This is a genomic window from Campylobacter sp. JH23 (assembly GCF_017846595.1).
In the GTDB taxonomy this organism is placed as follows: Bacteria; Campylobacterota; Campylobacteria; order Campylobacterales; family Campylobacteraceae; genus Campylobacter_D; species Campylobacter_D coli.
Genome location: NZ_JAEQBP010000005.1, coordinates 114,726 through 165,525, shown reverse-complemented (window position 1 = coordinate 165,525; position 50,800 = coordinate 114,726). Strand labels below are relative to the sequence as shown.

General features: G+C 30.7%; 57 protein-coding genes (1 of these 57 running past the window's edge). 20 read left to right on the top strand and 37 right to left on the bottom strand.

Features of this window, described 5'->3' with window-relative positions:
* Positions 1–174: 174 nt before the first annotated feature.
* The 3 genes from KAR88_RS06645 to KAR88_RS06635 form a co-directional block, all read right to left on the bottom strand.
* On the bottom strand, positions 175–1,812 hold the full coding sequence (locus tag KAR88_RS06645; protein ID WP_002803230.1) for a methyl-accepting chemotaxis protein: 1,638 nt from the start codon (positions 1,810–1,812) through the stop codon (positions 175–177).
* A 66-nt stretch (positions 1,813–1,878) separates the two neighbouring features.
* Complete coding sequence (locus KAR88_RS06640) at positions 1,879–2,646, bottom strand: hypothetical protein (protein ID WP_002778424.1); 768 nt, start codon at positions 2,644–2,646, stop codon at positions 1,879–1,881.
* Positions 2,615–3,838, bottom strand: a complete 1,224-nt coding sequence (locus tag KAR88_RS06635) for a glycosyltransferase family 39 protein (protein ID WP_002783096.1) — start codon at positions 3,836–3,838, stop codon at positions 2,615–2,617. The genes KAR88_RS06640 and KAR88_RS06635 overlap by 32 nt, the downstream gene beginning before the upstream one ends.
* 280 nt (positions 3,839–4,118) lie before the next feature.
* Between KAR88_RS06635 and KAR88_RS06630 the strand changes: the two genes are divergently transcribed.
* Entirely contained in the window at positions 4,119–4,703 is a 585-nt protein-coding gene (locus KAR88_RS06630; protein WP_002778421.1) for a YigZ family protein, read from the top strand.
* 31 nt (positions 4,704–4,734) lie between these two features.
* Here the strand turns inward: KAR88_RS06630 and KAR88_RS06625 are convergent, their stop codons facing one another.
* The 7 genes from KAR88_RS06625 to KAR88_RS06595 form a co-directional block, all read right to left on the bottom strand.
* Entirely contained in the window at positions 4,735–5,112 is a 378-nt protein-coding gene (locus KAR88_RS06625; RefSeq protein WP_002778419.1) for a hypothetical protein, read from the bottom strand.
* Positions 5,113–5,162: 50 nt separating this feature from the next.
* Complete coding sequence (locus KAR88_RS06620; protein WP_004284883.1) at positions 5,163–5,498, bottom strand: hypothetical protein; 336 nt, start codon at positions 5,496–5,498, stop codon at positions 5,163–5,165.
* Positions 5,488–7,065, bottom strand: a complete 1,578-nt coding sequence (locus KAR88_RS06615; protein ID WP_002778415.1) for an ABC-F family ATP-binding cassette domain-containing protein — start codon at positions 7,063–7,065, stop codon at positions 5,488–5,490. Before KAR88_RS06615 ends, KAR88_RS06620 begins: the two co-directional genes overlap by 11 nt.
* 77 nt (positions 7,066–7,142) lie before the next feature.
* Positions 7,143–7,400 (bottom strand): hypothetical protein, encoded by a 258-nt coding sequence (locus KAR88_RS06610; protein ID WP_002783102.1) that lies wholly within the window; start codon positions 7,398–7,400, stop codon positions 7,143–7,145.
* A gap of 4 nt (positions 7,401–7,404) precedes the next feature.
* Positions 7,405–7,611 (bottom strand): hypothetical protein, encoded by a 207-nt coding sequence (locus tag KAR88_RS06605; RefSeq protein ID WP_002778410.1) that lies wholly within the window; start codon positions 7,609–7,611, stop codon positions 7,405–7,407.
* A 49-nt stretch (positions 7,612–7,660) separates the two neighbouring features.
* Complete coding sequence (locus KAR88_RS06600) at positions 7,661–8,014, bottom strand: hypothetical protein (RefSeq protein WP_002778409.1); 354 nt, start codon at positions 8,012–8,014, stop codon at positions 7,661–7,663.
* A 251-nt stretch (positions 8,015–8,265) separates the two neighbouring features.
* On the bottom strand, positions 8,266–8,688 hold the full coding sequence (locus KAR88_RS06595) for a hypothetical protein (protein WP_002778403.1): 423 nt from the start codon (positions 8,686–8,688) through the stop codon (positions 8,266–8,268).
* A 166-nt stretch (positions 8,689–8,854) separates the two neighbouring features.
* Between KAR88_RS06595 and KAR88_RS06590 the strand changes: the two genes are divergently transcribed.
* Both KAR88_RS06590 and KAR88_RS06585 read left to right on the top strand, forming a co-directional pair.
* Complete coding sequence (locus tag KAR88_RS06590) at positions 8,855–9,064, top strand: transcriptional regulator (protein ID WP_002778401.1); 210 nt, start codon at positions 8,855–8,857, stop codon at positions 9,062–9,064.
* A 60-nt stretch (positions 9,065–9,124) separates the two neighbouring features.
* A complete protein-coding gene (locus tag KAR88_RS06585) occupies positions 9,125–10,081 on the top strand; it encodes a membrane protein (protein WP_002778400.1) in 957 nt (318 codons plus the stop codon).
* 4 nt (positions 10,082–10,085) lie between these two features.
* Here the strand turns inward: KAR88_RS06585 and KAR88_RS06580 are convergent, their stop codons facing one another.
* A complete protein-coding gene (locus tag KAR88_RS06580) occupies positions 10,086–10,658 on the bottom strand; it encodes a YceI family protein (protein WP_002789646.1) in 573 nt (190 codons plus the stop codon).
* A 74-nt stretch (positions 10,659–10,732) separates the two neighbouring features.
* Positions 10,733–11,095, bottom strand: coding sequence for an HIT family protein (locus tag KAR88_RS06575; RefSeq protein ID WP_002778398.1), 363 nt, complete (start codon positions 11,093–11,095; stop codon positions 10,733–10,735).
* Between the two features lie 109 nt (positions 11,096–11,204).
* On the opposite strand from KAR88_RS06575, the gene KAR88_RS06570 reads away from it, so the two are divergent.
* Complete coding sequence (locus KAR88_RS06570; protein ID WP_173938331.1) at positions 11,205–11,885, top strand: putative metalloprotease CJM1_0395 family protein; 681 nt, start codon at positions 11,205–11,207, stop codon at positions 11,883–11,885.
* Between the two features lie 18 nt (positions 11,886–11,903).
* On the opposite strand, the gene KAR88_RS06565 is transcribed toward KAR88_RS06570, so the two are convergent.
* From KAR88_RS06565 to lgt, 7 genes are all read right to left on the bottom strand, one after another.
* Complete coding sequence (locus tag KAR88_RS06565) at positions 11,904–12,608, bottom strand: tetratricopeptide repeat protein (protein ID WP_072232407.1); 705 nt, start codon at positions 12,606–12,608, stop codon at positions 11,904–11,906.
* The gene (locus tag KAR88_RS06560) at positions 12,605–14,437 is read right to left on the bottom strand and encodes a dynamin family protein (protein ID WP_002783117.1); all 1,833 of its coding nucleotides are present in this window, start codon (positions 14,435–14,437) and stop codon (positions 12,605–12,607) included. Before KAR88_RS06560 ends, KAR88_RS06565 begins: the two co-directional genes overlap by 4 nt.
* A complete protein-coding gene (locus KAR88_RS06555) occupies positions 14,427–16,613 on the bottom strand; it encodes a dynamin family protein (RefSeq protein ID WP_002778389.1) in 2,187 nt (728 codons plus the stop codon). The genes KAR88_RS06560 and KAR88_RS06555 overlap by 11 nt, the downstream gene beginning before the upstream one ends.
* A 27-nt stretch (positions 16,614–16,640) precedes the next feature.
* Positions 16,641–17,366 (bottom strand): fumarate reductase iron-sulfur subunit, encoded by a 726-nt coding sequence (locus tag KAR88_RS06550; protein ID WP_002778387.1) that lies wholly within the window; start codon positions 17,364–17,366, stop codon positions 16,641–16,643.
* Entirely contained in the window at positions 17,359–19,350 is a 1,992-nt protein-coding gene (locus KAR88_RS06545; RefSeq protein WP_002783123.1) for a fumarate reductase flavoprotein subunit, read from the bottom strand. Before KAR88_RS06545 ends, KAR88_RS06550 begins: the two co-directional genes overlap by 8 nt.
* A complete protein-coding gene (locus KAR88_RS06540) occupies positions 19,334–20,119 on the bottom strand; it encodes a fumarate reductase cytochrome b subunit (RefSeq protein ID WP_002778384.1) in 786 nt (261 codons plus the stop codon). Before KAR88_RS06540 ends, KAR88_RS06545 begins: the two co-directional genes overlap by 17 nt.
* Before the next feature lie 67 nt (positions 20,120–20,186).
* Entirely contained in the window at positions 20,187–21,002 is an 816-nt protein-coding gene (lgt, locus tag KAR88_RS06535; RefSeq protein ID WP_002778382.1) for a prolipoprotein diacylglyceryl transferase, read from the bottom strand.
* A 90-nt stretch (positions 21,003–21,092) separates the two neighbouring features.
* Here lgt and KAR88_RS06530 point away from each other — a divergent pair, with 90 nt between their 5' ends.
* Positions 21,093–21,998: a hypothetical protein gene (locus KAR88_RS06530; RefSeq protein WP_002829401.1), complete on the top strand. Its 906-nt coding sequence runs from the start codon at positions 21,093–21,095 to the stop codon at positions 21,996–21,998.
* Positions 21,999–22,070: 72 nt separating this feature from the next.
* Here the strand turns inward: KAR88_RS06530 and KAR88_RS06525 are convergent, their stop codons facing one another.
* The 8 genes from KAR88_RS06525 to gatC form a co-directional block, all read right to left on the bottom strand.
* Positions 22,071–22,862 (bottom strand): shikimate dehydrogenase, encoded by a 792-nt coding sequence (locus KAR88_RS06525; protein WP_192801261.1) that lies wholly within the window; start codon positions 22,860–22,862, stop codon positions 22,071–22,073.
* On the bottom strand, positions 22,859–23,689 hold the full coding sequence (locus KAR88_RS06520) for an SPOR domain-containing protein (RefSeq protein ID WP_002829399.1): 831 nt from the start codon (positions 23,687–23,689) through the stop codon (positions 22,859–22,861). Before KAR88_RS06520 ends, KAR88_RS06525 begins: the two co-directional genes overlap by 4 nt.
* 12 nt (positions 23,690–23,701) lie before the next feature.
* The gene (locus KAR88_RS06515) at positions 23,702–24,247 is read right to left on the bottom strand and encodes a DUF1882 domain-containing protein (protein WP_002778362.1); all 546 of its coding nucleotides are present in this window, start codon (positions 24,245–24,247) and stop codon (positions 23,702–23,704) included.
* Positions 24,244–25,488 (bottom strand): serine hydroxymethyltransferase, encoded by a 1,245-nt coding sequence (locus tag KAR88_RS06510; RefSeq protein ID WP_002778360.1) that lies wholly within the window; start codon positions 25,486–25,488, stop codon positions 24,244–24,246. The genes KAR88_RS06515 and KAR88_RS06510 overlap by 4 nt, the downstream gene beginning before the upstream one ends.
* Positions 25,485–26,993 carry a lysine--tRNA ligase gene (gene lysS / locus KAR88_RS06505; protein ID WP_002778358.1) on the bottom strand — a complete coding sequence of 503 codons (1,509 nt, stop codon included), beginning with the start codon at positions 26,991–26,993 and terminating at the stop codon, positions 25,485–25,487. The genes KAR88_RS06510 and lysS overlap by 4 nt, the downstream gene beginning before the upstream one ends.
* Positions 26,993–27,463, bottom strand: coding sequence for a Fur family transcriptional regulator (locus KAR88_RS06500; protein ID WP_002778353.1), 471 nt, complete (start codon positions 27,461–27,463; stop codon positions 26,993–26,995). The genes lysS and KAR88_RS06500 overlap by 1 nt, the downstream gene beginning before the upstream one ends.
* 3 nt (positions 27,464–27,466) lie before the next feature.
* Entirely contained in the window at positions 27,467–28,027 is a 561-nt protein-coding gene (locus KAR88_RS06495) for a CvpA family protein (protein WP_002778351.1), read from the bottom strand.
* 80 nt (positions 28,028–28,107) lie between these two features.
* Entirely contained in the window at positions 28,108–28,395 is a 288-nt protein-coding gene (gene gatC / locus KAR88_RS06490) for an Asp-tRNA(Asn)/Glu-tRNA(Gln) amidotransferase subunit GatC (protein ID WP_002778349.1), read from the bottom strand.
* Positions 28,396–28,526: 131 nt separating this feature from the next.
* Here gatC and KAR88_RS06485 point away from each other — a divergent pair, with 131 nt between their 5' ends.
* The 7 genes from KAR88_RS06485 to KAR88_RS06455 all read left to right on the top strand — a co-directional run bounded on the left by KAR88_RS06485 (position 28,527) and on the right by KAR88_RS06455 (position 34,685).
* Complete coding sequence (locus KAR88_RS06485) at positions 28,527–29,105, top strand: hypothetical protein (protein WP_002778347.1); 579 nt, start codon at positions 28,527–28,529, stop codon at positions 29,103–29,105.
* Positions 29,102–30,100, top strand: a complete 999-nt coding sequence (locus KAR88_RS06480) for a hypothetical protein (RefSeq protein ID WP_002778342.1) — start codon at positions 29,102–29,104, stop codon at positions 30,098–30,100. Before KAR88_RS06485 ends, KAR88_RS06480 begins: the two co-directional genes overlap by 4 nt.
* Entirely contained in the window at positions 30,097–30,384 is a 288-nt protein-coding gene (locus KAR88_RS06475) for a hypothetical protein (protein ID WP_002778340.1), read from the top strand. Before KAR88_RS06480 ends, KAR88_RS06475 begins: the two co-directional genes overlap by 4 nt.
* On the top strand, positions 30,371–31,000 hold the full coding sequence (locus KAR88_RS06470) for a type III pantothenate kinase (RefSeq protein ID WP_002778333.1): 630 nt from the start codon (positions 30,371–30,373) through the stop codon (positions 30,998–31,000). Before KAR88_RS06475 ends, KAR88_RS06470 begins: the two co-directional genes overlap by 14 nt.
* 126 nt (positions 31,001–31,126) lie before the next feature.
* Positions 31,127–32,473 carry an FAD-dependent oxidoreductase gene (locus KAR88_RS06465; protein WP_002799628.1) on the top strand — a complete coding sequence of 449 codons (1,347 nt, stop codon included), beginning with the start codon at positions 31,127–31,129 and terminating at the stop codon, positions 32,471–32,473.
* A 51-nt stretch (positions 32,474–32,524) separates the two neighbouring features.
* Positions 32,525–33,967 carry a pyruvate kinase gene (gene pyk / locus KAR88_RS06460; protein ID WP_002780713.1) on the top strand — a complete coding sequence of 481 codons (1,443 nt, stop codon included), beginning with the start codon at positions 32,525–32,527 and terminating at the stop codon, positions 33,965–33,967.
* A 91-nt stretch (positions 33,968–34,058) separates the two neighbouring features.
* Positions 34,059–34,685, top strand: coding sequence for a hypothetical protein (locus tag KAR88_RS06455; protein WP_002780711.1), 627 nt, complete (start codon positions 34,059–34,061; stop codon positions 34,683–34,685).
* A 28-nt stretch (positions 34,686–34,713) separates the two neighbouring features.
* Here KAR88_RS06455 and KAR88_RS06450 read toward each other — a convergent pair whose 3' ends face one another.
* Genes KAR88_RS06450 through der form a run of 5 tightly spaced genes read right to left on the bottom strand, consistent with a single transcriptional unit; the run spans position 34,714 to position 41,253 of the window.
* The gene (locus tag KAR88_RS06450) at positions 34,714–37,176 is read right to left on the bottom strand and encodes a tetratricopeptide repeat protein (protein WP_002778326.1); all 2,463 of its coding nucleotides are present in this window, start codon (positions 37,174–37,176) and stop codon (positions 34,714–34,716) included.
* Between the two features lie 9 nt (positions 37,177–37,185).
* Positions 37,186–38,421, bottom strand: coding sequence for a serine--tRNA ligase (gene serS / locus KAR88_RS06445; protein WP_002778325.1), 1,236 nt, complete (start codon positions 38,419–38,421; stop codon positions 37,186–37,188).
* A gap of 9 nt (positions 38,422–38,430) precedes the next feature.
* Positions 38,431–39,390 carry a tryptophan--tRNA ligase gene (trpS, locus tag KAR88_RS06440; protein ID WP_002799627.1) on the bottom strand — a complete coding sequence of 320 codons (960 nt, stop codon included), beginning with the start codon at positions 39,388–39,390 and terminating at the stop codon, positions 38,431–38,433.
* Positions 39,387–39,881 (bottom strand): shikimate kinase, encoded by a 495-nt coding sequence (locus KAR88_RS06435; RefSeq protein WP_002778323.1) that lies wholly within the window; start codon positions 39,879–39,881, stop codon positions 39,387–39,389. The genes trpS and KAR88_RS06435 overlap by 4 nt, the downstream gene beginning before the upstream one ends.
* Positions 39,871–41,253, bottom strand: a complete 1,383-nt coding sequence (der, locus tag KAR88_RS06430; protein ID WP_002778322.1) for a ribosome biogenesis GTPase Der — start codon at positions 41,251–41,253, stop codon at positions 39,871–39,873. The genes KAR88_RS06435 and der overlap by 11 nt, the downstream gene beginning before the upstream one ends.
* 115 nt (positions 41,254–41,368) lie before the next feature.
* Here der and KAR88_RS06425 point away from each other — a divergent pair, with 115 nt between their 5' ends.
* From KAR88_RS06425 to KAR88_RS06390, 8 genes are all read left to right on the top strand, one after another.
* Positions 41,369–42,301, top strand: coding sequence for a DMT family transporter (locus KAR88_RS06425; protein WP_002778321.1), 933 nt, complete (start codon positions 41,369–41,371; stop codon positions 42,299–42,301).
* Complete coding sequence (gene kdsA / locus KAR88_RS06420) at positions 42,298–43,110, top strand: 3-deoxy-8-phosphooctulonate synthase (protein ID WP_002778320.1); 813 nt, start codon at positions 42,298–42,300, stop codon at positions 43,108–43,110. Before KAR88_RS06425 ends, kdsA begins: the two co-directional genes overlap by 4 nt.
* A 1-nt stretch (position 43,111) precedes the next feature.
* Entirely contained in the window at positions 43,112–43,576 is a 465-nt protein-coding gene (ribE, locus tag KAR88_RS06415; RefSeq protein WP_002778318.1) for a 6,7-dimethyl-8-ribityllumazine synthase, read from the top strand.
* Positions 43,576–43,974, top strand: coding sequence for a transcription antitermination factor NusB (gene nusB, locus KAR88_RS06410; protein ID WP_002778316.1), 399 nt, complete (start codon positions 43,576–43,578; stop codon positions 43,972–43,974). Before ribE ends, nusB begins: the two co-directional genes overlap by 1 nt.
* Entirely contained in the window at positions 43,971–44,810 is an 840-nt protein-coding gene (gene pyrF / locus KAR88_RS06405) for an orotidine-5'-phosphate decarboxylase (protein WP_002837717.1), read from the top strand. The genes nusB and pyrF overlap by 4 nt, the downstream gene beginning before the upstream one ends.
* Positions 44,807–45,586, top strand: a complete 780-nt coding sequence (locus KAR88_RS06400) for a hypothetical protein (RefSeq protein ID WP_002783147.1) — start codon at positions 44,807–44,809, stop codon at positions 45,584–45,586. Before pyrF ends, KAR88_RS06400 begins: the two co-directional genes overlap by 4 nt.
* 61 nt (positions 45,587–45,647) lie before the next feature.
* Positions 45,648–46,541 (top strand): protein-methionine-sulfoxide reductase catalytic subunit MsrP, encoded by an 894-nt coding sequence (gene msrP, locus KAR88_RS06395; protein WP_002780703.1) that lies wholly within the window; start codon positions 45,648–45,650, stop codon positions 46,539–46,541.
* Positions 46,541–47,089 carry a ferric reductase-like transmembrane domain-containing protein gene (locus tag KAR88_RS06390; protein WP_002778309.1) on the top strand — a complete coding sequence of 183 codons (549 nt, stop codon included), beginning with the start codon at positions 46,541–46,543 and terminating at the stop codon, positions 47,087–47,089. The genes msrP and KAR88_RS06390 overlap by 1 nt, the downstream gene beginning before the upstream one ends.
* On the opposite strand, the gene KAR88_RS06385 is transcribed toward KAR88_RS06390, so the two are convergent.
* The 5 genes in view from KAR88_RS06385 to KAR88_RS06365 are tightly spaced (at most 10 nt apart) and all read right to left on the bottom strand, a layout consistent with a single transcriptional unit that may run on beyond the window.
* Complete coding sequence (locus tag KAR88_RS06385) at positions 47,086–48,798, bottom strand: ATP-binding protein (protein ID WP_002780701.1); 1,713 nt, start codon at positions 48,796–48,798, stop codon at positions 47,086–47,088. The two genes, KAR88_RS06390 and KAR88_RS06385, sit on opposite strands and share 4 nt — an antisense overlap.
* A 1-nt stretch (position 48,799) precedes the next feature.
* On the bottom strand, positions 48,800–49,621 hold the full coding sequence (locus KAR88_RS06380; RefSeq protein WP_060785344.1) for a hypothetical protein: 822 nt from the start codon (positions 49,619–49,621) through the stop codon (positions 48,800–48,802).
* Positions 49,618–50,100, bottom strand: coding sequence for a hypothetical protein (locus KAR88_RS06375; protein ID WP_002780699.1), 483 nt, complete (start codon positions 50,098–50,100; stop codon positions 49,618–49,620). Before KAR88_RS06375 ends, KAR88_RS06380 begins: the two co-directional genes overlap by 4 nt.
* Before the next feature lie 10 nt (positions 50,101–50,110).
* Positions 50,111–50,602 carry a YajQ family cyclic di-GMP-binding protein gene (locus KAR88_RS06370; protein ID WP_002826820.1) on the bottom strand — a complete coding sequence of 164 codons (492 nt, stop codon included), beginning with the start codon at positions 50,600–50,602 and terminating at the stop codon, positions 50,111–50,113.
* Positions 50,592–50,800 carry the 3' end of a D-2-hydroxyacid dehydrogenase gene (locus KAR88_RS06365; protein ID WP_060785345.1) on the bottom strand. 727 nt of this gene lie beyond the right edge of the window, so 209 of the gene's 936 nt are visible here — the last part of the coding sequence; the start codon falls outside the window, past its right edge; its stop codon occupies positions 50,592–50,594. Before KAR88_RS06365 ends, KAR88_RS06370 begins: the two co-directional genes overlap by 11 nt.

The window sequence follows — 50,800 nt, the reverse complement described above, 5'->3', positions numbered from 1 at the left end:
AACATAGGGTTTATAAAATCTTAATTTAACTTTAGTTAACTTTAGACTATAATTTAAAGATCTTAAGTCCTTTTCTGAAAAAGGAAATGAAAGTATAACCAATTAAGCTTAAAGGAGGATTAAATAAGGCTAGAAATTTAGCCTTATTTTTGGGTGGTTGGGGGTTATAGGTGCTTAGAGCTTGAAAATAGCTATTTCAGCTTGAAGATTATCCGAAATATTTTTTAGTTCTGTCATTGCATTTTTATTTTCACTAACCGCTTGTTGAGTTTTAGAAGAAATATCTGCCACTGTTATAATTTTTTCTTCAATTTCTTCCATTAATTTTACTTGGGCGGCTACCTCTTGATTTACCTCTTGTGCTTTAAAAAGACTGTCATTAGCTTGTTTGTAGATTAAATCCACACTATCTCTTACCTCTTCGCTTAAACTTTTACCTTGAGAAATCAATGGTATAGACTCTTCTATAACGCCTACTGTTGCTATCGTTTCTTCTTGAATTTGTTTGTTAATTATAGCAATTTGATCTGTTGCCCCGCCTGTTTTTTCAGCCAATTTACGAATTTCATCAGCAACGACGGCAAAACCTCTACCTACATCTCCCGCTCTAGCAGCTTCTATGGCTGCGTTTAGAGCAAGTAAATTAGTTTGATCTGTAATCTCACTAATAAGTTCTGTACTTGTTCCTATATTCTTAGCATGTTCGCTAAGCAAGGCAATTTGCTGAGAAACTCTAGAAGAATTGCTTGCGATATATTCCATTTGAGAAGCTGTATCCTCGGCATATTTTTTATTATTCTGACAAACTTGAGTGGTATTTTTTGAATTTTCTTCTGTTTCTAGAGCCATTTTGGAAACATTTTGTGTTTTTTGACTGATTTCTCGAATTTTAAGAGCAGATTCTCTAGAAGTTTCGCCTTGAAAAATCACTGCCTTTTCAGTTTCACTTATACGACCTACCACCAAATCAGCTTTGTGGTTTAACTCATTAGAAATAGTAATCATTTTTTGGACTATATTTCGTAATTGATTTTGCATTCTAGAAATAGAATAAAGTATACTTTGTTTATATTCTGTATGAATTGGCTGTGTTAAATTTCCATTAGCAACTTCGGTGATAATTCTATTTACATCTCTTGGTTCACCACCTACGGATTTTTTAATATATCTCACTATCAAATAAGCAATAACCATAGAAATAATTAAAGCAATTATAATGATACTCATCATGATAAATTGAAAAGATTTACTTTCTAAAAGTGCTATTTGAGTTAATTCTTGATTGGCTAACTCTTTATAATCAATCAATTTATTTGTTTGAGCTAACCATAAAATAAATTCTGGTCTAGCAGAATCTAAAACCATTTTAGTTGCTGATTGAATATCATTTTCTTTCACCACTGCGTCAATAATCTTTTGATAAATTTGCACGGTATTTTTCTTAGTTTTTGCAATATCCTCTATCATAGAGCGTACATTTGAATCACCACCACCCTTAGCTACAATATCATTTAAAATAAGCTCAGCTTCTTCATAATCTTTTTCCAATTTTTGTATTTGAGCTAAAGTTTTTCTTAAGTCCTCCTGATCTTGTACTAAAACGACATCACGAATTAAAATTGATCTATCATGGATACTTCCCCTAAAATTAATCGCTTGACGAGAAATCAAAGCGTTTTCCCCTGTTGCTGTTGTAAGAGTTTTATCTAAAAAATTCACTTTAGCTATTGAAAAAACAGCTATAAACAGCATAATAAAAATAATCAAAGCAAAACTGAAATACAATCTTGCTGAAATTCCTAATCGATTCATTATTTTCTCCTTTGTTTAATATTTGCATTCAAATTATAGCAAATTTATATTAAAAATTAAAGCATTCTAAATTTTAGAACATTGAGAAAGTACACCATTTATCATTATCATTTGCTTGTTAAAATCTTGAAATTTAGGTATGTAAGCAAAACCACTAAGCGGATTGACTATAATGCAAATTTGATTTGCCTGTATTGAGCTTAAGCGTATGACACAGTCTTGATTAGTTTTAGCTAAATTTTTATCATAAACACCTTGAGAAGTTCGCAAAGGAGAATATAATCTTCCTCTTTCATCAAAAACTATCCTTGTAGAACCCCTACACGAACCTTTAAATTCTACTTTTTTTATACCAAATTTTTTAAAAATATTAAATCTTTGAGTAGTCTTACTATCGCTCTTATCAATAACTCCACTTTGTCCTGAATTCATTAATTTTTTGGGGTTTATAATATCTACAGCAATTTCACGATCAATATTGATTTCAGTTTTTCCTAAATTAGCGTTTCCATCACCATTTTTATCTAAAAATATCGTATAAGTTTGCTCATAATTTGTTGCTGCTGAATTGATAAAATATAATTGCCATCTACTTTTATACCACTCTCTTTTTGCCACTGCTAATTCCAAATCCCTAAAACTCTCTTGAGTCATTGCTAAAGTTCTTACATAGCGTATGTCATTAAGAATTTGCTTTGCACCTTGCATGAGTCTATCTTGTTTTAGATTGATTTGTGCTATGGAAATCACAAGGCCTAAGATTAAAACAACTAAAACTAGCTCAAAAAGCGTAAAAGCATCACTAGTATCTTTGGATTTGATAAATTTTTTCAAATTTTCCTAGCTTTATTGTAATATTTTTTTTATTTTTATCAAGCTGGTCTTTATTTTTAATACTTTTTAGATAAAAAGTATTACTATCTTCAATACCATAGAATTTCAATCTTGGCTGCAAAGATGTGCCAACTCTTAATTTAAAAATTTCTTGTTTTTTAAGCTCTTTGCTTAATTCTTTAGCAAGGTGATAGTTATTAGCAAAATTATATTTTGGATCAGAAACAAAATAATATAAAATTTGATTTCCTATGATAACAAAATAACAAAATAGTAAAAAAATGATAGAGCATTCTATAAAAATTTTATATCTTAATCTAAATTGCGGTAAACGCACCCTATAACTTGCCATCAAGGTTTTAATAAGTAGCGGAGTGCAAATCACACAAAATGGCAAAAAATCCTCCAAATAAAGCTTTTGCCTCAAAGAAAGCAAGGAACAAAAAATAAAGGTTACGCTCATTAAAAACCATAGTAAACTTTTTTGCTCTTTAAAAGTTAAACGATAAACTACATAAAAAAAATAAATAAAAACAAGCGGCGAAAAACAAGCGGCGAAAATTCCCAAAGTATCCAAAAAATATCCTCTTGGACGCCCACCTGTATCAAAACCATAAAAGCTTATGCTCAAACCAAAAAGTACAAGGGCCAAAGTCAATAAAAAAGAATTTCTTTTATAAATTCCAAAAAAGAAAAAGGTTAAAAATAAAATATTAAAAGACTTATCTACAAATAAAGCTAAAATCAAAAGCGGATAAAAAATCCATTTTTTTTCATATTCATACGCACAAATTATAGCTAGCGTTAAAAAAATCACTATAGAGGCTTCATTTACCAACAAAGCACTTGCAACCGTTCCTGGCAACAATACAAAAAGCAAAAGAGATAAGAAGCTATCAAAATGAGTTTTTGTATATTTTAAAGCCAAAATATAAAGTAAAATACAACTTAAAAAATGAAAAAATAAAATAGGAATTCTTAAACCAAAGTCATTTTGTCCAAAAACAAAAGTTCCAAAATGTGTGAGATAATAAAGCAAACTATGATTAAAAAAAAGAAAACTTCCTTTTTCTTCAAAATAAATTTTAGCCTCATCAACACTAATGCTAAGGGTTGAAATTCCATAAAGCAAAGCAAGTAAATCAAAAGCAAGTAAAAGAATAATAAGCTTATAATTTTTGATTTTTTCCATAAATTTGATTTTACAAAATTAAACTTAAAATATGAACTGATGTAAATTTCAAAAAATAATCCCATGCCTAATGTATAAAATAAAAATATTTTTATAAAAAGCCAACCTTGTAACACCCCATTTTATTTCTTTTATAACTTTTGAATGAATTCATAAATTTTTGACTTGTTTTTGACATTTCTTTCCTTAATTTTTGTAAAATTATAGTATATTTTTAAAAATTTTATTAATACATTATATTTTACCTTATTTAATCATAATACCAAATAAAAAGGCGAAAATGCAAACAATTGATCAAATTTTTCAAGCACAAATTGAAATTAAAAAATCTACTTTTTTATCCTATCTTTGCCCTTTTAAAGATTTTAAAAATTTGCTTGTAAATTTAAAAAAAGAACACCCCAAAGCCGTTCATTTTGTTTATGCTTATCGAACTTTAAATGAATACAATCAAATCATAGAAGATAAAAGTGATGATGGCGAGCCTAAGGGCACTTCAGGCATACCTTCTTTAAATGTTTTAAGAGGGTATGATCTTGTCAACACTGCAGTCATCACTGTAAGATATTTTGGTGGCACCAAACTTGGGACAGGAGGACTTGTAAGAGCTTATAGTGACGCGGCAAATGCAGCGATTAACAATGCCTCCTTGCTAACTTTTGAATTTAAAAAAAATATCAAAATTGCCATAGATTTTAAAAATCTCAATCGCTTCGAACATTTTTTAAGAACTCACTCTTTGGAATTTGAGCGAGACTTTAAAAATGAAAAAGTGATTTTAAGCTTAAATTTAAACGAAGAGGAAGAGCAAAAGTTTGAAATCTTTTGCGCCCAATTTACACCTTTTGAAATAGAGAAATTATAATCTATCTTAAAGCCTCGTTTGAGGCTTTAATTTAAATCGCGTTAAGTAAATCACCTAAAAGACTACTGTCTTTATTTTGTCCATTTGCATTTTGATTTAAAAGATCATTATGCACACTCGCACTTTGAGCTTTTAAAGAAAGTTCGCCCTCGTTTTGCCTAAAACGATAAGCATACATGCTTGACATTTGTGCGTATTGAGAGGAATTAGAATTTGAACTTTGGGTATTGTTTTGTAAATTTTCTTCCGTACTAGAAATACCCGAATTTTCCTCTAATTTACTTAATATATCCATAAAATCAGAATCAGAAGTCGAAGAATAATCTTCTACTTGCTTATCCACCTGCTTATACTGACCACTAATCGCATCATATTCATATGAGCTAATAGTTTTATAACTTACTTGCATAGCTTTCTCCTTTCAAAATATGCAAAAACTATACAAGCAAAAAGTGTTCCTTAATCACCATGAGTTGGTAAATGCTCCACATCAAGTTCATTATCTCTTATAAATTCTTCTTTTGCTCTCTTGCAATTTTCATCGCGTATTTTACGATATTCATTGCGTATGGTGATTTCTTTGTCGCTTAAAGGTCTATCTTCTAAAAAACTGATATGAAAATAAGTATCATCGCTTTTTGAATAAGTATTGTAAAAATCTATATAATCAAAATAATCCTTACCATTGTCAAATTCCACTACTTCTTCTATATAAATAGTAGGTCCAAAGCCTTTATGATTTTGGGTAAAATGTCCAAAGCCTGCGCTATACTGAATTCTAAATTTAGCCATCATTTTCTCCTAAAAATTCTTGGTAAGTTCCACGAAAATCAGTCAGTTCTCCATCTTTTAAGTGCCAAATACGATTAGCAAAAGCAGAAACCAGCTCCCTATCGTGACTTATACAAAGTGCAACACCCTTGAAATTATACAAAGCTTCACCAAGGGCTATGATACTCTCAAGATCCAAATGGTTATCAGGCTCATCCAAAAGTAAAAAATTTGGGCGCTCTAGCATCAAACGCGAAAGCATTAAACGATGTTTTTCCCCTCCGCTTAAGCTCGCTGCCATTTTCTCTTGATCACTACCACTAAAAAGCATTCTACCTAAACACTTTCGAATTTCATCCAAATCTTTGAATTTTTCACTCATAAGCCATTCGTAAAGTTTCAAATTTTCACAAATTAAATTACTTGTATCTTGAGGAAAATATCCAAGTTCTATAGTCGCTCCAAGGTGTATAGAACCGCTATCAGGAGCAATAGCATTGGCAATGATTTTAGCCAAAGTTGACTTACCTACACCATTTGCACCAATTAAAGCAATTTTGTCATTTTTTTCGATTTTTAATTCTAAATTTGAAAACAATTCTTTATCATAAGCCTTACTAATACCCTTAAGCTCTAAAACTTCATTTCCTATTTCACGATTTGTTCTAAAAACTATACTTGGATCCCTGCGACTTGAAATTTTAATCTCTTCAAGCTCCAATTTCTCCAAAGCCTTTGCACGACTTGTAGCTTGTTTTGCCTTAGAAGCATTCGCACTAAAACGGCGGATAAAATTTTCTAATTCTTCTCTTTCTTTTAAAGTTTTATCGCGCTTAAGTTCAGCTTGTTTAGCTAAAAGTGTTGAAGCCATATACCAATCATCATAATTTCCCGCAAAATCACGAATTTGTTTAAAATCTACATCTAAAATTCTTGTACAAATTTTATTTAAAAAATGCCTATCATGAGAAATCACCACCAAGGTTCCCTCATGTCTTAAAAGTTCATTTTCAAGCCAAGAAATTGCCTCTAAATCAAGGTTATTTGTAGGCTCATCTAAAAAAAGTACATCTGCTCCTAAAAACAATACTTGCGCAAGCAAGACTTTAAATTTGTCTGCGCTTTGCAAGGTGCTCATCAAAACATCAAAATCTTTGATTTTTAAAGAGCTTAAAATTTTCTCACAACGTGTTTCACAATCATAATTTGGATCCTCTTCAGCCGTTATTATCTCAAGCTCACCTAAACGCTCATTGATCTCATCAGTAAATTCCTCGCTCATATAAAGCTTTTCTTTTTCTTTTAAGGCCTCATATAAACGCTTATTTGCACACATCACTGCATCTTTGATGGTGTAGTTTTCAAAAGCAAATTGATCCTGTCCTAAAACTGCAATTTTCAAGCCTTCATCAAATACTATTTCACCACTACTTGACTCAATTTCTCCTGAAAGAATTTTTAAAAAAGTCGATTTTCCTGCACCATTAGCTCCTATTAGTCCGTATCTTTGTCCTCGAACAAGCTTTAAATTAACATTTTCAAATAAAAGCTGATTTGCAAAACGCATAGTAAGATTTTTTACTTCAACCATGATTTTCCTTAAATTTTTTACTTATAAAAATTTTTAAGAAATTGTAGCGAAAAAGGCTTGAATTTTTAATTTTAAAATTAAATTTTTTGATAGTTAAAAATAAATTCTATAATTTTATTATAATTTTGTTTTTTAATTTTTTTATAGACTAAAAATAAATCTACTCCCCACCAAATAATGCCCAATAATAGAAAAATTCCAAACAACCCGAAAAAAATTTCAGAAATATCCGAGTTAGAATCATTTTCATAGCTAATTCCTAGTATCAAAAATAACACACAAGGAAATAAAGATAATATTATACGCAATATTCCTAATGCATAGTCTTTTATCATAAATCTATCGATTGCCAACCAACCTAAACTTAAAAAAACCACATATCATACTCATAATTAGAGGTTTTATAGGATCTTGAAGTCTTAAAAATACCAAATTTGATAAAGCTTCTTTTTTATTTTGTAATTGTTCAAACTTAAGCTTTAAATTGAAAAAATCTTCTTGATTTATTTTATCTTGTATATTTAAAAGAAAAACATTATAATCCATATCCAGTCTCCTTAAAATTAACTTTTTAAGGCATTTTTGCCTTAAAAAGTTATCTAGTAATTTCTACATATACCATACCATCATCAGTATATCTAGCAAAATACTCGATCCAAGCATCCCATTTGTAAGGGCGAGAATCAATACTTCCATTTGCTTTTACTTGAGCTTTACAATACTGTGTTTTACTTTCCTTATCGGTTAAATCGCTCATAAAACCACTATAAGTAAATTTCAACTTTTTACGATCAACCTCAGAAAATCTACCAAAATTGTGTTCTAAAATAATCTCAGTTAAAACATTTTGTACATCTTGATCACTACATTTTGGAATACCGTTACTACAAGCACTCAAAAATACTGCCAAAATTCCAACAAACATAAATTTCGCATTAAAACATTTCATTAATTTCCTCCTTTTTTGTTCACCTAAATAATATTTTAGTTTCTATTCATCTGTACCAAGTTCACCATTTTACTTGTAATCTCTAAAAAAACCTGTGCAATATTTGGAGCAACAGACAAAATATTTAAAAGCAATTTTCTTTATTGCTTAAGAATTCTAAATCTCACTTGCCACAAAAACAAAATTTACTAAAAACTTAATAAAAATATTTTGCAAACTTATTTTTGATTGTTTTTCATAAAAACTCGAAATTATTGTATAATATTTGCAATCTTTTCAAAATTTTGTTTTCTTAATTTTTTACCCACTAAAAACATATCTACAATCCACCAAATCCAATTAACAAGCCACAACAAACCATATATTATCCCTAAAGCACTATATGTAATCATTAAAATACCACAAAACATAGCTACAATTGTAATTCCCAAGCGTATAAGCCCTAAAACCCAATCTCCTATCATAAAACGACCCACTCCAAAAGCACCAAATAAAAAAGTCCCTACCCAAAATACTAAAGCGGGACTTTTTAGTTTTATCATTGGAAGCTGTGCTACTACTTCTTTTTGTTTATCCTCATTTAAGCGATCAAATTTCTCTTTTAGCATCACGGTAGATGTTGCATCTTTTGGCAATTTATCGCCAATGCTGAAAAGAACCGAATTGAAATCCATAACTACTCCTTGAAAATTAAAAAATATCTCGAATTATTCCATACTATAACTTAATTAATATTGAAATATTAAATATATTTTATATAAAAGATTGAATATTTCAAGTGTTTTTAATAAAGAAATTTTAATGTAAAATTTTTTAAAGGCTAAATTTTTGAGGTAAAAAATGACAAAAAAGAGCAAGCGTGATATGGCATATGAACTAGACATTGATGTTAGCACTTTATATAATTGGAGAAAATACAAACCCAATTTATATCGTATTGTTATGCTTGGCTTTAAATTTGATGAACTTTTAGAAAATAGCAAAAAAACTCATGAAGAATTGCTTCATATAGAACAAACCATACAAGATGAAATTGCTAAATTTAAATAAAATCCGCTTTTAAGCTTTTTTCTATACAATTATCACTTTTATTAAAATCAAGGATTTGAAATGTTTTTATTAGATTTTTTAATATCATTGAGTTTTATTTTTGAAATTTCAGCTCTTGTGCTATCCTTTTACTTTAAAAATTCAAAAATTTTCTTTTTGACTTTAGTATTACTAGGAGCTAAGTTGCCTTATTTTTATACAAGTTTTTTTCAAGCTAATTTATTTGTGGCTTTGTTTTTACCTATGATTTTTACTCTATTTTGCCTTGGAAAACATCATGTTTTAATTTTAAATAAAAAAAATATCGCCTCAATTACAACCCTTATTTTTATAGGCATTTTAAGTATCATTTTACCTAGAAATACTACTTTCAATAGCGCTGGTTTAGAATTCCATTTTATTACATTAAATTTTTTTAAACCTGTGAGTGAATTAGGATTTTTATTTTTTTTAGTCGGCTTAATACTCATTTTTATCAAAACTTTTAAAACTAAAGAATATTATCTTCTTATCGCATTTTTTGCTGCATATTTTCAGTTTTTATTCCAAGAAGGAACAGGAATAAGATATTTTGAATTTGCAAGTTTGGTTTTTTGTTTTTATCTTTTAAATTACGCTTATAGGTTAGCTTTTTTTGACACCTTAACAAAGCTACCCAATGAAAAAAGCCTTACACGCTTTACAAAAGGAAAAAACAACTATATCATTGCCTTGCTTCATTTTAATGAACTAAAAGATACTAAAGAAAGCTATACCAAACTCATTTTAAAACAAATTGCAAAAATTTTAAAACGCTTTAGAGCAAAAATTTTTATCGTAGAAAATGATTTTATTTTAATTTTTAATGATAAAAATCAAGCTTTAAATCATCTTGCTTTTTTAGAATCCACCTTGAAAAACACGGAATTTAATTTAGAAAATGAAAATTTTAAACCGGATTTTAAATTGATTTGGCAAGAAAGTGAAGAAAATTTGGATAAAAATTTACAAAGTCTAAGAGCAAGACTCTTAGACTAAAAAATTATTTTTCGTTCGCTTCAACTTCGATATTTAAATTAATATCATCACTTAAAGTAATAGTTGAAGTACCTGGCGCAAAGTTAAAATCAGAGCGTTTGATTTTACCATTTAAAGAAAAACCTACTTTTTCTTTTCCATCTTTACCCTTAGCTGTACCGCCGATTTCAGTATCTAAAACCACATCTTTAGAAACGCCTGTTATGGTTAAAGTTCCTGTCATTTTACCCTTTTCGTTATCGATTTTTTCATATTTTTTCATTACAAAAGTCATATTAGGGAATTGTTTTGCTTTGAAAAAATCATTTTGTTGTAAGTGATTATCTCTTGTTTGATTGTCTGTATTTACAGATGCTACTTTAATTGTTGCTTCAAGTTTTTTAAATTCAAAACTTGCAGGATCAAAGTCAATTACCGCATCATAATCTTGAAAATTTCCTTTTACATTGCTAATTTGCAAATGTTTAATTTTAAAACCTACATCAGTGTGAGTTTTATCTAAAGTATATTCTTTAGCAAATAAACCTGCACTCAACAAAGAAGCTGCAACAAGAGAGCTTAATAAAATCTTTTTCATTTTTTTCCTTTTTTTGTATTTTTATGTAAAAAGAATTCTAATAAACAAAAAACAATCAACCATTAATGATAATTTTAGTCCATTTTATTTTTAAGAAAAATCACAAATTCATCAAAACTAGGCAAATTTAAGTCTTTTAATTCTCTTTGCTGCTTGCCCCACATACATTCTGGAAAAAAAGCATCCTCTTTAAATCTCGCCATTATATGAAAATGTACCCTTGGAACATAGTTTGCAAAAGAAGCAATATTGATTTTTTCAGGTTTGTAAAATTCTATCATAGCCTTTTCACATCGCAAAATTTTGTCAAAAATTTCTTTTTGAAGTTCATAGGGACAATCGCTAAATTCTTTATAAACTTGCTTGGTAAAAATTTTAATCCATGGCACTTGAGCTTCCTCTTTTTCGATATAAATCAAGTCATTCTCATAAATCATTAATCTTCCTTTAAAATTGTATTGATTGTTATTTTACAAAATTTATCAAAATTTTAAGTCAAAATGCGTTAATATTGTCTAAAATATACAAAAAAATAAAGGAGGAAAAATGCAAATTGGCTTAAATTACAACTATGCTAGCAATTCCTCTTATTATGATAAAACACAAAAAAATAATGCCGAACAAGAAAATACAGAAAATACAAACTCACAAAATAAAGACTCAAAACAAAACAATGAACAAACTCAAATGATAAATGGCGTTGAGCTTACCATGCAACAAGTACAACAAGTGCGTGAGCTTCAAAGTATAGACAGAAATGTAAAAGCTCACGAAGCAGCACATCAAGCCGCTGGAGGTGGTTTAGCTGGAGCTGCAAGCTTTAGCTACACAAGAGGACCTGATAATCAAATGTATGCCACAGCAGGTGAAGTTCCTATAAGAATGCAAAAAGGAAGGACACCTGAAGAAACTATCGCCAATGCGCGTCAAGTCGTTGCAGCAGCCATGGCGCCTGCTGATCCTAGTCCGCAAGATTATAAAGTCGCTGCAAATGCTCTAAAAATGGAATTTGAAGCAAGAGCTGAAGCAACAAAACTTAAAGCGCAAGAAGCACAAGAGAAAAAAGAAGAAAACGAAGAAAAGCAAGAAAATCTTGATATAAATAATCAAGATTCTAAAGATAATTTCGAAGAAACACAAGCAAACAAAGACTTTAAAAATTTCATTGGCAAAATTTATCAACAAAATTCACAAAATAATCCAATCAATTTTAGTTTAGTTTCTTAAAATATTTTTGATAACATTTTAATAAATTTCTATATCTTGAGAATTTAGCTTTCTATAAGCAGCACAAGCTTCTTGGTGTTTTTTATCGCAAGCCATACCTAAATATCTCTTAGCCTTTTTCAAATCTTTTTTCTCAAGCTCATAATAACGTCCGATCAAATAACAAGCCTCTGTAAAACCTAAAGTACAAGATTTAGAATAAAAAGCCAAAGCTGATTTAAGATTTTGCCTTACAAGCTCTCCTCTTTCATACAAAAAGCCTAATTTATAGCAAGCTCTAGCGTCTTTTAAATCGCAAGATCTTTTATAAAAATGCGTAGCCATTTGACCATCTTTTTCATCTTCATAAACCAAACCCATATGATTACAACTTGAAGATTCACCTAAATTACAAGCCTTGTTAAATGCCAAAAGGGATTCATTAACATAACCTAGATCTTGTAAGGTTAAGGCCATATTAGAACAAGCCTTAGTCAAACCGAGTTTGCAGGATTTATCATAAAATTTACACGCTTTATCAAAATCTCTTGCAACTCCTTGAGCATTTTCATTCATATAGGCTAAAGAAAAGCAAGCTCTAGCATTGTCTTTTTCGCAAAGTCTTTCAAAAATTTCATATGCTTTTACAAATTTATTTCCCTCATAAAGCCTTAAAGCATTATCTAAATCATTCACAGCAAAAAGAGTGTGAAAAAATAAAGATAAAATGAAAAATATCCTCATAAATTTTCCTTCAATACACTTCTGACTTCTAAAATTTGCTCTTTGCGTTTTTGTAATTCTACTTTTTTTAAGTCTAAAATTTTATTTTTTTCTTGAATTATATTTGTATTTTGTTCTAAAAAATGATTAGATATTTTTACTAAAATCGGTTTATTGATAAGCAAAGCTTCAAATTCATAAGCATTAAGCTCAGTTAAAACCCTTTCATAAATTTCACTCTTTTTAGGATAAAAAAGCGTAAATTCGGAACTATCTAGCTCATAAAGAACTCGACTTTCATTGATTTTTCTACTGAAAAATGCCAAGCTTAATTTTGTAGCGTTTGCATAATTTGCAAAAGCTTTGAGATTTAACTTTTCAAAAAATAAATCCAACTCTAGCAAACTTTTAAATAAAAGCTCTTTAAAGTCTTTTAAAAAGTACTCATCGCTTGCATTGCAAAAAGCCCTAAGTTCGCTAAAATTTTTATCGCTTTGCAAGATATTATCTTTTTGTATATTTGAAAATTCAGCTTTAAAAAGCAAAATGTCTTTTTCTAAATTGTCTATAAAATCTTTCAATTTTTGTTTTATTTTTTCAAATGATTCGTAAATTTCATTTTTGATTTTTTTAAATTCTTTATTCATTATATCGCTGTTGTAAAACATTGCCAAAAAAGCATCATCGCTCGAAATAAAAGGAGCTTTATAATCGTATTTTACATACAAATCTTTTTTCAAAAATCCCTTGGCTTCTTTATAAAAATGAGCCTCTTTTTCTTTAATGCAATTAAAAATTTCACTCGCAATTCTTTCGCCAATGCTTTTAAGCTTATTTAAAATTTGATGATTTAAAATTTGAACTTCTTTTATAAAATCATCAAAAGAAGAATTTAATTTCTCTTGATAAATTTGAAATTGATTTGCAAGCTTATCAAAAATATCCACAAAAAGCCTATTTTCATCCTCTAAAACTTGACATAAATGAAGCATTTTTCTCTTTGTAAATTTTTGTTTTAAGGCTTTCTCATCTAAGTTATCTAAAAAATCTAACAAAAGATTAAAATTAGATTCTTCATATTTTGTTTCATCTTTTGCTTCCTTGCAAGAAATGGCAATTAATTCTTTAAAATATTTAGAAAAAACTGTTTTGGCATAATTTAACACATTTTCTAATTCTTGAGCGCTAAGCTTATCTTTTTGATTTAACACACAAATGCTATTTTCACCCAAAAGCTCCAAATTTGCCTTTATAGCATCTTCTTCGCTCTTTTTTCCTGCATTATCGATCAAACTTAACCAAATTGCCGCGTGGATATTTTGGAGCTCCTTTAGGGTGGTTAAAGTATCATCTTCATTAGCATTAAGCCCTGGAGTGTCCACTAGGGTGATTTTTTTAAGCAAAGGTATGGGTGCAAAAATATGCAAACTTTTTGTTTCTTTTACATTATTTCTTTGATCTGTGTATTTTGCCAACTCCTCTATATGAGTGATTTCATCACTTCCATCTTGAAATTCAACTCTTAAAAAATACTCATCCGCATAACGCAAAAAAGTGGGTTTAAAAGTAACAGGCACTACTCCAGTAGGCAAGCATTCTTTTTTTAGGATTAAATTCAAAAGGGTTGATTTTCCACTTGAAAATTGTCCTATGATAGCAATATTAATATTTTTATCTAAAGAAAAACTCAATTCTTCAAGCTCTTGAATAAGATTATAGCTTGGGTGCATGAAAGGCTCATTTAGTTTTTTACACAACATTTTAATTTGCCCTTCAAAACTTTTATCAAAATCTATATTATAGGCATCTTCATAAGCCTTTATAAAATGATTTAAAATATTAATTTGCATTCATAAGCTCCACTTCAAGCTGTTGTAATTTTGCAATTTTTTCCAAATTTCCCTCATAAGAAAATAAAATGTCAGCATTTTGATTTTTAAGATTATTGATTAAATGTTCAATACTCGCTAACTTTTCTTTTTGCAATACTTCATAATTTTTCATTCTTTCATTCAAGAAAGCAAAAAAGGCGCCATTGATATCCAAATCCTTTAATATAGCACCTATATTAAAACTTTCAAAAGTGCTAAAAATCACTTCTGTTAATTTTGTTTCAAGCTCAAATAAATCGACTTTGGTAGAGATAATTTGCTCGATTTGCAGTCTTAACAATGCAAATTTTTCATCACTAAAAATATTTTCTATCTTTTTAGAAATTTCATCTTTAAAGCCTTCAAATCCATTGTCAAAATCATCTTTTAAGAAATCATATTTTAAAGCCAAACTTGTTTTTAATTCCTCTATTTTTTTAATATTTTCAAATTTAACTTCTCTTAAAATATCATTAATACCATCTTTAACCGTGATATCTATCATATTTAAAATACGATTAATGTTAATTTTTTGGGCTTTATCTTTTAGATATTTAATCTCATCAATCAAACGCTCTTTGAGCTTTTTAGCCAATAATAAAACAAGATTATCCACCCCATTTTCAAAATTTTCAAGATTTAAAATCGAATTTGAAATCTCTTCTTTTGCCTCCTTAAGCGCTTCTTCTTTAGCCTTAAATTCCAATAAAAGTTTATCATTTTCTTCGCTTAAGCCTTGCCCGTCTTCTTTTATAAGCTTGTTTTGCATTTCATATTCATTTAAAATATTTCTAAGCTCTAAAAGCAATTCTTTTTTATAGGCTTGTAAAATAATTTTACTTTTTTCTCCAGAATAAAGCTCATTAAAAAGATATTCCTCAAATTCTTTCATGCCACTTTTCTTAAAGCTTTCTTCAGAAGATAAACCCTTGTAAAAATCACTTGCCATTTTTGCGCTTACACATAAAAAATCTATCTTTTCTATCAAATGCGTGTCAAAATTTTCAAGTCTAGCCTTAAGACTTTCTTTGGTGTAATTTATCACTTCATCTAAATCTTTTTGGCTTAACAAATCCGCCTTGGTAAGGACAATTAAAAATTTGCTAAGCCGAGAATTCAATAAACAATGGATTAAAAATTCAGCATCTTTTTGTGTTAAAGCTTGAGAAGCATTCATAAGATGGATTAAAAAATCGCTTTCTTTAAGATACTCATTAGTTAGAATTTCTCTTTGCACGACTATATCATCAAGTCCTGGAGTATCCACTATAGAGATATTGTTTTTTAAAAATTCCAAATTGCTTTTGATTTCTATCTTCTTAATAAGAGCAGAAATTTGGTTTTTAGCAGAACTAAACTCTTTAAGCTCCTTTAGATTGATTTTTTGTGTTAAAGCCTTATCTTGAACATATTCTTTAATATCGATTTTTAAAGCAAGCTCATCGATGAATTCTTTAAGCTCCTTGCTAAATTTGGAACTTTTTAATATATTATCCCATTCTTGAGTATCCCAAAAATAAATCACGGCCTCTTGAGTATTGCCATAGCTTAATAAAGTCAAATTTGCGGTTTCAGGGATATTAGAAACCCCCAAAAAATCCTCTTTTAAAAGCGCATTAAGCAAGCTTGATTTTCCTGAATTCATAACACCTGTTATAGCTATATTAAATTCTAATTTTTGAAATTTCTCTAAAGTCTTTTGAAGTCTTATTTTGCTATTTTCATCAAAACTCAATTGACTAAGTTCCATATTGATATGATTAAGCTCATTAAAACCACTTTGAAACAAAGCTTTTTTATCGATACTTTGAACTTGAATATTTTGTATATATTCTAAAATTTCAGCATTGTTTGAAATTTTTTGCAAAATTCGCAAGGCTTTTAATAAATCTTGTTTAGGTATAAAACCCTCCCTAAACATATTTAAAACACAAATTTGAGCTTTTTGAATGCTAAAAATATCTACTCTTAAATCAATTTTTTTACAAATATTGCTAAATTCTTTTAAGAGAAAATATCTTTCATAATTATCCTTATTAACACTCAATATGATAGCAAGTTCGGAAACATCAAGAATATTTTTATCTTTAAAGCTTGCATTAAAATCTAAAAGCTGGAGTTCATTTTGCCAGAGTTTTTGGAGTAATTCTTTCATAATTTTCCCCTTTTTAAGGGGAAAATATTATTTATTTCTTTGAGCAACAAGTTGTCTTCTCATATAAGCAATTTTGCTTTGTAAAGGTAAATTTTTAGGACAATTATCTTCGCAAGCTAATAAAGACATACATCCAAAAACACCATCATCATCGCCCACTAATTCATAGAAATCTTCAACTGTTCTATGATCGTGCGGATCTTGTAAATATCTAGCTGTTCTTAAAAGCCCTGTTGCTGCGATAAAATTCGGGCGCATAAGCTTAGTTGCACACGAAGCCACACAAATTCCGCACTCAATACAACGATCAAGCTCAAAAGTTTCCTCTGCTACTTCAGGTTCTATGCGTTCTTCAATTTTTGAAATATCGGTTTCTTTTTCATTATGTACCCAACTTTCAACGCGCTTACACATATCCTCAAACCACTCGCCTGTATTGACACTCAAATCCTTAATATGTCTAAATGCAGGCATAGGCATAAGCTCGATAACTCCATCAGAATAATCTTTTGTTAAAGTCTTACAAGCAAGCTTTGGCACACCATTAATCATCATTGCACAAGATCCACAAATCCCTGCACGACAAACAAAGTCAAAACTCAAATCCGCATCCATTTTTTCGCGGATTAAAGTCAAGCACACAAAAACTGTCATAAAAGGAGTTTCTTCAAGCTCGTAAGTTACAAAATGAGGTTTTGAAATTTTGCTTAAAGGATTATATTTAAACGCCTTTATCGTTAATTTTCTACTCATAATCCACTCCTATTCTTTGATTTAGCGCTTTATATTTTGGTTGTAATTCATAAGGCATTAAAGCGTGCTGAATTTCGTGACGATTTTTACCTTCAGCTTCCATTTTTTCGCGGATTGCATCAACTTCAGCTTGACGCTTTTCACTTAAAGGATTTTCTATGATATTACCTTTAGCACCATACCCACGGAATGCAGGTGGCATTTCCATTTTCATAATATCAAGTTCATCGTATTCAACACGAGGCAAGCTTTCGCCCTCTACCCAGTAAGTTAAAGTTCTCTTCATCCAGTTCAAATCATCTCTTTTTGGATAATCCTCTCTATAGTGCGCCCCACGACTTTCAGTTCTTAATAACGCTCCATAAGCTACGCAAAGTGCAACTTTAAGCATTCTTGGAACTCTATAAGCTTCTTCTAGCTCAGGGTTTGCACAATCAAGCTCTTTACAATGTACTTTTACATTTTGAGATTCTTTATAAAGTTTTTCAAGCTCATCAACAGCTTCTTTTAAGCCTTCACCTGTTCTAAAGATTGCTACTTTATCCCACATGATTTCTTTCATTCTATTTTTGATTTCAAAAACAGAATATTTACCTTCTTTATCTACTAAAGATTTTAAATATTGGTATTCTTTTGTTAAAAAGTCTTTTACTATATTTGTATCGATAACTTCACCATTATTTTTACAATAATCTGCAAAATAATCCCCTATAATCATACCTGCAACAACGGTTTCAGCACAGCTATTTCCTCCCAAGCGGTTAAATCCGTGCATATCCCAACACGCTGCCTCGCCACAAGCAAAAAGACCATCTAACCATTGACTCTCGCCTGTAGGTTTTGTTCTAATGCCACCCATAGAATAATGCTGCATAGGTAAAACTGGAGCCCAACCTTTTGGACCTTCATCAGCAGGATCAATACCATTGAAAGTTTTGCAAATATCTTGCACATCACGAAGATTTTTTTCTACATGTGCACGGCCAAGTATGGAAATATCAAGCCACAAATGATCGCCATAAGGACTTTTTACACCCTTACCTTTTCTAATATGCTCCATCATTCTACGACTTACCACATCACGGCTTGCAAGTTCTTTTTTCTCTGGCTCATAATCAGGCATGAAACGATATCCATCCACATCACGTAAAATTCCACCATCTCCACGACACCCTTCAGTAAGTAAAATTCCACTTGGGACAATAGGCGTTGGGTGAAATTGCACAGCTTCCATATTTGAAAGTCTACAAAGTCCTGTTTCAAGAGCTATAGCTGCACCTGTTCCTTCGCAGATAACCGCATTTGTGGTTTGCTTATAAATTCTACCATAACCACCCGTTGCTATCATTGTTCCTCTTGCAATATAAGCAATCAGTTGCCCATTAGTTAAATCCCTTGCAATTACACCTAAGCATTTTTTGCCATCATGGATAACTCTAACCGCTTCCATTCTATCGATAATTTTTACCTGATGTTTGATAGCTTCATTAGCTACGCCATAAAGCATACAGTGGCCTGTAGCATCAGCTATATAACAAGTTCTCCATTTTTTAGTTCCACCAAAGTCACGAGCATTGATGAGTCCATGAGCCTCTTCTCTTTCTTCGATTACAGTTTTTTGTGCGTTAATAACAACTGTTCTTGGTCCTTTAGTTACCCTAGTCCAAGGAACCCCCCAAGAAGCAAGTTCGCGAACGGCTTTTGGAGCAGTTTGTGCAAACATTCTTGCTACTTCTTGATCACAACCCCAGTCGCTTCCTTTTACTGTATCTGCAAAGTGTAAATCTTCGTTATCACCTTCACCTTTAGCACCATTTCCTAAAGAAGCTTGCATACCTCCTTGCACCGCAGCAGAGTGCGAACGCTTTACCGGACAAATACTTAAAAGTGTTACACTTTGACCACTTTTTGCCACCTCTATTGCAGCTCTAAGGCCTGCCAAACCTCCGCCTATTACTAAAGCATCACTATATTGAATATTCATAATTTGCTCCATTATAAGTTTTTACCATTGCAGTTGTTTGACTTTGATAGTTTTCAAATCCAATTTTCGCAAATGCTGCAAGACTTAAAACTCCTAAAACCAAGAAGAAAATGCTGATTATCCATTTTGCCATCTTGAGTTTTTTACGACTTTTGCGAATATCTTTAACATCTTTTGCTTCAAACCAGCCCCATTTTACACAAAGTCTATAAAGCCCTATACTACCATGCAATTCCACACAGATTAAAAGTGCGATATAAAAAAGCCACATAAAATGATTGATCACCCTATCACCTGACATATCAGCAGAAATTTTATCTCCATTTGTGATAACAAAAATCAAGTGCGCAGAGCCTAAGAAAAACATTACAAAACCTGTAAATGCTTGAACAAGCCATAATGAAGTATCACCATGATTCATTTTTTTAGCATGAGTTCTAAGAATTTGGTATTGGCGAAAATTAATAGGAAATTTTCTCATAGCCAATAAAGCATGCACAAAAAACACCACCAAAACACAGGCAGCTAAAAACGAGGTAATATAACTCATCATTGGATCGTTATAAATGAATTTTAATTCCAAAAAATGGACAACGGAATTAAAAAAATCCTTACTCACCAAGATAGTAGATACAAAAACCATATGTACCCACATGAAAAGACCTAGAAAAAGCCCAGAAGCACTTTGGATAAAATCTAACTTTGCAGGCATTTTACTTTTTTTGCCATCAATGCTCTTACCCAAATACCCTTCGATAAGCTCACTCATCTTCACTCCTTTATAGAAAGAAATTTAAAAAATCTCTTCATTATAGTACAATAGCCTTTAATACACATTAAATATTTACTTTTTTAAACTTTATGCAAATATAAAATAACAAGGCTGCTACAAACATAAGCAAACTCAAAATTTGTCCCATGCTCATACCCCAAAAAATAAAGCCTAAACCAAAATCTGGTTCACGATAAAATTCACATACAAAACGCGCCAAAGAATAAACACAAGCATAAACAAGAATAAGTTCACCTTGAAATTTTTGTTTCATTTTTACCAGATAAATAACAATAAAAACCACAACTCCCTCTAAAAAGGCTTCATAAAGTTGTGATGGATGTCTTAAAACTCCCTCCACATAAATACCCCAAGATACATCGGTAATGCGTCCAAAAAGCTCTTGGTTTAAAAAATTTCCTATACGACCAAAAACATAAGCTAAAGGTACACTCAAAGCCACCAAATCAAGAAATTTCCAAGGATTTTCTTTGTATTTTTTACAAAATAAAAAAGTAGCTATCAAAAATCCTATAATCGCACCATGATAACTCATACCACGAATGCCTACAAATTCACCATTTGCATAAGGATTGAAAATTTGCCAAGGATGAGTAATATAATACATAGTGTGTGCATCATAAATTAAAATATATCCAAGTCTTGCTCCTAAAATCACGCCAATTTCCACCCAAATAAAATAACTATCTAAGCGTTTTTCATCGATATCTAGCTTAAATTTTCTTACAAAAAATTTCGCTAAAAGTAAGGCTAAAAGTAAGGCTAAAACATACATAATTCCATACCAATGTACTTTAAACCCTAAAACACTAAAAGCCACAACATCAAAATTTGAATAAATATTTTGCCAAAATTCCATACTTTTTCCATTATTTATTTTGTAAAAATATAGCAAAAAAACTTTAACTTGCTATAATTAAACATAATTTCTTATCTTAAAGGTTAAAAAATGAAAAAATATTTCTTATTTATTATTGCTTTATTTTTAGCTGCTTGCAGTGGTGCTAGCAATAATTTTGTGCATGTTTCAATGCCTAATTTCAAACCTCAAACTCCTACAAAAGTAGAGCCTATAGATTCTGGGGTTTCAATCATGCTAGAACCTATAAATATAGAACAAAATAATAATTATTCAGATTATTTTGAAAACTCTGTACTTAAAATTCGCATTGACAAGGAAGTGGCTCTTTTAAAAGAAAATTTAGAAGAACAATTTAAAACCATAGCACAGCTTAAGGGCTATAAAATAGTAACTTCAAATCCTGATTACACTCTTAAAAGTTTGATAAATGTTCTTATAGAAGAAAAAAATATACAAAAATCAAATAATTTTATGAGTGGAGAGTCTGTTAAATCTAATTTAGGAATTAAATTTCAAGGAAAAATTGATTTTATTGATCGGCACAACCCTCAAAATTCGACCAATCTAACAAGCCATACCAAACTTGACTCCTTGGTGGATTTAAATTACCCTATTAAAACCAAAGATGGAATAAATATGTTTAAAACTACTATTTCAACAGTACCCACACAACTCAATAAAGGTCTAGAAAAACCAGCTTTTGAAATAGATAAAAGTTTTTTACATTTTTATAAAAATACTTTAAATACACTCTATAATAATCTTCCAAAAGCCACAGATATAGGAAAAACTGTACCAAATAGTAATACTGATTCTAGCGGCTTTAATCATTTTGATACCAACACAATATTTGAAGAAAATTTACCTCAAGAACAAAATTTGGATAATAGCTCGCAAGATATTTCTTTTCAAGAGCAAACATCTTCAAATTCAAATATACAATATGAAAATAACACAAACAAAAATCAAGATGGGGTTATCATTTTTGAATGATTAGCCTAAATAGTAAATAATACTTTGATTTCTCTTGTTATATTTGATATTTTCTAAGAGAAATCAAAAAAATCAAAACTCTAACTTCAGAGCTTCTTGCATGGCATTTTTAATCTTTTCTCTTTTATCTTTGACATCAAAAAAAAGCTCAAAGGCAAAAACAGCTTGCCATAAAAGCATATCAAACCCATCTTTTACTTTTAAGTTATGCTCTTTGCATAATTTTAAAAAAGAGGTTTCTTTGCCATAAATGACATCAAAGGCAAATTTTGCTCTGCTTAAAATTTTATCTAAAAGTATTTTATCGCAAGGTAGATCATCATCTTTTAAGCCTGCCGAAGTTGAATTAACCACCAAATCAAAATCAAAATCATCCAAGGCATTATAAAGACTGGTTTTATATAAAGTAAAATCCTTAAATCTTTTTTCGCTACGATTTGCCACACAAACCTCTACTCCTTTTTGCTTTAAAGCAAATGCTAGAGCAAGCGCAGTCCCTCCAGCTCCTAAAATCAAAGCTTTATTAATACTTTCAAATTCTTTAATAGCTTCTAAAAAACCTAAGGCATCAGTATTGTAAGCATAAATTTTTCCATCTTTTAAACATAAGGTATTTGCAGAGCCAATATTACTAGCAAGCTCATCTTTAACATCAGCCATTTCCAAAGCTGCTTCTTTAAATGGCAAAGTGATATTTGCTCCTTGAAGTTTTAATTTAAAAAAATTCTGTCTTAATTGATGATAATCTTGTAGATGATAGCGTGTATAAATACCATCAAGCTTGAGAACTTGAATGGCATTGTTATGAATTCTAGGCGACTTAGAATGCAAAATGGGATCGCCGATCACAGCTAAAAATTTCATTTTAAAGTGAAAGAAAATGCGTCTTTAGCTACTTCTTTTCTAATTTTAGCTAATTCTGCTGCAACATTTGCTTTCTCAAAAGGTCCTATTAAAACCTTAGTGATTTCTTTTCCACCTACTGTAGTTTTATAAAGCTTATATTCATAGCCTTTTTGTTTTACAGCTGCTAGCTCTCTTGATTTTTGATCTAAATTGCTCACTGAAAATATCTGAACATAAATCCCAGAAGCTAGACCATTTGGATGAACAGGTTTAGCATCTATATTTTTAAACAAATCATTAGCATTGGCTTTTGACTCTTGTTTAGGTGTTTGTTTTGCAGGTTCTTTTTTTACGACAGTCTGTTTTGCTTCTTCTTCTTTTGGCTTACTTTCTTGTTTTACTTCCTGCTTAGGAGGTGTAGTATTTAAAGGTGCCACTTTTTCAGAATTTGTCGCATTTGGCTCAGCAGGCACTTCTTGATCAGGCATAGTTAAATTGATATTATCATTTGCATTAGGAGCTGGTGCTAAAGAATTATCATTTTGCTCCCCTTGAATCTGTCTTCTTAAAGCTTCAAATTGATCTTCAGCTGAAGTATTTTCAGTAATTGGCATACTCTCAAAAGAATCAGTATTATTATCTTGCGTTATATTTAAGGGTTCACTTGGTAAAATACTTTGATTTTCAGTATTTTCTTCACCACTATTAATGAGTTTCATAACTATCATAATCACTAGAAATAAAATTATCAAAGCAATGACGCGTAAGAGAATTTTTTTCATTTTTTCACTTTTATTACTTTTTTCCAAAATAATATCATCAAATTCATTTTTATTATTTTCCATAATATTCCTTTCTTACATATGTTTAGACCAAGAACTGCCTCGTTCTTTTTGATAAACTTCATAGGGTAGTATTAATATATTAAACTCTCTAGGAATATCCATACTTGGAAACACCTTCCATTCAACTGGCATTTTACTTGCAAACATCATTGAAAGTTTAGACGCTAAAGAATAACCTTCGTTTAACGCAGTGTGACCTTTGTGAATATAAAGATGTAAATGACCTGGAGTCTTTGTTTTGTAAGCTGTAAAATTTATAAAACCTTCTTCACGCAAAATAAGCTGCGCACGATGATAAAATCTTTCAGCATTAAAACCATTATAATCAAAAACAATATTTTCTACTTTATTGTCTTTGGTGATCAAATCATGAGCAACAACGATTTTCTTCGCTGCATGTTCTCTCATGATATTTAAATTTAAAGGAGCATCAATCCTTTCAAATTTATCAAAAAATAAACGACCTCGATGTGTTATTTTTTTCATAATCTTATCGCGTCGTATATAATAATGGTCGCTAATTATTTTAATCAGCGACAGATCCATAGGTGAAATCAAAACATTGCCTTTTCATAGATTATAAAATTACTTGCAAGGGTTTTGAGTTTTTCCTTAATTTCTTTTTGCAAATGAGTATTTTGAATATCATCTAAAATATCAGCTATATAGTTAGCAACTATTTGAATTTCATTTTCTTTAAAACCTCTAGCCGTAAGGGCAGGCGTTCCTAATCTTAATCCACTTGTTACAAATGGGCTTCTAGTTTCGCCAGGCACGGTATTTTTATTTGCTGTAATTCCTGCATTACCCAAAGCCAAATCCGCATCTTTTCCGCTAAATTCACGCTCTAAAAAGCTCATCAATACAAGATGATTATCTGTTCCATCACTTACAAGCTTATACTTTCTATCCATTAAAACTTTAGCTAAAGCTTGCGCATTGCTTCTTACTTGCTTAGCATAAATTTTCCATTCTTCACTAAGATTAAATTTAAATCCCACGGCTTTAGCTGCAATAACATGCATCAATGGTCCACCTTGGATACCTGGAAAAATAGCTGAATTAATTTTTTTAGCAAGCTCTTCATCATTAGTCATGATGATACCGCCTCTTGGACCACGTAAGGTTTTGTGGGTTGTAGAGCTTACTACATGAGCATGAGGAAATGGACTTGGATGCTCACCTGCTACAACAAGTCCAGCAATGTGTGCAATGTCTGCAAAAAGATAAGCTCCAACTTCATCCGCAATCTCTCTAAATTTTGAAAAGTCAATAATACGAGCATAAGCACTCGCACCGCACACGATAAGCTTTGGTTTTACAATATGAGCAATTTCCCTAACTTTTTCATAGTTTATCCTTCCATCAAGCTCTACACCATAAAAAAAGCTCTCATACATTTTTCCCGATGAGCTTACTTTTGCACCATGTGTTAAATGTCCACCATGACTTAAATCCATTCCTAAAATTTTATCACCTGGATTTAAAAGTGCAGCATAAACGCCTTGATTAGCTTGAGAACCTGAATTAGGTTGCACATTTGCAAAACTACAATTAAAAAGTTTTTTACATCTTTCTATAGCTAAATTTTCGATTTCATCTACAAATTCACAGCCTCCATAATATCTCTTACCTGGATAACCTTCTGCATATTTGTTAGTTAAAACACTTCCCATTACTTCCATTACTTCAGGCAAAGTGAAATTCTCACTTGCTATCATTTCAAGACCTTCGCACTGGCGCACTAACTCTTGGTTAGTTAAATCAAAAATTTCCTTATCAAACTGCTCTAAACTCATTCTTTATCCTCCTTTAATTCTGATTTCAATGGCCTCATAGCTGGAAACAATATCACATCTCGAATAGATTTTTTATTTGTTAAAAGCATCACCAATCTATCTATTCCTATACCTTGTCCTGCTGTTGGTGGCATACCATATCCTAGAGCATTTACAAAATCTTCATCCATTTCACACGCTTCTTCATCACCTGCATTTTTAGCCTCAATTTGTTTTAAAAATCTTTCATATTGATCTAAAGGATCATTTAATTCGTTAAAACCATTGGCTAATTCTCTACCACACACAAAAAGCTCAAAGCGCTCTGCTATCTCAGAATTTTTGTCACTACGACGAGAAAGTGGGCTAATAGATATTGGAAAATCTGTGATAAAAGTAGGATCAATAAGTTTACTTTCTACATAATTATCGAAAAGCTCGGCTTGCAAATGCCCTAAGTCAAGCTTATCATTTGCTTCAAAGCCATCTTTTTTTAATTTCTCTAAAATCTTATCTTTATTTTCAATAATTTCATCGCTTAAAGCACCATACTTTTTAAGCGCATCTTTATAAGTAATTCTCTCAAAAGGTTTGGAAAAATCGATTTTTTGTCCATCAAATTCTATGATTTTTCCTAATTGCAATTTTTCTAAAAGCAAGGCAAAAAGTTCTTCAGTAAGATCCATTAAATCTTTATAATTATGATAAGCCCAATAAAACTCAATTGTAGTAAATTCAGGGTTATGAGTAAGATCCATTCCTTCATTTCTAAAACAACGATTGATTTCAAAAACTGCCTCAAAACCACCCACTACAAGTCTTTTTAAATAAAGCTCAGGTGCAATTCTTAAAAATCTCTCAACCCCTAAAGAATTATGAAAAGTTACAAAAGGTTTAGCATTTGCACCACCTGCAATGGGGTGCATCATAGGAGTTTCAACCTCTAAAAAGCCTTTTTCTTCAAAAAAATGACGAATCAAACTTACAACTTTAGAACGAGTCAGAAAATCTTTTCTAACCTCTGCATTCATAATCATATCTACATAACGCTTACGATATCTTTGTTCTATATCTGTAAGTCCATGGTATTTTTCAGGCAAAGGTACTATTGATTTAGTTGCTAAAGTGATCTCACTTGCGTGCAAGCTAAACTCTCCCGTTTTAGTAACAAAAGGGAAGCCTTTTGCAAGGATGATATCACCCACTTCAAGATTTTTTTTGAATAAATTAAATTTTTCCTCACCTAAAGAATCTTTACTAAAATAAATTTGCAAATTCTCATTCTCATCTTCTATATTAGCAAATATAGATTTACCAGCAATTCTAAGAAGCTTTAAGCGTCCAGAAATGACAGAAGAGATACTTTCATCGCGTTTATTTTCAGTATCAAAAATATAGCTAAATTTCTTTTTAAAATCTGCTAGAGAAAGTTCTTTAACTAAAAAATGTGGATAAGGATTTACTCCTGCGTTTTTAAGCTCATTAGCCTTTTGAATTCTTTGTTGTTCTAAAATATTGTCAAACATTAAATTTTTACCTTAGCTTTTTGATTACAATTATTACACACACCATAAAGTTGCATTAAATGTCCCGTAAGTTTAAATCCATGCTCTTTAGCAATCAAGGCTTGCTGTCTTTCAATGATAGGATTTTCAAATTCTATAATTTTTCCACAATTTTTACAAATCATATGATCATGGTGTGGTTTATTGGCAAGCTCGTATTTTTTTCCAGCCGAACCAAATGATATAGAAGTAACCATTTCTGCTTCTTCAAGCAAATTTAAAGTCCTATAAACCGTAGCAATACCTACATTCAAATCCGGTTCTGCTTGTTTAATCTCCATATATAAACTTTCAGGAGTATAATGTGTATCACTATGATATAAGGTTTTGAGTAAGATTTCTCTTTGTTTGGTATATTTAAGACCACCTTGTCGTAAAATTTTCTTAAATCTTTCTAGTAATACATCGTATTCTACATTCTCAATCAACATATTTTATTCTCCTTGAGTAGTACTTAAATCATCTCTAATATCTTGCAAATTTTGATCAATTTGACCCAAACTACTTGTTGTTAGAGACTGATTCATTATAAATGATCCTATATTTTTAAGAGGAGTTAAAGTAAAACTATTTTGGGCAAATTGATTTAATTTATCATTTAAAAAATCAATACGCGCCACACAAAAAACTAAAATTGCAAAAATTAAAAATACTTTTGCACCTCCAAAAATAAACCCTCCCAAACGATCTAAAAATCCCAAACCGCTTAATTTAACCAATTTAGAAATAAAATTGCCAAGCACGAGACAAATTATCCAAAAAATAATTAAAATTGCTAAAAATCCTGCAAAATTAGCCAAACTTTGATTTTCTATCTTATAGAAAGTATTTTGAATAAATTCTGCAGCTTGCGAAGCGTATTTTGAAGCAATAAAAACACCACCGATAATCCCGAGCAAACCAAATACTTCTTTAATCAAACCACTTACAATACCCTTAAGACCTAAAAGTAGAGTAAAACCTAAAATAAAAGCATCAAACCAGTAAAATTCCATATTTTAATTCACCTTACCAAAGCATTTAAAAATCACTTAAAATTATAAATTATACAAACAAGAACCAAACACTAGATTGATCACTCAATGATTTTAGGAACAATGAAAAAATGATCATTGCTTTTTGGGGCATGATTTAAAACCGTTTCTACTACATTGCTACTATTAACACTATCACTTCTAAAAGGTGCTCCACCTTTAATGGTGCTGATTGTAACTTCTGAAGAACTTAAATCTAATTCATTTAACTTCTCAACAAAATTCACAATCTCACTAAGTTCGCAAATCACTTCACTTCTTTTTTCTTCTTCAATTTGTAAAGCACTTAGTTTTTCAAGCTTGCTAAGCAATTTTTCATCTATTTGCATCTTAAACCTTACTAAAATAAAGTCAATTTTTAAAATTATATCATAAAAAGCTTTAAATTGTTTAGGATATTTTGTAATTTATATGATACAATACTGCAGTTTTTTAAAATTAAAAATTACAAGGATAAATTTTGGGATTAAAAGATAATTTAAAAGCCGTAAAAGCAGAAATCAATACCGAAGAACAATTCATTGAAAATTTTATCAAAGGTGAGAGATTTATAAAAAAATATAAATTATATATATTTGCACTTATAGCAATTTTGATTATTTGGTTTACTATAAGCTTTATCAGTGGTAAAATCGAACAATACAATATCGAAGAAAGCAATAAAATTTACACAAGTTTATTAAACAACCCAAACGATCAAGCACTTCTTGAACAACTTAAAAATAAAAATGCTAATCTTTATGCAATTTTTCTAATGAAAGAATTAGCAAAAGATATCAACAATACCGAGATTAAAAGTCAGTTGCAAAGCTTAAGTAGCAATTCTGATGCAAATCATTTGCTTAAAAATATTATTTCTCTTCCTCTAGGAGAAAAATCGATATTTTTAAAAAATTACGATAAAATTTTACAAGCTTATAGACTTTTAGGAGAGGGAAAAATCGAACAAGCTAATATTTTACTTTCTCAAATTAAAGATGACTCAGCCCTAAGCCAGATTGCTAAAAATCTAAAACACTATCAAGGCATTTCCCGATGAGACAGTTTTTTTTAATCTCATTTTGTCTTATTTTTCTTTGCGCTTGTGGAACTAAAAGACAATACTTTGAACCTTCACAAACCGATGGAAAGCTAAGTTCTAACGATAGCTTAAAATCTAGTATTGTGGATTGGAATACAATTTCGGCAAAACTCAAAAACAATCAAGTAATTTTAAAAAATGATGCAATAATTGAAGATTTTAAACTAGATAAGGGCTATATACTTTTAGCATATCAAGAGGGTGAATTTATCGAAGCAGATGATAATGGAAATTTAAAAATTTACAATAGTTCTCATGATGAAGTTTATTCTTACAAATTTGATGCTGCAGTTCTTGGAGTAGCTTTACATGGAGATGATTTAGCACTTGTTTTAGCAAACAATAGCATTGTTTTAGCCAATCGCTCCCTAGGTATAAAATTCAGCCAAAACCTAACACCTGCACCCGCACAAGATAGTCGCGTTGCAAATCCTATCTTTTTAGACAATATCATTATTTATCCAACTTTAGATGGGAAAATTACAATCGTATCAAAAAATACTTTTGAAGTTGTCAAAGATGTTGTGATTTCAGCAGAAAGTTTTTTTAACAATGTCATTCACCTTGATATAAATGATGATAAAATGATAGCTGCAACAGCTAAAAAAGTTATAGTAGTAAGCCCTGCTAGAACTCTTTACTTGGATGCTGATATTAAAGATATTGCACTAGATAGCAATGCGCTATTTATATTAGAAAAAAATGGCAACATCATAAAAACAGACTATAATCTAAGAAAAATCACAGAGAAAAAATTTGATTTTGCTATCTTTACAAAAGTTAGCATACACAATGACCATCTTTACGCTTTTGAGAAAACAGGCTATTTAATCAAATGTGATCTCAATCTTGAAAATATTCAAATCTTTGAACTTCCAAACGCAGTTGAAAAAATATCTTTTATGGGCAATGGAAAGTTTTATTATGGAGATAAAATTTTAGATTTATTATGAATATTTTAAATGAAGCAATGAAGGTTTTAAAGCTGAATTTAAAACCTTTTGATTTAACAAATTTAACAAAAAAGAAAACTTATCTTTGTGCTTTGAATGATGAAAATTTACTTTTAATATACACAGGAAAAGCAAGATTTATCAACAAAGATGCTATATTTATAAACAACTTAGCCAATGATTTTGATCTAAAATACAAATATTTTTTTACTAAAAGCCCTCTGTGCTCAAAGGCAAAACATTACCTTGAAGAAAAAGGATTTCATATTCATGCTATTTTGTGATATTGGCAATTCCAATGCTAGTTTTTTAGATGATAATAAATTTTTTACCCTTAATATAGAACAATTTTTAGAATTTAAAAGTGAACAAAAAATTTTTTATATCAATGTTAATGAGCACATTAAAGAACATTTAAAAGCACGCAAAAACTTTATAAATCTTGAGCCTTATTTTGTATTTGATACCATTTATCAAGGCTTGGGTGTAGATCGAATCGCAGCTTGTTACACTATAGAAGATGGAGTTGTGGTAGATGCTGGCAGTGCAATTACGGTAGATATAGTATCAAATTCCATACATTTAGGAGGTTTCATCTTACCGGGTATTGCTAATTATAGAAAAATTTATGCTCATATTTCTCCTAGATTAAAACATGAGTTTAATACCCAAATCAGTCTTGATGCCTTCCCGCAAAAAACAAGCGATGCTCTAAGTTATGGAGTGTTTAAAAGTATTTATTTGCTTATAAAAGATGCTGCGCAAAATAAAAAACTTTATTTTACAGGTGGAGATGGGCAGTTTTTAGCAAATTATTTTGATTATGCTATTTACGATAAACTTCTCATCTTTAGAGGAATGAAGAAGATTATACAAGAAAATCCGAATCTACTTTTTTAATTTGTAATGTTACAAAAATTCTCATTCTGTATATTCTTCAATCAAATTTAACTTTTTATAAAATAAATTGGATTACACTTTTATTTAGAAAAATTAACTTTACTAGAAGCAAAAAAAGGAAAAAAAATGACTCAACAAGAATTCGATGTAATTGTCATCGGAGCAGGAATTTCTGGAGCAGCTCTATTTTACGAGCTTGCAAGATATACTGATATTAAAAATATTGCTTTAATAGAAAAATATCATGCTCCTGCAACATTAAATTCTAAAGGAACAAGCAATTCTCAAACTATTCATTGTGGAGATATCGAAACAAACTATACTCTAGAAAAAGCTAAAAAAGTTAAAAGAACCGCTGATATGATAGTAAAATACGGGCTTTTGCAAAATGCTCAAAATCAATTTATGTTTTCTCATCAAAAAATGGCCTTGGCTGTTGGTGATTCAGAATGCGAATACATGAAAAAACGCCATGAAGAATTTGGCGAACTTTATCCTTATATGAAATTTTTTAATAAAGATAAAATTAAACAAATTGAGCCTAAAGTAGCTCTTGGAGAAAATGGCAGAGATGATAGACCTGAAAATATCTGTGCTATGGGAGTCGAAGCTGGAGAAGTTTTTACTACAGTAGATTTTGGAAAAATGAGTGCAAGTTTGGTTGAACAAGGACAAAAACAAGGCAAAAATACCTTTGTAGCTTTCAATCAAGAAATTGTTCATATAGAGAAAAAAGATGATATTTTTATCTTGAAAACAAACACTTATCAAGAATACCGTTCTAAGGCTGTAGTTGTAAATGCTGGTGCACATTCTTTGTATCTAGCACATAAAATGAATTTGGGTATGGATAAATCTTGTTGGCCTGTAGCGGGAAGCTTTTATTTAACCAAACAAAAACTACTCAATGGTAAAGTCTATATGGTGCAAAATCCAAAACTACCTTTTGCAGCTCTTCATGGAGATCCTGACTTGCTTGCAGATATGAATACTCGTTTTGGCCCTACTGCCCTAGTTATTCCAAAACTTGAACGCTACCATGGTTTAAAATCTGTCCCTGAATTCTTTGAAGCCTTAAAACTTGACAAAACCGTCTTAAAGGTTACTTTTAGTATGTTTAAAGATCCAACGATTAGAAATTATATACTTTATAACTATCTTTTTGAATTACCTTTTATTGATAAAGGTTTATTTGTAAAAGATGCCAAAAAAATAGTCCCTAGCTTAAAAACAAGTGATATTTATTATGCAAAAGGCTTTGGGGGAGTGCGTCCTCAAGTCATTGATAAAACTAGAGGAGAATTAATGCTAGGTGAAGCAAGCATTACCGAAACTCCCGGAATTATTTTTAATATGACTCCAAGTCCTGGAGCAACAAGCTGTTTAGGCAATGCTGAAAGAGATGCTAAGCTTATATGCGAGTATTTAGGAGCTAAATTTGATGAGGATAAATTTGCTTCAGAATTATTGTAGTCTTTTTGTTTCCAAAGTTTGATTATAATTAAACAAAAAAAGGAGAACAGCGTGCTAAAAAAAACTAAAATTGTAGCTACAGTTGGGCCAGCAAGCGAAAAGGAAGATGTTTTACGCCAGATGATAATCAATGGCGTAAATGTTTTTCGTTTAAATTTCTCTCATGGAACACATGAATACCACAAAAACAATCTTGAAACCATACGCAAAGTTTCAAGAGAACTTAACACTCGCGTAGGAATTTTACAAGATATAAGCGGGCCAAAAATTCGCACAGGAGAGCTGAAAACTCCTTTTGAGCTTAAAAAAGGTGATAGACTTGATTTTTATTATGAAAAAATCATAGGCGAACAAATTGCTCCAAATCATTATAAACTTAGCATCAATCAAAGCGAAATTTTAAATATGCTAAAATTAGACGAATATGTCTATTTATATGATGGTTCAATCAGGGCAAAAGTGACTGCTAAAGATAGTGAAAAAATTGAAACTCTCATAGAAAATGATGGTTTTTTAAATTCAAACAAGGGTATTAATTTTCCAAATACTAAAATCAATATTGATGTTATCACACAAAAAGATAAAAAAGACTTACTTTGGGGTATAGAAAATGAAGTAGATTTCCTAGCTATTTCTTTTGTTCAAAATGCTCATGATATTGATGAAGTTCGTGAAATTTTAGCTCAAAATAATGCTAAAATTTCTATATTTGCAAAAATAGAAAAATTTGACGCAGTTGAAAATATAGATGAAATTATAGCATCTAGTGATGGTATAATGGTCGCGCGTGGAGATCTTGGTATAGAAGTTCCTTACTATAAAGTACCTAATATACAAAAAGCAATTATTCACAAAGCCAATAATGCTTCAAAACCTGTTATAACAGCTACACAAATGCTTTTTTCTCTTGCAAAAAGCAAAACTGCTACAAGAGCCGAAATTTCAGATGTTGCTAATGCTGTTTTAGATGGGACAGATGCTGTAATGCTTAGCGAAGAAAGTGCGGTAGGTATAGATCCAGCCAATGCAGTTGATGTCATGTGTCAAACCATCATAGAAACTGAAAAGCGCTATCCTTATAACAAATTTAATGAATTTGAAAATCTTGACAATACAGATAAAATCATGCGCTCTTCAGCCCATCTTGCAACAGATCTTAATGCTGATGCTATTTTTTCCTTGACTAGTAGTGGAAAATCCGCTATTAAAATTTCAAGATATCGTCCAGATATGGAGATTATAGCAGTGGCTCATTCTGAAAAAACATTGAATTCTTTAAGTATAGTTTGGGGTGTCAATCCTGCCATTTTGGTTAATAAAAGCGAGGATTTAACGGATTTACTTAGAGATTCTGTAAAATCTAGCGTTGAAAAAGGTTTTATGAATAAAGAGAAGTGCTATTTGCTCACTGCAGGCTTTCCAACTGGAGTAGAAGGCACAAGCAATCTTATACGCATACTTGCAAAAGAGCAAATTGCTTACTATCTTAAATAGACTTAAATTTTTAAGTCTATTTAAATCCACTTCTAAAATTTAATTAAAAATAGTCGATATACAATTAGCCTCATTATAAAAAGGAGCAGAAATGCAAATCAATACTTTTTCAAATGTCGCTAGTATGGCACAAGCTCAAGTTAGCAATAAGAAGGCAGATGGTAACGCTACAGAGAATACAAAAGACACAAATGTTCAAAGTGCCAATTCAAATCAAGATATCCTAGACAAACTCAATGCACTTGGCGGTAAGGGTATTAGTCAAATTTATCTTGTGCAATTTCAGCAACAAACCATGAGTACTGTTTTAAACACAAGCAATGCTCAAGCTGGAATTAATGATCTTTTGGGAGGCAATGATTTAAATTCTGTAAAGTCTATGCTTTCAGATATTGACTTTGCATCTTTAGGTTATAATGGAAAAAATCCACTTACAATGAATACTGATGAACTCAATCAGCTCATCAGTGAAGAGGGATTTTTTGGTATTGACAATACAGCAAATCGCATTGCTGATTTTGTCATCAAAGGTGCTGGAAACGATGTTGAAAAGCTTAAAAAGGGACTAGAAGGTATAAAACAAGGGTTTGAGCAAGCAGAAAAAATTTGGGGCGGAGAGCTTCCTCAAATCAGCCAAGATACAATCGAAGCTACAATAAAAAAAGTTAGCGATCGTATCGATGAACTTGGTGGAAAAACTTTAGACCTTAAAGCATGACAAAGGTGTTTGGACTATACCAAGCACCTTATTGATTTTTAATATCAAAAGTAAAAAATTCACTCTTAAAATCATTAGGCAAAGTTCTATACTGCGTCATTGCCGCTTCGTAATTACCTACTTCTTGATAAAGCAAACCTAAAGCTACCTTACTTTCTTTATTATTCTTATCTGTGAGTTTTGAAAGTTGCAAAAGAGCAATGGCTGAGTTTGGATTATTCGCACCCACAGCAGCTACAGAAGCTAAAAACAAAGTCCTAGAATCCTTTGCTCCATATTCATCGATTAGAGTATTATACAAAGCATAAGATTCCTCATACTGCTGCGCAAAAATATCCAAATAAGCTAAAGTTTGTATCATACCCTCATCTTTAACCTTAGAGGTATTAATCAAGGTTTTAAATTTTTGTCTTTCTAAATTTAACAATCCTGCAATATGCATTAAATTAACATACAATTCCCTAGCAATATTTGAACCTCCAAAAACACTGCGGTAATCAACTTGCAAATTCTTAAAATGAATTTGGGCATTTTGAGCATATTCTTTAATATTCAAATTCGAATTTAAAGAATTAAAATACAAAATATTTGCCACAATATCTTGCGGAAGTTCTGATCTTAATTTGGCAATTCTTACATCTACTTGATTGTTAAGATTATTATTTTTTGCAATAATAGTTTCAAAAATAAGATTTAAGGGTGTTTTTTGTCCATTCTCATCCAAATAAGGCAACATAGAAATATAATCACCATTAGCTAAAAATAGCATATTTTTTTGCATATTGGCTTTAAAATTTGAATCTGCTGCAATATTATCAAGAATTTCATGATAAAGTTTGGTTGTATCATTATCACTTAATTTTCCGCAAAACATCGCAAAAGCACCGGCTAAATAATTTTTAGGATTTAAATGATAAGAGCTAGAAAAATGCTTATAAGCAAGTTCATAATTTTGCATTTGTGCATAAGTTAAAGCAAGATTGTATTGTAAAATACTATGTTCAGGATAATCTTCCAATAAAGCTTGGAATTCTTTATTTGCAAGTCTTAATTTTTGATTTAATGCATCATTGATAATGTTAGAAATTTTTACATTAGTTGAAGATAAGGCTTGACTCCTAGCCAAATAGCTTTGACCATCTGAACTATCATCTACAAAATTTGTAATATTGGCTTTTTTTATATAAAGTGATGCTTGTTTTGAGTCAAAAACTTGATAAGGCGCAAAATAAAAAAGTAAATCAAACTGATCTTTTTGTTTTTTTAGGATGTCATTGGAAAAATTTCTCTGCGCTATGGCTATATTGAAGAGTTCTTTATTTAAACGAACTTTGATCTTATATCTATCTAAAATTTTATACTTATCTTCATCATTTCTATATGTATCCTGCAAACGCAATAACATATCTTGAAAATCTCCTGTTTTAATATCAACTAAAGTTAAAGCTGAAAGACTTTGATTGAAATCTCTTTCGATCTTCATTGCAGTATTTAAGGCTATTTTAGCCTTATCGTATTCTCCCATTCTTGCATATAAAAGTCCCAAAGAAAGGCTAGGTTCAAAACTTCCTTGAGTATTTAATTGTTGAACAGATTTTGCATCAAAATCCATCTTTGCATAAATTTTAGCGGATAAATATTTAGCTACATCTGTGTAAGGTTCCGAATTTACGCGTTGAAGCATTTGCAAAGCTTCGGGATAATAACCCTTATAATAATTAATTAAAGCCAAATAATAATCATACAATTTAGATTTTCCTTCTTTAGGAAGATAAACTTGCGCTAAATCTATATAATATTTAAATTTTTCCTTATCATTAAGCTTTAAAGCGCAAACAGCAGCATTAATAGCTGCCACACTTTGATTTTCTCCATTAGCTATTGCCTTTTTAAAACTATCAAAGGCTTCATCAAATTTACCCTCATTCATTTGAGAAACCCCTAGGTTATAATTAGACAAAGATTCATTATAAACGGCAATTTGCTCATAAACCTTCAAAGCTTGCTCCACTTCACCCTTTAAATAAAGCGCATTTGCCTTTTGTATCATCCCATCAACTCTTGTCATATCATTATAATTATAGGATTCATCAGGCATAACCACAGGCTGTTCAATAGGCTTTGATGCGATAATATCGGGCTTAACCTTCCCTTCATTAAAAGTTAAATAAAATAAAGTAAATACCAAAATACAAATGATTCCCAAAGACAAGCCCACAAGAGACATAAATTTACGATCTTTATACCACGGAGTAGGCTCATCTTCTTTCACCTCTTCAAAAGTCGATGATTCCTCCGGTGCGCTTTCTCTTGTAAATTTAAAACCGCCATCACTATTTTCCCTAGGCAATTCCTCTGGTAAAGATGCAAATTCTTCATCCTCAGGAGCCTGACCTTCCTGCCCTTTAAATTCACCCAAACTTTCATCAAGTCTTGGTTCATTTAAAGTATCTTCGGGTTTTTCAAGAACTATATCTTCTTTATCTGCCATTTATACTCTTTAAAAATATTTTTTCAATACATCAGGAATTTGAATTCTACCCTCTTTATCTTGATAATTTTCCATAATAGCAACCAAAGTTCTACCTACTGCTAAAGAAGAGCCATTTAAAGTATGAACTAATTCATTTTTCCCTTTTTCATTTTTATAGCGAATTTTTGCACGCCTTGCTTGAAAATCACGACAATTAGAAACAGAACTGATTTCGCGATATTTATTTTGCGATGGTATCCATACCTCAAGATCTATAGTCTTTGCCGCGCTAAAACCTAGATCTCCGGTACAAAGCATCAAATGTCTATGAGCTAAACCTAAAGAGCTGAGTAAATCACTTGCACATTCTACCATTTCATTAAAAATACTGTCACTTTGTTCAGGTTTGGTAATGCTCACAAGCTCTACTTTTTCAAATTGATGCTGACGGATAATGCCTCTTGTGTCACGCCCTGCACTTCCTGCTTCTTTTCTAAAACAAGCACTATAGCAAGTCATTTTAATAGGCAAACTTTCACTCGTTAAAATTTCTCCACTATAAAGATTTGTCACAGGAATTTCAGAAGTTGAGATTAAATACAAATCCTCATCCTCTATCTTATACATATCATCTTTAAATTTGGGAAGCTGTCCTGTGCCAAACATCGTAGGACTATTTACCAAAAAAGGCACATTTACAAATTCAAACCCACGACTTCGGTTAAAATCTATCATATAATTTACCAAAGCACGGCTTAGCAAAGCTCCTTCATTTTTAAGCACACAAAAACGGCTTTGTGAAATTTTTACCCCTCGCACAAAATCAAGCCAGTTTAAACTCTCTCCTAAATCATGGTGTTCTTTTGGAGTAAAATCAAATTGAGGGGGTGTTAAAACTTTTTTTATTTCAACATTTTCTTCCTCATCTTCACCCACAGGAACGCATTCATCAGGGATATTTGGAATAGCATGAGCAATGGTTTCTAACTCATTTTCCAAAGCATTTACTTTTGCATTTTGCTCATTGATTTTAATTTTATTTTCACTGAGTTTTGCCTTCAAACTTTCCTTATCTTCTACAGTGGCTAGTTCTTTACTGAATTTATTCTGAAAAGCTTGAAATTCTTCCAAACTCGCTTTTTCTTTTTTCAAATTTGTAAAAAGCTCGGCAAGATTTTTTAATATATTTTCATCTACTTTTTTATTTTGTAGCTTTTTAGCCACCTCATCGAAATTATTTTGTAAATTTTTCAAATCAAGCATTTTTACTCCTTAAAGTCCTATTTTTTCATAAATTTTTTGCATTTTTTCTTGAGCAATTTTCCTAGCCTTGCTTGCACCCAATTCTAAAATTTCTTTTAAATGCGAAGGCTTTTCTAAAAGCTCATTATATTTTTCTCTTGCTTCTTTAAAATAAGCATTTACAAGCTCGTTTAAATACATTTTAAAATGTCCATAACCCTCACCACCTTTTTCATAGCGTATTTGCAATTCTTTTTGCCCTGATTCATCTAAAAAAAGCTTTGCGATTTTAAAAACATTGCAGCTTTTAAAATCTTTTGGATCTTCTAAAGCGGTACTATCGGTTACTATGGAAGAAATTTGTTTTTTTAAGGTTTTTTCACTGCTAAAAATATCTATAGTATTTTGATAAGATTTACTCATTTTTGCTCCATCGGTACCCACAACTACAGCTACTTCTTCATTTATCTTGGCTTCGGGCAAGGTAAAAATTTCACCCCATTCATTATTTACTTTTAAGGCAATATCGCGAGCTATTTCAACATGCTGAATTTGATCCTTACCTACTGGCACAAGTTGAGTATCGAAAAGCAAAATATCTGCTGCCATTAAAACAGGGTAAGAAAAAAGTCCGTGTGAAGCACTAAGCCCCTTAGCAACTTTATCCTTGTAACTATGCGCACGCTCTAATAAACCCATAGGAGTAAATTGCGATAAAATCCAATAAAGCTCCATAACTTCCTTAACATCACTTTGCAACCAAAAAACGCTTTTTTGAGGATCTATACCAAGGCTTAAAAAAGCCGCAGCAGCTTTGAGTGAATTTTGCTCTAATTTCTTTCCATCTTGACTTGAAGTCATAGCATGATAATTTGCTATAAACATAAACATTTCACTTTTTTCTTGAGCCTCCACCATTTGCCTTATAGCACCAAAATAATTACCTATGTGCAAATCTCCACTTGGCTGAAGTCCTGTTAATACTCTCATTTTATCACCTTTTTTATTTCTATCACAAGCTCATCAATGCTTTTATTTTCAACATCTAAAATCAAATTCGCTTTTTGCTCGTATTTATTTAGACGCTCATTATATAATCTTTTTGCTTGAACTTCATCATAAAATAAAGGTCTTTTAGCAATTTCATTCTCGCTTAAACGCTTTTTTAGATATTCAAAACTTGCTTTTAAATAAATACAAAAACCTATTTTATCAAAATCCAAAACATGTATAAAACCTCCGCCACTAGCTATAGAAGCTCCATTACAAGAGCAAAGAAAATTTGCTACTTTTTGCTCTTCTTGTCTAAAAAAAGCCTCGCCCTTTTCTTTAAAAATTTCACTGATTTTTTGATCAAATTTCATCTCAATCAAACCATCACTATCTAAAAAAACAAGATCTAAATCCTTAGCCAAAGCTCTAGCTATAGTACTTTTTCCACTACCCATAAAACCAATAAAAATAATATTTTTAACTTTCATCATTTTCCTTGCTTCCTTTTTTGCGCGAAGCAATGACTAAAGGAACACCTTCAAAGTTAAATTCTTTTCTGATTTGATTTTGTAAATAACGCTTATAACTAAAATGCAAAGCCTTAGGTCTATTCATAATAAGTGCGATTTTAGGAGGTGCTAAATCATACTGCACTGCATAATAAATTTTTACCAATTTTCCATAATCATGCGGTAAAGGATGAGCCTTAGTCGCACTTGCGATTAAATCATTAAGTTTTGAGGTTGGAATTTTTTGTGTAAAATTAGTAAAGACTTCTAAAATTTTTTCTAATAAAACATGTACTCTTTTTCCACTCAAAGCAGAAACACTGACAACGGGTGCATAAGCTAAAAATTTAAAGCGATCAAGTTTTAATTCCTTTACCACTTTATCAAATTCAAATTCAGTTTTATCCCATTTATTTAATACAATAATCACGCCCAAATAATGCTTTGCTGCAAGTCCAGCTATCCTTTCATCAAGCTCGTTAAAACCTTCATTGGCATCTAAAACCAAAAGTGCGATTTGAGAATTAGATAAAATCTTTTCTGTGCGGTTTAATGCAAAACGCTCAAGCCCTTGAATTTTACCTCGCTTTCTAATACCTGCAGTATCAACAAATTCTATCACTTTATCCTTATAAACTATGCTTTCATTAACAGGATCAATTGTCGTTCCCGCAATAGAACTCACCACACTGCGCTCTTGTTTTACCAAAGCATTTAAAAGGCTTGACTTTCCGACATTAACACGCCCTACTATACCCACTCTGATATAATTTTGATCGAGTTCTTTAAACTGAAATTCTTTTCCCTCTTCATAATGTTCTAAAAAATCTTCTAAATTTTCTTCCTCATCAGGGATTAAAAATTGTTCATCTAAAAAGTTCTCAAGCCAATTATAAAGCTCATCTAGCCCTATATTATGAGTAACAGAAAGATTAAAAACCTCTTTTACACCAAAATTAGCAAATTCCCACGATCTTTCTTCATCTTTTTTATTATCCACTTTGTTGATTACTAGAGCAATAGGCTTTCCTAATTTTTTTAAAGAATGAAAAAATTGCCTATCTTCATCATCGGGACTTAGTTTTCCATCAACCAAATAAAGGATAATATCACTTTGTTTTGCAATTTTTAGAGTGTTTTTTTTAACATTTTTAAAAAGCTCATTGCTTTCATCAAGACCACCACTATCAATCAATAGGGCTTTTTTAGAATTTATAAAAACTTCTGTTTTATTGGTATCTCTTGTAGTACCTGAAATTTCACTTGTAATAGCTATTCTTTGCCTTGCCATTCTGTTAAATAAACTTGATTTTCCAACATTTGGCTTACCTATAAGTATGATGCTTTGCATTTGTTTACCTAATAAAAATTTTTAATGTATATTTTTTTAAAAAATTATATAAAATTTGCCTTAATATTAAGCAAAAAAAGACTAGAATTAACCATAATTTAATCAAGGAAAAAAGATGCTAAAAGTCATCAAACATAATTTAGGAATTTATTTTATGATTTTAGCGTGCTTAGATTTTGCACTTATGGGAGCTTGTGCGAAAATTCTTAGCAAAGAAATGAGTTCGATTGAAATTATGTTTTTTAGAAATATCATCGGCGTATTGTTTATAGTTTATCTACTAAAACGCTCAAAAGTTCACAAAGAAGGAGGACATTTTTGGCTTTTAGTCTTTCGCGGGGTAACAGGAACACTTTCGCTTTATATGTTTTTTTACAATGTTTCAAATATTACCCTAGGGGGTGCTTTTGCTTTTCAAAAAACTGCTCCAATTTTCATCACTTTAATAGCTTTTATTATTTTTAAAGAAAATATCGGAGCCAAGGGATGGCTGGGGATTTTAATCGCATTTAGCGGGGTGCTTTTAATTGCGCAACCTTGGGCGGATAGTTCAACTCATTCGGGTTTTGATTTAAAAAATTCTATCATAGGTGTTATGAGTGGATTTTTAGCAGCCTTGGCTCTTACAAGTGTAAGAGAGCTTAGAAAATTTTACACTACAGAACAAATTGCATTTTCTTTTATCCTTTTGGGGGCTTTAATGCCTTTAATCTCTATGATAGGTGCTGAATTTTTTGAGCCAAAACATCTTGATTCTTTGCATTTGGATTTTATTTTAGCACCTTTTGTCATGCCTAGCCTTACAGCTTGGCTTATCATTGCTGTCATGGGAGCCTTGGGCACTATTTATCAAATTCATGTAACCAAAGCTTATGGCATAGCCAAACAAGCAGGTGTTGTAGCAGGTGTAAGCTATCTTGATGTAGTCTTTAGTATGGTAGTGGGTATAATTTTGGGTGATGATTTACCAAGTGCTATGGTTTTTTTAGGTATAATAGGCATTATTTTTGGTGGAATAATTTTGGTTAAAAACAAAGGAAAAAAATGAAAAAAATGATACTCATTGCCGGTCCTTGCGTCATTGAAAATAAGGATTTGGTTTTTAAAGTAGCACAGAATTTACAAGAATTTAATGAAAATGAAAATATAGAATTTTATTTTAAATCAAGCTTTGACAAAGCAAATCGTACAAGTATTAATTCTTTTAGAGGCCCTGGTCTTGAAGAAGGATTGAAAGTTTTACAAAGTGTAAAAAATGAATTCGGTATGAAAATCTTAACTGACATACACGAAAGCACGCAAGCAGCACCCGTAAGCGAGGTGGTTGATGTTTTACAAATTCCTGCTTTTTTATGCAGACAAACTGATCTGCTAGTCGCAGCAGCCAAAACAAAGGCGAAAGTAAATATTAAAAAAGGGCAATTTCTTAACCCAAGCGATATTAAATACAGTGTCAAAAAAGTACTTCAAACACGCGGTATAGAAGAAGAAGGCTATGAAGTAGCTGATAAAAATGGTATTTTTGTAGCTGAAAGAGGAGCTAGCTTTGGCTATGGAAATTTAGTCGTGGATATGAGATCTTTGGTTATCATGCGTGAATTTGCTCCTGTTATATTTGACGCTACTCATAGTGTGCAAATGCCAGGGGCTGCAGGGGGAAGTAGTGGAGGAAAAAGCGAATTTGTAGAGCCTTTAGCAAGAGCAGCAGCAGCTGTAGGAGTAGATGGCTTTTTCTTTGAAACACATACTAATCCTTGCGAAGCTTTATGCGATGGGCCTAATATGCTTGATCTTAATCGTCTTAAAGCTTGTGTAAAAACACTTTTAGAAATTCAAAATATCATTGAAGGAAAATAATATGACTATCATTGAAGGAAAATTAAATTTAGACTCAAATACCAAAATTGCTATCATCAATGCAAGATTTAATCACATCATCACCGATCGCCTTGTAGAAGGTGCAAGAGATGCTTTTTTAAGACATGGTGGCAAAGAAGAAAATCTTAGCCTTATACTTGTTCCAGGCGCTTTTGAGCTTCCTTTTGCTTTAAAAAAAGCTATAGAAAGTAAAAAATTTGATGCGATTTGTTGTGTGGGTGCGGTCATTCGTGGCTCAACTCCGCATTTTGATTATGTTTCGGCAGAAACCACTAAGGGCATTGCCAATGTAAGTTTAAACCACAATATCCCTGTAAGCTTTGGAGTTTTAACAACTGATACTATAGAACAAGCCATAGAAAGAGCGGGAAGCAAAGCAGGAAATAAAGGCTTTGAAGCAATGACAACTGTTATTGAAATGCTAAATTTAAGCAAGGAATTTTAATGGCAACGCGTCACCAAGTAAGACAAAGTGTGATTTCTTTGCTTTATGCCCTAGAAATGAATGAAAAAAATGAAAATTTTATTGATGAATTTCTCAATGAAAAAAAAATCCGCAACGAGCAAAAAAATTTCACACTGAGTTTATACGAAGGAATTATAAAAAATCTTGATGATATAGATAAGAATTTAAACCCCTACCTTAACGAAAATGAAATTGAAAAATTAGGACATATCGAAAGAGCCATACTGCGACTTGGTGCCTATGAATTGCTTTTTACAGACACGCCTAATGCCATAGTGATTAATGAAGCTATAGAACTTGCTAAAGAACTTGCTAATGATAATTCTCCAAAATTTATCAATGGGGTTTTAGATACTCTTGTTAAGGCAAAACAATGAAACTCTGCGTAGCTCTTGATCTTGCCACCAAAGAAGAGTGCTTAAGGCTTGCTAAAGAATTAAAAGGTTTAGATCTTTGGCTAAAAGTGGGTTTAAGAGCCTATTTAAGAGATGGCTTTAAATTCATAGAAGAACTTAAAAAAATCGATGAATATAAAATTTTTCTCGATCTTAAAATTCATGATATTCCTAATACCATGGCAGATGCTTGCGAGGAAATTTCAAAACTTGGCGTTGATATGATTAATATCCATGCAAGTGCTGGAAAAGTCGCTATGCAAGAAGTGATGTCTAGACTCAATCGCTTCAATAAAAGACCCTTGGTGTTAGCAGTTTCAGCACTTACTAGCTTTGATGAAGAAAATTTTTACAGCATTTATAAGCAAAACATCGATGAAGCTGTGATTCATTTTTCAAAAATGTCTTATCAAAATGGACTTGATGGTATGGTATGTTCGGTTTTTGAAAGTAAAAAAATTAAAGAACATACAAATTCAAATTTCTTAACCCTCACTCCTGGAATTCGTCCTTTTGGGGAAGCAAGTGATGATCAAAAACGCGTTGCTAATCTTACAATGGCTAGAGAAAATTTAAGTAATTATATCGTTGTGGGAAGACCTATATATAAAAATGAAAATCCTAGAGCTGTATGTGAAAAAATTTTAGACAAAATACACAGAAAAAATATAAGCGAAAATGATATAGAGCAAAATTATGAAGCAATGCAGCAAAAAGAATGGGATATGTGCAATCATTTTGAAGAATGGATCAAAACTCAGCCTGATAAAGAACAAGCTTTGAAAGAATTTTATACTAAGTGCGGGATAAAATATTGAATTATCAGCAATTAGAATGTGATTATTTTAATCTTTATAATCAATTTATTAGCGTAGATTTTCAAATTTCATTATTTGAAAAAAATCATAAAAGCTTGATTAAAGATTTTATATTTTTTTATCATCAAATTTTAAAACAAAAAGACTTAAATTTTTTACTCGGAGTGAGAAACAAAATTGCTCTTAAAGTTCATAATTATATGCAAGAATACTCCACTTCTCCAAAAGATTTGAGTCTTATTTGCTTAAGAGAACACAAACATATTGAATTTTTTCAGAGATTTTATAAAGCCTTGGCTTATTTTGTAGCCTTTAGAAAAAAACTTGATGAAGAGCAAAAAATTAAAAATTTGATTTCAAATATCCACGAATACTTTGGCTGTCATTTTATCAATTCTGACTTTAACAATTTACAAAATTTTCAAAAAAATGATTTCTTTACACTGCCTGAAAAATGTCTTCAATATTTTCATCTTGCTATGATTCATCTTTGTTTTATGGTTTTAAATCCTTTAAATTTTAAGGATTCTAATCGACACCTTGATAAAGCAATTAACTATCTTATCGATGGAACTTTTGAAATTTATGAGCTCATCTTTAAAGAATATTTTCTATTATTTCCAAAGGATGAAGAGCTTAAAGATGAACTTAAAAAAATAAAAAATTTAGAATTTAAAATTCTAATGCAAGAAGTTTCAAGAGTTAAACTACTCAATCATTATAAAGAATTTTGTGAAGAAATATTTTACAATATAGAGCTTGAAAAAATCATATAAAATTAATCCTATATTAACATTGTTATAGTTTAATAATAAAAATTTTTAATAAGGAAAAATTATGATTGTAACGCCTGAGAAACTTTATAAACAAAGAAGAGATTTTTTTAAACTTGGAGCAGGAGCTTTAATCGGCTCTTCTTTAATTGTTTCCAAACTTTCTGCTTTAAATTTTATAAATGATACAAATGCAAATAAACTTGAAATTAGCAATGAAGAACTTGCAACAAACTATATCAATTTTTATGAATTTTCAACGGATAAAAGAAAGGCAGTATCTTTAGCGCAAAATTTTAATACTCAAAATTGGAAAATCGATATAAGCGGGGAAATAGAAAAGCCTTTCACTCTTAGCATGGAGGATATTTTAAAATTTCCTTTAGAAGAAAGAATTTATCGTTTTCGCTGTGTTGAAACTTGGTCTATGGTAGTGCCTTGGGTGGGTTTTGAACTACGCCGTTTAATCGATATGGCAAAACCAACTAGCGAGGCAAAATTCATTAAATTTACCACTCTTTTGGATAAAAACCAATTCCCCGATCAAGATGCTTTGTTTCCAACTGTTGAGTATCCTTATGTGGAAGGCTTACGTATGGATGAGGCTATGCATCCACTCACTCTACTTGCAGTGGGTATGTATAAAAAGGCTTTAAAACCACAAAATGGAGCACCAATCCGCCTTGTTATACCTTGGAAATATGGATTTAAAAGTATTAAATCCATAGTTAAAATCGAATTTGTAAAAGAGCAGCCTATTGGCACTTGGGAAAAATATGCTCCAAATGAATATGGCTTTTATGCCAATGTCAACCCTAATGTATCCCATCCTAGATGGTCGCAAGCTAACGAAAGGGCTTTAGGAGACTTTTTTACCAAACCTACTTTAATGTTTAATGGCTATGAAAAAGAAGTAGCAAGTCTTTATGCGGGCATGGATTTAAAGGCAAATTATTAATGCGCACTAAATACTTTAAATTTCTTGCCTATTTTGCTTTTTTAGCAAGCTTGATTTATGGCTTTTATCATATATTAAAAGCCTTTGATTTTGTCAAAGAGGCTTATATTTATACAGGAGTTTTTGCTTTATTTTTTTTAAATTTAAGCCTTTTGTTTTCTTTATGCAAATTTAAAAAAACCAAAAGCTATCCTAAGCTACTAGGAATATTTGCTGCATTTTGGGCATTTTTACATTTTTTAAATTATTTTATCTTTGATAGAAATGCAAATTTTTTAAGACTTTTTGATGATATTTCTCATCGTTTATTGGAAGCGAGTGGTTTTTTTGCTTTTATCATCATCTTTTTTATGTTTTTAAGCTCTTTTAGATTTTTTAAAAGAATTGAAAAGATAAGAAAGTTAGGTTATGTATGCTTGGTTTTAGCAAGTTATCATTATTTTTTAAGCCCTAAAGTTCCTATGTTTTGGGAATGGAGTGCTTTGATGCTTAGCCTTGTTTATTTTATGATACGCTATTTAAAATTTTTCAAATTTAAAAAAGCTTAAAAACCGACAATTTTGCTTTTATCAAAACTAGAATTTAATTCTTTTTGTATACTCTCTATAAAATCTTGCATTTTAAATACTCCATCTTCAGTCACAGCTACCTTCAAAGCAGTATTTTTAACAACCATTAAAATTTGCGCTCCACTTAATTCGTAATTTGCTAAAAGATTAACATCAAATGCTTTTTCAAAGGATGCTTTTCTAGGTAAAAATTTCTCCCACATTTTAAGCCTATCTTTAAAATCAGGCTTTTTAAATTCGATCTTATAATCAAATCTTCTCGAAAAAGCACTGTCTAAACTTTCTAAAAAGTTAGTTGTAGCAATGATAACACCATTAAAACGCTCAATTTGCTCTAAAAAAATATTTTGCATTTGATTATGCATCTTATCACTTCCGCTACTGCTTTCAACCCTTGTGCTTAAAAACTGATCAGCTTCATTTAAAAGCAATATAGGACTTTGTTTGCAAGTTTGAACTATGTTTTTGTAAGTATCAAAAATTTTCCTTACATTTTGTTCGCTCTCACCCACCCATTTACTTAAAATTTTAGAACAATCAAAGCTAAGCACTGTTTTTTTCATCGATTTTGCCATAGCTAGGGCTGACATCGTTTTCCCCGTTCCAGCAGGTCCATAAAAAATAATCTTTGCTTCTATATTTTTATTGCTCTTTATCCCCCAAGAATTTAGCCTTTCAAGTACTTTTTTATCTTGTTGTTTTAAGATATTTTCCAAAAGCTCTTTAGTATTTTGAGGCATGATAATATCATTTATATCTATACTTGGCTCTATAAGCTCAAAAATATCTTGCTCTTTTAAAACATTTTCGATTTTAATTTTTTTATTTTGTTTTGGCTCAAAATTTATAATTCTTTGTAAAATTTCATCTGTAATAAAAAAACTCTTAGAAATATCACCAAAGGCATTTAAGTATTCATCATATTCTATTAAATTAAGAAGAGGAGCATTTTCTTGCAATAAACTTTTATTTTTATGCTTTTCTAAATCATTTTCACTGACTAAAGAAAGTAAAGAATTCATCTCTCTAGATACTGAGTTTTCATTGCTTAGTGTATATTCTTCTTTAAGAAGAGCTAGAAAAATAATCTGCTCTTTATACTCAAGACTATACTCTTTAAAAATATCTGCTAAAATATTATAAAATTTACTTTTCTTAAGTCTTTCTTTAATATGTTTTTCATAAAGCTTGATTTGTGCTTTAAGTTCATCACTATATGTGCTTGAACGTATAAAACTCAATCTCTCATACAGTTCAACTCGCATAAATTCATCTTTTAAATATTCTAAATACTCTCCATAAGCTTCTTTTTTATCCAAATTTAAACGAGGCTTGGCTTCTAAAAATTCTAAAAAATACTCACTTAAACTCAACTCGCTTTGCAATAAACTAAGAATTAAATTTTGGCTTTTATTGCTTTCTATATTTTTAAAAAAGCCAGAATTTTGATTTATAAAACCTCTTTCAATAAGCCTTTTTAAATCCTCTAAAGTATCTAAATACGAATATTTTTCACTACCAAAAATTCCTGTCAATAAAGTAAAAGCATTGATAGAAGATATGGAAATGACATAATTTTTACAAAGTTCTCTCAAAATCAAAGCTTCATTCTTTGAACACTTTAATTCTTTATAAATTTGACTTTCTTCTATATTTTTAAGACTTAAAAATTCCTTTAGCCTGACCATTTTATTTTCTAAATTCCTTTATCTCATTCTCGTTAAAATCAACACAAATATTTTCATTCAAATAATGATTTTCATAAGGAAGATAGCACAATCTTAAACCCAAATTTGTAATTAAAAAGTTATTATTAAAAAAAACTTGCTCCATATCATCAAAACATTCATCGCAAACAAGATTCAGTTTTTGATGCAAGAGTTCTTTAAATTTCAAATTATCCACATCATAAAGCTCATTTAAACTTAAAAAAACTTTTTTATCCATATCGAAAACAAAATTATTAAGCTCTAAAATTGCGCGATTATCCTCTTCATAAAAATAATACCATTCTTCAAAACTAAGCTTTCCATCTTTTAGTACGATAGGCTTTTGGCGAATTTGTTCAAAACTAACAATGTCGTTATGCATAGGACGAAATTGTCTGATCTCATCTTGATGGGCTAAAAAATCAAGACTGCGTTTAATTCTTATATTGTTTTGCTCTTTGATAAGTTCAAGAGTTGTTGTTCCTAGTTTATTTCCTTGAATTTTTTTATTATCAAATACCAGTTCTTTAGAAGAAGAAATTTTATATTTTTTTTCTCCATCCTCCCATGAATTTGCTGTTTGAAACAAAGCTATCTCGATATTTGTATCAAGATCGCTCAGTATTAAAAAACTAGAACTAGTTTGATTAACATCCCTATCAAAAATGGGTATAAAAGGAGCATTATCATAAACTATAACAAAAACCTGCTTATCTTTTAAGTCATAAAAATAAATTTCACCCTTATAAATTTGCGCACAAACCAAACTCACAAAAAAGCATAACAACAGCCCTATTTTCAAATTTTATCCTTAAAATTCATTAAAACAATTTTTATACGCGAAATTCTATCAACAAAACTGATTTTATTATCACAAACTTCATAGAAAATTTCATAATTTGCGCTGTTTAAATTCTGATTGAATCCGCATTGAGTTTTTTGCATATTCTTACCATTCCACAAAGGCTTTGCTTCCAAAATATCTTTTAATATATCTTCATAATAGGCATTTTTAAAAAATTTTTGATTAAATACCATTTTGCTATAGCACACCGAATTTAAACAAATATCCTCTCTGATTTTAAGTTTAAAAAAAGCTTGTCCAAGTTTATAAACTTCTAAATTTAAAGCCTTATTTTCTTTTTTTAAAAAGCCAAAATCGTTGATTTTAATAGTTGGTGTGCTAAATACAACCTTCATTTTTTGGCTAGAATAATCTTGATTTTTTAAAGCACAAGCACTAAAAAACAAAATTAAAAAAAAGATAAAAATTTTTCTCAACACTCTTAACCTATTTTAAATTTTTAAAACTAAGATTTAATTCTAAATTAAGCTCTTTAACCATTTTCATCACAGCTTGCAAATCATCAATTTGCTTTGCAACCACACGAATTTCATCTCCTCGTATAGAAGAGCTTACTTTTAGCTTACTATCTTTAATAGCCTTATTGATTTTCTTAGCATTTTCACTATCAATGCTATCATTAGCTTTTAAATTCAAACGAAACATCGCTCCACTTTCGCGTGAAAGCTCTTTAATAGCATTAGAATTAATGCCCCTTTTGATAAGTTTTGAAATCACAATATCTTTTAGAACATCAAGCTTTGCCTCACTTGAAGAATGAAGTTTAAAAACACCATCTTTCTCGCTAAATTCAATTTCACACTTAATACCTTTTAAATCATAGCGAGAATCAAGCTCTTTTTTTGCTTGCTCAAAAGCATTTTTAAGCTCTTGTTTATCCAAAGCCGCTGAAATATCAAAACTATGTTCACTTGCCATTTTCTATCCATTCTTTTAAATTATCATAAACCATAGACATCAATTTTTCCACCGCTTCTTTGCTTGCCCAAGCCACATGTGGAGTAATGATGAGATTTTCTTTATTTTTGATATTTAAGAGAGGATGATTTTTTATCATAGGTTCACTCTCTAAAACATCAAGTCCTACGCGTATATTTTTTTCATCCATTATTTTTG

Bases quoted from the DNA above. Each gene is read 5' to 3' on its own strand.
- KAR88_RS06645 (WP_002803230.1), bottom strand. From the start codon at position 1,812: ATGAATCGATTAGGAATTTCAGCAAGATTGTATTTCAGTTTTGCTTTG.
- KAR88_RS06635 (WP_002783096.1), bottom strand. From the start codon at position 3,838: ATGGAAAAAATCAAAAATTATAAGCTTATTATTCTTTTACTTGCTTTT.
- KAR88_RS06630 (WP_002778421.1), top strand. From the start codon at position 4,119: ATGCAAACAATTGATCAAATTTTTCAAGCACAAATTGAAATTAAAAAA.
- KAR88_RS06625 (WP_002778419.1), bottom strand. From the start codon at position 5,112: ATGCAAGTAAGTTATAAAACTATTAGCTCATATGAATATGATGCGATT.
- KAR88_RS06620 (WP_004284883.1), bottom strand. From the start codon at position 5,498: ATGATGGCTAAATTTAGAATTCAGTATAGCGCAGGCTTTGGACATTTT.
- KAR88_RS06615 (WP_002778415.1), bottom strand. From the start codon at position 7,065: ATGGTTGAAGTAAAAAATCTTACTATGCGTTTTGCAAATCAGCTTTTA.
- KAR88_RS06610 (WP_002783102.1), bottom strand. From the start codon at position 7,400: ATGATAAAAGACTATGCATTAGGAATATTGCGTATAATATTATCTTTA.
- KAR88_RS06605 (WP_002778410.1), bottom strand. From the start codon at position 7,611: ATGGATTATAATGTTTTTCTTTTAAATATACAAGATAAAATAAATCAA.
- KAR88_RS06600 (WP_002778409.1), bottom strand. From the start codon at position 8,014: ATGAAATGTTTTAATGCGAAATTTATGTTTGTTGGAATTTTGGCAGTA.
- KAR88_RS06595 (WP_002778403.1), bottom strand. From the start codon at position 8,688: ATGGATTTCAATTCGGTTCTTTTCAGCATTGGCGATAAATTGCCAAAA.
- KAR88_RS06590 (WP_002778401.1), top strand. From the start codon at position 8,855: ATGACAAAAAAGAGCAAGCGTGATATGGCATATGAACTAGACATTGAT.
- KAR88_RS06585 (WP_002778400.1), top strand. From the start codon at position 9,125: ATGTTTTTATTAGATTTTTTAATATCATTGAGTTTTATTTTTGAAATT.
- KAR88_RS06580 (WP_002789646.1), bottom strand. From the start codon at position 10,658: ATGAAAAAGATTTTATTAAGCTCTCTTGTTGCAGCTTCTTTGTTGAGT.
- KAR88_RS06575 (WP_002778398.1), bottom strand. From the start codon at position 11,095: ATGATTTATGAGAATGACTTGATTTATATCGAAAAAGAGGAAGCTCAA.
- KAR88_RS06570 (WP_173938331.1), top strand. From the start codon at position 11,205: ATGCAAATTGGCTTAAATTACAACTATGCTAGCAATTCCTCTTATTAT.
- KAR88_RS06565 (WP_072232407.1), bottom strand. From the start codon at position 12,608: ATGAGGATATTTTTCATTTTATCTTTATTTTTTCACACTCTTTTTGCT.
- KAR88_RS06560 (WP_002783117.1), bottom strand. From the start codon at position 14,437: ATGCAAATTAATATTTTAAATCATTTTATAAAGGCTTATGAAGATGCC.
- KAR88_RS06555 (WP_002778389.1), bottom strand. From the start codon at position 16,613: ATGAAAGAATTACTCCAAAAACTCTGGCAAAATGAACTCCAGCTTTTA.
- KAR88_RS06550 (WP_002778387.1), bottom strand. From the start codon at position 17,366: ATGAGTAGAAAATTAACGATAAAGGCGTTTAAATATAATCCTTTAAGC.
- KAR88_RS06545 (WP_002783123.1), bottom strand. From the start codon at position 19,350: ATGAATATTCAATATAGTGATGCTTTAGTAATAGGCGGAGGTTTGGCA.
- KAR88_RS06540 (WP_002778384.1), bottom strand. From the start codon at position 20,119: ATGAGTGAGCTTATCGAAGGGTATTTGGGTAAGAGCATTGATGGCAAA.
- lgt (WP_002778382.1), bottom strand. From the start codon at position 21,002: ATGGAATTTTGGCAAAATATTTATTCAAATTTTGATGTTGTGGCTTTT.
- KAR88_RS06530 (WP_002829401.1), top strand. From the start codon at position 21,093: ATGAAAAAATATTTCTTATTTATTATTGCTTTATTTTTAGCTGCTTGC.
- KAR88_RS06525 (WP_192801261.1), bottom strand. From the start codon at position 22,862: ATGAAATTTTTAGCTGTGATCGGCGATCCCATTTTGCATTCTAAGTCG.
- KAR88_RS06520 (WP_002829399.1), bottom strand. From the start codon at position 23,689: ATGGAAAATAATAAAAATGAATTTGATGATATTATTTTGGAAAAAAGT.
- KAR88_RS06510 (WP_002778360.1), bottom strand. From the start codon at position 25,488: ATGAGTTTAGAGCAGTTTGATAAGGAAATTTTTGATTTAACTAACCAA.
- lysS (WP_002778358.1), bottom strand. From the start codon at position 26,993: ATGTTTGACAATATTTTAGAACAACAAAGAATTCAAAAGGCTAATGAG.
- KAR88_RS06500 (WP_002778353.1), bottom strand. From the start codon at position 27,463: ATGTTGATTGAGAATGTAGAATACGATGTATTACTAGAAAGATTTAAG.
- KAR88_RS06495 (WP_002778351.1), bottom strand. From the start codon at position 28,027: ATGGAATTTTACTGGTTTGATGCTTTTATTTTAGGTTTTACTCTACTT.
- gatC (WP_002778349.1), bottom strand. From the start codon at position 28,395: ATGCAAATAGATGAAAAATTGCTTAGCAAGCTTGAAAAACTAAGTGCT.
- KAR88_RS06480 (WP_002778342.1), top strand. From the start codon at position 29,102: ATGAGACAGTTTTTTTTAATCTCATTTTGTCTTATTTTTCTTTGCGCT.
- KAR88_RS06475 (WP_002778340.1), top strand. From the start codon at position 30,097: ATGAATATTTTAAATGAAGCAATGAAGGTTTTAAAGCTGAATTTAAAA.
- KAR88_RS06470 (WP_002778333.1), top strand. From the start codon at position 30,371: ATGCTATTTTGTGATATTGGCAATTCCAATGCTAGTTTTTTAGATGAT.
- KAR88_RS06465 (WP_002799628.1), top strand. From the start codon at position 31,127: ATGACTCAACAAGAATTCGATGTAATTGTCATCGGAGCAGGAATTTCT.
- KAR88_RS06455 (WP_002780711.1), top strand. From the start codon at position 34,059: ATGCAAATCAATACTTTTTCAAATGTCGCTAGTATGGCACAAGCTCAA.
- KAR88_RS06450 (WP_002778326.1), bottom strand. From the start codon at position 37,176: ATGGCAGATAAAGAAGATATAGTTCTTGAAAAACCCGAAGATACTTTA.
- serS (WP_002778325.1), bottom strand. From the start codon at position 38,421: ATGCTTGATTTGAAAAATTTACAAAATAATTTCGATGAGGTGGCTAAA.
- trpS (WP_002799627.1), bottom strand. From the start codon at position 39,390: ATGAGAGTATTAACAGGACTTCAGCCAAGTGGAGATTTGCACATAGGT.
- KAR88_RS06435 (WP_002778323.1), bottom strand. From the start codon at position 39,881: ATGAAAGTTAAAAATATTATTTTTATTGGTTTTATGGGTAGTGGAAAA.
- der (WP_002778322.1), bottom strand. From the start codon at position 41,253: ATGCAAAGCATCATACTTATAGGTAAGCCAAATGTTGGAAAATCAAGT.
- KAR88_RS06425 (WP_002778321.1), top strand. From the start codon at position 41,369: ATGCTAAAAGTCATCAAACATAATTTAGGAATTTATTTTATGATTTTA.
- kdsA (WP_002778320.1), top strand. From the start codon at position 42,298: ATGAAAAAAATGATACTCATTGCCGGTCCTTGCGTCATTGAAAATAAG.
- ribE (WP_002778318.1), top strand. From the start codon at position 43,112: ATGACTATCATTGAAGGAAAATTAAATTTAGACTCAAATACCAAAATT.
- nusB (WP_002778316.1), top strand. From the start codon at position 43,576: ATGGCAACGCGTCACCAAGTAAGACAAAGTGTGATTTCTTTGCTTTAT.
- pyrF (WP_002837717.1), top strand. From the start codon at position 43,971: ATGAAACTCTGCGTAGCTCTTGATCTTGCCACCAAAGAAGAGTGCTTA.
- msrP (WP_002780703.1), top strand. From the start codon at position 45,648: ATGATTGTAACGCCTGAGAAACTTTATAAACAAAGAAGAGATTTTTTT.
- KAR88_RS06390 (WP_002778309.1), top strand. From the start codon at position 46,541: ATGCGCACTAAATACTTTAAATTTCTTGCCTATTTTGCTTTTTTAGCA.
- KAR88_RS06385 (WP_002780701.1), bottom strand. From the start codon at position 48,798: ATGGTCAGGCTAAAGGAATTTTTAAGTCTTAAAAATATAGAAGAAAGT.
- KAR88_RS06370 (WP_002826820.1), bottom strand. From the start codon at position 50,602: ATGGCAAGTGAACATAGTTTTGATATTTCAGCGGCTTTGGATAAACAA.